The organism is Thalassospira profundimaris (assembly GCF_003326755.1).
GTDB classification, from domain to species: domain Bacteria; phylum Pseudomonadota; class Alphaproteobacteria; order Rhodospirillales; family Thalassospiraceae; genus Thalassospira; species Thalassospira profundimaris_B.
On sequence record NZ_JPWH01000022.1, the window covers coordinates 1 to 57,671 of the forward strand.

At 55.1% G+C, this 57,671-nt stretch carries 50 protein-coding genes and 1 riboswitch (1 of these 51 running past the window's edge); of the genes, 27 read left to right on the top strand and 23 right to left on the bottom strand.

Going from position 1 to position 57,671, the window contains the following annotated elements:
- The first annotated feature begins 581 nt into the window (after positions 1 to 581).
- From leuC to TH25_RS19440, 5 genes are all read left to right on the top strand, one after another.
- On the top strand, positions 582 to 1,994 hold the full coding sequence (gene leuC, locus TH25_RS19420) for a 3-isopropylmalate dehydratase large subunit (RefSeq protein WP_114089956.1): 1,413 nt from the start codon (positions 582 to 584) through the stop codon (positions 1,992 to 1,994).
- A 9-nt stretch (positions 1,995 to 2,003) separates the two neighbouring features.
- Positions 2,004 to 2,192: a hypothetical protein gene (locus tag TH25_RS19425; RefSeq protein ID WP_114089957.1), complete on the top strand. Its 189-nt coding sequence runs from the start codon at positions 2,004 to 2,006 to the stop codon at positions 2,190 to 2,192.
- 4 nt (positions 2,193 to 2,196) lie between these two features.
- Positions 2,197 to 2,808 carry a 3-isopropylmalate dehydratase small subunit gene (gene leuD, locus TH25_RS19430; protein WP_114089958.1) on the top strand — a complete coding sequence of 204 codons (612 nt, stop codon included), beginning with the start codon at positions 2,197 to 2,199 and terminating at the stop codon, positions 2,806 to 2,808.
- 93 nt (positions 2,809 to 2,901) lie between these two features.
- Positions 2,902 to 4,005 (top strand): 3-isopropylmalate dehydrogenase, encoded by a 1,104-nt coding sequence (gene leuB / locus TH25_RS19435; protein WP_114089959.1) that lies wholly within the window; start codon positions 2,902 to 2,904, stop codon positions 4,003 to 4,005.
- Between the two features lie 182 nt (positions 4,006 to 4,187).
- Positions 4,188 to 6,257 carry a hypothetical protein gene (locus TH25_RS19440; protein ID WP_114089960.1) on the top strand — a complete coding sequence of 690 codons (2,070 nt, stop codon included), beginning with the start codon at positions 4,188 to 4,190 and terminating at the stop codon, positions 6,255 to 6,257.
- Positions 6,258 to 6,384: 127 nt separating this feature from the next.
- Here the strand turns inward: TH25_RS19440 and TH25_RS19445 are convergent, their stop codons facing one another.
- Positions 6,385 to 7,323 (bottom strand): sigma-70 family RNA polymerase sigma factor, encoded by a 939-nt coding sequence (locus tag TH25_RS19445; protein WP_114089961.1) that lies wholly within the window; start codon positions 7,321 to 7,323, stop codon positions 6,385 to 6,387.
- 92 nt (positions 7,324 to 7,415) lie between these two features.
- Complete coding sequence (locus TH25_RS19450; RefSeq protein ID WP_114089962.1) at positions 7,416 to 7,850, bottom strand: carboxymuconolactone decarboxylase family protein; 435 nt, start codon at positions 7,848 to 7,850, stop codon at positions 7,416 to 7,418.
- A gap of 201 nt (positions 7,851 to 8,051) precedes the next feature.
- Here TH25_RS19450 and TH25_RS19455 point away from each other — a divergent pair, with 201 nt between their 5' ends.
- Both TH25_RS19455 and TH25_RS19460 read left to right on the top strand, forming a co-directional pair.
- Positions 8,052 to 8,516, top strand: coding sequence for a helix-turn-helix domain-containing protein (locus TH25_RS19455; protein WP_114089963.1), 465 nt, complete (start codon positions 8,052 to 8,054; stop codon positions 8,514 to 8,516).
- Entirely contained in the window at positions 8,513 to 9,082 is a 570-nt protein-coding gene (locus TH25_RS19460) for a PIN domain-containing protein (RefSeq protein ID WP_114089964.1), read from the top strand. Before TH25_RS19455 ends, TH25_RS19460 begins: the two co-directional genes overlap by 4 nt.
- A 21-nt stretch (positions 9,083 to 9,103) precedes the next feature.
- On the opposite strand, the gene TH25_RS19465 is transcribed toward TH25_RS19460, so the two are convergent.
- Both TH25_RS19465 and TH25_RS19470 read right to left on the bottom strand, forming a co-directional pair.
- A complete protein-coding gene (locus TH25_RS19465; protein ID WP_258549231.1) occupies positions 9,104 to 9,541 on the bottom strand; it encodes a hypothetical protein in 438 nt (145 codons plus the stop codon).
- A 175-nt stretch (positions 9,542 to 9,716) separates the two neighbouring features.
- Positions 9,717 to 10,940: a class I SAM-dependent methyltransferase gene (locus tag TH25_RS19470; protein WP_114089965.1), complete on the bottom strand. Its 1,224-nt coding sequence runs from the start codon at positions 10,938 to 10,940 to the stop codon at positions 9,717 to 9,719.
- 269 nt (positions 10,941 to 11,209) lie between these two features.
- Between TH25_RS19470 and TH25_RS19475 the strand changes: the two genes are divergently transcribed.
- From TH25_RS19475 to TH25_RS19505, 7 genes are all read left to right on the top strand, one after another.
- A complete protein-coding gene (locus tag TH25_RS19475) occupies positions 11,210 to 12,229 on the top strand; it encodes an aspartate-semialdehyde dehydrogenase (protein ID WP_114089966.1) in 1,020 nt (339 codons plus the stop codon).
- Between the two features lie 184 nt (positions 12,230 to 12,413).
- Positions 12,414 to 13,364: a sugar-binding transcriptional regulator gene (locus TH25_RS19480; RefSeq protein WP_114089967.1), complete on the top strand. Its 951-nt coding sequence runs from the start codon at positions 12,414 to 12,416 to the stop codon at positions 13,362 to 13,364.
- A 198-nt stretch (positions 13,365 to 13,562) separates the two neighbouring features.
- Complete coding sequence (locus TH25_RS19485; protein WP_114089968.1) at positions 13,563 to 14,876, top strand: ABC transporter substrate-binding protein; 1,314 nt, start codon at positions 13,563 to 13,565, stop codon at positions 14,874 to 14,876.
- 110 nt (positions 14,877 to 14,986) lie between these two features.
- Positions 14,987 to 15,859: a carbohydrate ABC transporter permease gene (locus tag TH25_RS19490; RefSeq protein WP_114089969.1), complete on the top strand. Its 873-nt coding sequence runs from the start codon at positions 14,987 to 14,989 to the stop codon at positions 15,857 to 15,859.
- Positions 15,860 to 15,868: 9 nt separating this feature from the next.
- Positions 15,869 to 16,702, top strand: coding sequence for a carbohydrate ABC transporter permease (locus tag TH25_RS19495; RefSeq protein WP_114089970.1), 834 nt, complete (start codon positions 15,869 to 15,871; stop codon positions 16,700 to 16,702).
- Between the two features lie 40 nt (positions 16,703 to 16,742).
- Positions 16,743 to 17,747: an ABC transporter ATP-binding protein gene (locus TH25_RS19500; RefSeq protein ID WP_114089971.1), complete on the top strand. Its 1,005-nt coding sequence runs from the start codon at positions 16,743 to 16,745 to the stop codon at positions 17,745 to 17,747.
- A gap of 96 nt (positions 17,748 to 17,843) precedes the next feature.
- Entirely contained in the window at positions 17,844 to 18,614 is a 771-nt protein-coding gene (locus TH25_RS19505) for an SDR family NAD(P)-dependent oxidoreductase (RefSeq protein ID WP_114089972.1), read from the top strand.
- Between the two features lie 117 nt (positions 18,615 to 18,731).
- On the opposite strand, the gene TH25_RS19510 is transcribed toward TH25_RS19505, so the two are convergent.
- The 7 genes from TH25_RS19510 to TH25_RS19540 all read right to left on the bottom strand — a co-directional run bounded on the left by TH25_RS19510 (position 18,732) and on the right by TH25_RS19540 (position 25,670).
- Positions 18,732 to 19,967: a winged helix-turn-helix domain-containing protein gene (locus tag TH25_RS19510; RefSeq protein ID WP_114090015.1), complete on the bottom strand. Its 1,236-nt coding sequence runs from the start codon at positions 19,965 to 19,967 to the stop codon at positions 18,732 to 18,734.
- 195 nt (positions 19,968 to 20,162) lie between these two features.
- Complete coding sequence (gene folD, locus TH25_RS19515) at positions 20,163 to 21,062, bottom strand: bifunctional methylenetetrahydrofolate dehydrogenase/methenyltetrahydrofolate cyclohydrolase FolD (RefSeq protein ID WP_114089973.1); 900 nt, start codon at positions 21,060 to 21,062, stop codon at positions 20,163 to 20,165.
- Between the two features lies 1 nt (position 21,063).
- Positions 21,064 to 21,393 (bottom strand): DUF167 domain-containing protein, encoded by a 330-nt coding sequence (locus TH25_RS19520; RefSeq protein WP_114089974.1) that lies wholly within the window; start codon positions 21,391 to 21,393, stop codon positions 21,064 to 21,066.
- 33 nt (positions 21,394 to 21,426) lie between these two features.
- Entirely contained in the window at positions 21,427 to 21,717 is a 291-nt protein-coding gene (locus tag TH25_RS19525; RefSeq protein ID WP_114089975.1) for a YggT family protein, read from the bottom strand.
- A gap of 144 nt (positions 21,718 to 21,861) precedes the next feature.
- Positions 21,862 to 23,508: an ABC transporter permease gene (locus TH25_RS19530; RefSeq protein ID WP_114090016.1), complete on the bottom strand. Its 1,647-nt coding sequence runs from the start codon at positions 23,506 to 23,508 to the stop codon at positions 21,862 to 21,864.
- A 55-nt stretch (positions 23,509 to 23,563) separates the two neighbouring features.
- Positions 23,564 to 24,520 carry an ABC transporter substrate-binding protein gene (locus TH25_RS19535; RefSeq protein WP_114090017.1) on the bottom strand — a complete coding sequence of 319 codons (957 nt, stop codon included), beginning with the start codon at positions 24,518 to 24,520 and terminating at the stop codon, positions 23,564 to 23,566.
- A gap of 22 nt (positions 24,521 to 24,542) precedes the next feature.
- Positions 24,543 to 25,670 carry an ABC transporter ATP-binding protein gene (locus TH25_RS19540; RefSeq protein WP_114089976.1) on the bottom strand — a complete coding sequence of 376 codons (1,128 nt, stop codon included), beginning with the start codon at positions 25,668 to 25,670 and terminating at the stop codon, positions 24,543 to 24,545.
- Between the two features lie 240 nt (positions 25,671 to 25,910).
- Here TH25_RS19540 and TH25_RS19545 point away from each other — a divergent pair, with 240 nt between their 5' ends.
- Complete coding sequence (locus tag TH25_RS19545; protein ID WP_114089977.1) at positions 25,911 to 26,552, top strand: DNA-3-methyladenine glycosylase I; 642 nt, start codon at positions 25,911 to 25,913, stop codon at positions 26,550 to 26,552.
- Here the strand turns inward: TH25_RS19545 and TH25_RS19550 are convergent.
- Both TH25_RS19550 and TH25_RS19555 read right to left on the bottom strand, forming a co-directional pair.
- On the bottom strand, positions 26,549 to 27,607 hold the full coding sequence (locus TH25_RS19550; protein WP_114089978.1) for a LacI family DNA-binding transcriptional regulator: 1,059 nt from the start codon (positions 27,605 to 27,607) through the stop codon (positions 26,549 to 26,551). The two genes, TH25_RS19545 and TH25_RS19550, sit on opposite strands and share 4 nt — an antisense overlap.
- Before the next feature lie 283 nt (positions 27,608 to 27,890).
- Positions 27,891 to 28,502, bottom strand: a complete 612-nt coding sequence (locus TH25_RS19555) for an alpha-ketoglutarate-dependent dioxygenase AlkB family protein (RefSeq protein WP_114089979.1) — start codon at positions 28,500 to 28,502, stop codon at positions 27,891 to 27,893.
- Positions 28,503 to 29,022: 520 nt separating this feature from the next.
- On the opposite strand from TH25_RS19555, the gene TH25_RS25650 reads away from it, so the two are divergent.
- The 5 genes from TH25_RS25650 to TH25_RS19580 all read left to right on the top strand — a co-directional run bounded on the left by TH25_RS25650 (position 29,023) and on the right by TH25_RS19580 (position 33,236).
- Positions 29,023 to 30,255, top strand: a complete 1,233-nt coding sequence (locus TH25_RS25650; RefSeq protein ID WP_114089980.1) for a methyl-accepting chemotaxis protein — start codon at positions 29,023 to 29,025, stop codon at positions 30,253 to 30,255.
- A 149-nt stretch (positions 30,256 to 30,404) separates the two neighbouring features.
- On the top strand, positions 30,405 to 30,761 hold the full coding sequence (locus tag TH25_RS19565) for an ArsR/SmtB family transcription factor (protein WP_114090018.1): 357 nt from the start codon (positions 30,405 to 30,407) through the stop codon (positions 30,759 to 30,761).
- Positions 30,758 to 31,168, top strand: a complete 411-nt coding sequence (gene arsC / locus TH25_RS19570) for an arsenate reductase (glutaredoxin) (protein WP_114089981.1) — start codon at positions 30,758 to 30,760, stop codon at positions 31,166 to 31,168. The genes TH25_RS19565 and arsC overlap by 4 nt, the downstream gene beginning before the upstream one ends.
- Positions 31,169 to 31,170: 2 nt before the next feature.
- Positions 31,171 to 31,896, top strand: a complete 726-nt coding sequence (gene arsH / locus TH25_RS19575; protein WP_114089982.1) for an arsenical resistance protein ArsH — start codon at positions 31,171 to 31,173, stop codon at positions 31,894 to 31,896.
- Positions 31,897 to 31,910: 14 nt separating this feature from the next.
- A complete protein-coding gene (locus TH25_RS19580; protein WP_114089983.1) occupies positions 31,911 to 33,236 on the top strand; it encodes an arsenic transporter in 1,326 nt (441 codons plus the stop codon).
- A gap of 56 nt (positions 33,237 to 33,292) precedes the next feature.
- On the opposite strand, the gene TH25_RS19585 is transcribed toward TH25_RS19580, so the two are convergent.
- The 4 genes from TH25_RS19585 to TH25_RS19600 all read right to left on the bottom strand — a co-directional run bounded on the left by TH25_RS19585 (position 33,293) and on the right by TH25_RS19600 (position 41,826).
- Positions 33,293 to 34,789 (bottom strand): efflux transporter outer membrane subunit, encoded by a 1,497-nt coding sequence (locus TH25_RS19585; RefSeq protein WP_114089984.1) that lies wholly within the window; start codon positions 34,787 to 34,789, stop codon positions 33,293 to 33,295.
- Positions 34,789 to 37,929: an efflux RND transporter permease subunit gene (locus TH25_RS19590; protein WP_114089985.1), complete on the bottom strand. Its 3,141-nt coding sequence runs from the start codon at positions 37,927 to 37,929 to the stop codon at positions 34,789 to 34,791. The genes TH25_RS19585 and TH25_RS19590 overlap by 1 nt, the downstream gene beginning before the upstream one ends.
- A gap of 1 nt (position 37,930) precedes the next feature.
- Positions 37,931 to 39,100 carry an efflux RND transporter periplasmic adaptor subunit gene (locus TH25_RS19595; RefSeq protein ID WP_258549232.1) on the bottom strand — a complete coding sequence of 390 codons (1,170 nt, stop codon included), beginning with the start codon at positions 39,098 to 39,100 and terminating at the stop codon, positions 37,931 to 37,933.
- 305 nt (positions 39,101 to 39,405) lie between these two features.
- A complete protein-coding gene (locus TH25_RS19600; RefSeq protein ID WP_114090019.1) occupies positions 39,406 to 41,826 on the bottom strand; it encodes a methyl-accepting chemotaxis protein in 2,421 nt (806 codons plus the stop codon).
- Positions 41,827 to 42,162: 336 nt separating this feature from the next.
- Here TH25_RS19600 and TH25_RS19605 point away from each other — a divergent pair, with 336 nt between their 5' ends.
- The 3 genes from TH25_RS19605 to TH25_RS19615 all read left to right on the top strand — a co-directional run bounded on the left by TH25_RS19605 (position 42,163) and on the right by TH25_RS19615 (position 44,239).
- Positions 42,163 to 43,026 carry an AraC family transcriptional regulator gene (locus tag TH25_RS19605; RefSeq protein ID WP_114090020.1) on the top strand — a complete coding sequence of 288 codons (864 nt, stop codon included), beginning with the start codon at positions 42,163 to 42,165 and terminating at the stop codon, positions 43,024 to 43,026.
- A gap of 88 nt (positions 43,027 to 43,114) precedes the next feature.
- On the top strand, positions 43,115 to 43,915 hold the full coding sequence (locus TH25_RS19610) for an AzlC family ABC transporter permease (protein ID WP_114089987.1): 801 nt from the start codon (positions 43,115 to 43,117) through the stop codon (positions 43,913 to 43,915).
- A gap of 3 nt (positions 43,916 to 43,918) precedes the next feature.
- Positions 43,919 to 44,239, top strand: coding sequence for an AzlD family protein (locus tag TH25_RS19615; RefSeq protein WP_114089988.1), 321 nt, complete (start codon positions 43,919 to 43,921; stop codon positions 44,237 to 44,239).
- 164 nt (positions 44,240 to 44,403) lie between these two features.
- Here the strand turns inward: TH25_RS19615 and TH25_RS19620 are convergent, their stop codons facing one another.
- Entirely contained in the window at positions 44,404 to 45,999 is a 1,596-nt protein-coding gene (locus TH25_RS19620) for a peptide chain release factor 3 (protein WP_114089989.1), read from the bottom strand.
- Positions 46,000 to 46,594: 595 nt separating this feature from the next.
- On the opposite strand from TH25_RS19620, the gene TH25_RS19625 reads away from it, so the two are divergent.
- Positions 46,595 to 47,359: a PhoH family protein gene (locus tag TH25_RS19625; protein WP_114090021.1), complete on the top strand. Its 765-nt coding sequence runs from the start codon at positions 46,595 to 46,597 to the stop codon at positions 47,357 to 47,359.
- A 92-nt stretch (positions 47,360 to 47,451) separates the two neighbouring features.
- On the opposite strand, the gene thiC is transcribed toward TH25_RS19625, so the two are convergent.
- Together thiC and TH25_RS19635 are read right to left on the bottom strand one after the other, a co-directional pair.
- The gene (thiC, locus tag TH25_RS19630; RefSeq protein WP_114089990.1) at positions 47,452 to 49,269 is read right to left on the bottom strand and encodes a phosphomethylpyrimidine synthase ThiC; all 1,818 of its coding nucleotides are present in this window, start codon (positions 49,267 to 49,269) and stop codon (positions 47,452 to 47,454) included.
- A 141-nt stretch (positions 49,270 to 49,410) separates the two neighbouring features.
- Positions 49,411 to 49,538, bottom strand: a riboswitch (TPP riboswitch).
- A 129-nt stretch (positions 49,539 to 49,667) separates the two neighbouring features.
- Positions 49,668 to 50,678 carry a cation diffusion facilitator family transporter gene (locus TH25_RS19635; protein WP_114089991.1) on the bottom strand — a complete coding sequence of 337 codons (1,011 nt, stop codon included), beginning with the start codon at positions 50,676 to 50,678 and terminating at the stop codon, positions 49,668 to 49,670.
- A 169-nt stretch (positions 50,679 to 50,847) separates the two neighbouring features.
- On the opposite strand from TH25_RS19635, the gene TH25_RS19640 reads away from it, so the two are divergent.
- The 3 genes from TH25_RS19640 to TH25_RS19650 all read left to right on the top strand — a co-directional run bounded on the left by TH25_RS19640 (position 50,848) and on the right by TH25_RS19650 (position 55,220).
- Positions 50,848 to 52,842, top strand: a complete 1,995-nt coding sequence (locus tag TH25_RS19640; RefSeq protein WP_114089992.1) for a heme lyase CcmF/NrfE family subunit — start codon at positions 50,848 to 50,850, stop codon at positions 52,840 to 52,842.
- 33 nt (positions 52,843 to 52,875) lie between these two features.
- The gene (ccmI, locus tag TH25_RS19645) at positions 52,876 to 54,168 is read left to right on the top strand and encodes a c-type cytochrome biogenesis protein CcmI (protein ID WP_114089993.1); all 1,293 of its coding nucleotides are present in this window, start codon (positions 52,876 to 52,878) and stop codon (positions 54,166 to 54,168) included.
- Between the two features lie 605 nt (positions 54,169 to 54,773).
- Positions 54,774 to 55,220: a response regulator gene (locus TH25_RS19650; RefSeq protein ID WP_258549233.1), complete on the top strand. Its 447-nt coding sequence runs from the start codon at positions 54,774 to 54,776 to the stop codon at positions 55,218 to 55,220.
- A 140-nt stretch (positions 55,221 to 55,360) separates the two neighbouring features.
- On the opposite strand, the gene atpC is transcribed toward TH25_RS19650, so the two are convergent.
- The 3 genes in view from atpC to TH25_RS19665 are tightly spaced (at most 51 nt apart) and all read right to left on the bottom strand, a layout consistent with a single transcriptional unit that may run on beyond the window.
- Positions 55,361 to 55,765, bottom strand: a complete 405-nt coding sequence (gene atpC / locus TH25_RS19655; protein ID WP_114089994.1) for an ATP synthase F1 subunit epsilon — start codon at positions 55,763 to 55,765, stop codon at positions 55,361 to 55,363.
- Between the two features lie 41 nt (positions 55,766 to 55,806).
- Positions 55,807 to 57,225, bottom strand: coding sequence for a F0F1 ATP synthase subunit beta (gene atpD, locus TH25_RS19660; RefSeq protein ID WP_114089995.1), 1,419 nt, complete (start codon positions 57,223 to 57,225; stop codon positions 55,807 to 55,809).
- A 51-nt stretch (positions 57,226 to 57,276) separates the two neighbouring features.
- On the bottom strand, positions 57,277 to 57,671 hold the 3' end of the coding sequence (locus tag TH25_RS19665) for a F0F1 ATP synthase subunit gamma (protein ID WP_114089996.1). Its footprint extends 502 nt past the window's final position; 395 of the gene's 897 nt are visible here — the last part of the coding sequence; the start codon falls outside the window, past its right edge; its stop codon occupies positions 57,277 to 57,279.

Consider the following 57,671-nt stretch of genomic DNA (forward strand, 5'->3'; position numbering starts at 1 on the left):
AAACGGGCTCGTCTTCGGATGGGCCCGTTTTGTTTTTTCACGACCTTTTAATCATCCGGCTTGCCATCCGTTCACGCCCGATCCTTCATCGCCGTCATTTGTCGCGATTCATGCGCAGCAAATACATCTTAAAATTGCATTATAGCGAATCGCTGTTTTAAGAAGTATTTCTACGTAATGGCGGATTTGTTGGGTCTTGATCATCATTTTTTTCTATATCAGATATTCCTGATGGAATTTGAAAGACCGGAAAAAGTGTGCGTTTAGCATCTTATAGGTGCCAATTTTGCCGCGTATCCATTTAAAGATGTGGTCAGGTAAAAAAACACCCGCCGCGACGCTTGCGCTTTAAAAAGTGCGGTGTATAAAAACAGTCCCGCGGCAAAAACAGCCCCGGGCACGCGTTTCTGAATAATAAAATTTCGCAGCGCCAAGCTGCGCCGGAGGAAGCGGCGGCCAACGCCAAATCTGCCCCGCCATCATTCAAAAATGATTGGCGATCCCCGGTATCATTCACATCGCCTGTCCGTGCGTCACGTTTTGCATCACCGCATACAGGTTCGATAAGAGAGGAGGTCGAAATGGGAAACCCGAAAACCCTTTTTGACAAAATTTGGGCAAGCCATGTGATTAACACGCAGGAAGATGGTACCTGCCTTATTTACATCGACCGCCATCTCGTTCACGAGGTTACAAGTCCGCAGGCTTTTGAAGGCCTGCGCAATGCCGGTCGCAAGGTGCGTCACCCGGAACTGACACTGGCCGTTCCCGACCATAACGTGCCGACCACCGACCGGTCGGAAGGGATCAAGGAAGAAGACAGCCGCATCCAGGTTGAAACCCTTGACCAGAACGCCCGCGATACCGGCATTCATTATTTCCCGATGAATGACCTGCGCCAGGGCATTGTTCACATTGTTGGCCCGGAAGAAGGCTTTACCCTGCCTGGTGTGACAATGGTTTGCGGTGATTCGCACACATCGACCCACGGTGCCTTTGGCGCACTGGCATTTGGTATTGGCACATCCGAAGTTGAACATGTGCTGGCAACCCAGACCCTGGTTCAGAAACCGGCCAAAAACATGCTGGTCAAGGTTGAAGGCGACCTGCATCCGGGTGTGACCGCCAAGGACATCACCCTTGCCATTATTGGTCGCATCGGCACCGCGGGCGGCACCGGCTATGTGATCGAATATGCCGGTTCGGCCATTCGGTCGCTGTCGATGGAAGGTCGTATGACCGTCTGTAACATGTCGATCGAAGGCGGTGCGCGCGCCGGCCTGATCGCGCCGGACGAAAAAACCTTTGAATATATCAAGGGCCGCCCAATGGCACCCAAGGGTGCAGCCTTTGAACAGGCAGTCGAATACTGGAAAACCCTGCCGTCGGATGAAGGCGCACATTACGACAAGGTTATCGAACTCGATGCCAGCGACATCATTCCGCAAGTCACCTGGGGCACCAGCCCGGAAGACGTGGCACCAATCAATGCCGTTGTCCCCGGCCCCGATGATGTCACCGATCCTGGCAAGAAAAAAGCCATTGCCCGGTCGCTTGAATATATGGGCCTGGTTGCCGGTACGCCGCTTGAGGAAGTCAAAGTTGACCGCGTCTTTATCGGTTCGTGCACCAATGGCCGGATCGAAGATTTGCGCGCTGCTGCCGTGATTGCCAAGGGGCGCAAGGTTGCCGACCATGTTAATGCAATGGTGGTTCCGGGCTCGGGCCTGGTCAAGGAACAGGCCGAAGCCGAAGGCCTGGACCAGATCTTTATCGATGCCGGTTTTGAATGGCGCGAACCGGGCTGCTCGATGTGCCTGGCAATGAACCCGGACCGTCTTGCCCCGGGCGAGCGTTGTGCATCAACCTCGAACCGGAACTTTGAAGGGCGTCAGGGCCGGGGTGGCAGAACACACCTGATGAGCCCGGCAATGGCTGTTGCTGCCGCTGTCACCGGCCATCTGGCCGATGTTCGCAAACTTGAAATCGTGTAAGGCCCCATAATGTCTGCACAAGGCTTTATCATTCGGGACGAAGGCATCTCGCGTTTCGGGCGGGCAGTGGTTCTTGAAACCCTGCTCCCCCAGCTCACCGGGATCAACCTGCCCGATTTCGTTGCCAATGACATCGACGCCACCGAAGACCTGATCGAAGCCCTCGGTCTGGTGTGGGATGCCGAAAACAAGGGATAAGACAATGGAAAAGTTCAACACTTTAACCGGTGTGGCCGCACCGTTGCCGATGCTTAATGTCGATACCGACATGATCATCCCCAAGCAGTTCCTCAAGACCATCAAGCGGTCGGGTCTGGGTAAAAACCTGTTTGATGAAATGCGTTACGACGACAATGGAAATGAAATTCCCGATTTCGTTTTAAACCAGCCCGCCTATCGCAATGCCAAAATCCTTGTAACCGGAGCCAATTTTGGCTGTGGTTCCTCGCGCGAGCATGCGCCCTGGTCACTGCTGGATTTTGGCATTCGCTGCATCATCGCGCCGAGCTTTGCCGACATTTTCTATAATAACTGCTTTAAGAACGGCATTTTGCCGATCAAATTGCCGCAGGAAGATGTGGACAAACTGATGGCGGATGCCGAACGCGGGGCCAATGCCACCGTCACGGTTGACCTGGAAAAACAGGAAATCAGTGGCCCGGATGGCGGTTGCATCAAGTTTGATGTTGAACCGTTCCGCAAGCATTGCCTGCTTAACGGCCTTGATGACATCGGCCTGACCCTTCAGAAGGCCGACGACATTGCCAGTTTTGAAGCGCAGCGCGCGGCGTCCCAGCCCTGGCTGTCGCTGTAAAAATCAGGGCGGCGTTCATATACGCCGCCCTCTTTTAGTTTCCCGCATATCTGGCGCGTCTGCGCGCCGCACCATCTTTGCGAAGGTTAGAAAATGACGATTACCAAAAAAGTCCTGATGTTGCCGGGCGACGGCATTGGCCCGGAAGTCATGCGCCAGGTCCAGCGCGTCATGGACTGGATGGCAAAAAAGCGTGACATCAATTTTGACGTTACCGAAGGTCTTATTGGTGGCGCCTCGATCGATGCCCACAACAACCCGCTGACCGACGAAACCCTGGCTGATGCCATGGCAGCCGATGCGGTTCTGCTGGGTGCTGTTGGGGGACCGAAATGGGATAACCTTCCGTTTGATATCAAACCGGAACGCGGCCTGCTTAAAATCCGCAAGGAAATGGGCCTGTTTGCCAATCTGCGCCCCGCCCTGGTCTTTGACGCCCTTGTTGGCGCATCGACCCTGAAGGAAGATGTGGTCAAGGGGCTGGACATCATGATCCTGCGTGAATTGACCGGCGGCATCTATTTCGGTCAGCCGCGCGGTATTGAAGAGCGCGACGGGGTCCGTTTTGGCTTCAACACTCTGGTTTATTCCGAACCCGAAATCGAACGCATCGCCCGCGTCGCCTTTGACATGGCGATGAAGCGCAACAAGCGTCTGTGCTCGGTCGACAAGGCCAACGTTCTGGAATCCACTGTTCTGTGGCGCGAAGTTGTTGAACGCGTTGCCAAGGACTTCCCGGAAGTCGACGTCAGCCATATGTATGTCGATAACGCCTCCATGCAGCTGGTGCGGAACCCGAAACAGTTTGACGTGATGGTCACGACCAACATGTTTGGCGACATTCTGTCGGATTGTGCTGCCATGCTGACCGGGTCACTGGGCATGTTGCCGTCTGCATCGCTGGGGGCTGCCGATGAAACCGGTGCGCGCAAGGCCTTGTACGAACCGGTACACGGTTCCGCCCCGGATATTGCCGGTCAGGACCTGGCAAACCCGCTGGCAACCCTGCTATCCTTTGCCATGATGCTGCGTTATTCCTTCGACTTGGGCGACGATGCCACCCTGATCGAAACCGCCGTTCAGAACGTTCTGAAAGGTGGTCTGCGCACGGCAGACATCATGCAGCCGGGCATGGCAAAGGTTTCAACCACCGTTATGGGTGAGTCCGTTATCAACGAACTCAACAAGCTCGTCTGATCGTCTTCCGATCCTTCAGATGCCAAGGCCGGGATTTGGTGCAAATCCCGGCCTTTTTATTTGATTTCAAGGACCTGTCGCGAAAAAGACACATTCAAAACCGCAATCGGCCCATGCAATACGCGCGTGACGTGATATAGTGGCAAAAAATATATTCAAAAAAGCAAGGACCGCGTAAACTGATGGCGAAAACCACAAAATTCATTCTTGGCAGTGTCGTAATCGTCGCTGCCATTGGTGTCGGACTGCATTATATGGCACCCGTTTACACCGAAAAGAACCTGCGCAGTGCCCTGACCGATCCGCAATCCCAAATTCGCGGTGAATTTTCCAATTTCCATATGTCGCTGTTCAAAGGCACCATGTCGGCAGATGACGTAAAAATCATCAGTATGGATGGCACTGTTTACCAGGCTGGCCGCGTTGATATTTCCGGCATTGACTGGCTGGCCGTGTATGGCTTTAACCCGCTTGGCGACGCGCTGGCGGCGAAAATGCAGCTTGCAAATGCCCGTATCGACAGTAACGGTCGCATTATCAGCTTTGACACGGCGGATCTTGCCGATGTGTCGGCCGATACATCAACCTGGCTTCCCGAAACATTTGCCGCCGGTGACATCAAAAGCCCCGGCCTGAAACACACCTTCCTGGGGCAAAGCAGCAATATCGCCGATATTCATATCGAGGATATTGCCTTTGACCATATTGGCGGTGTCACCACCGGTGCCTGGAACTATGACGCCGGATCGGAATTTGGCAATGCCAGCGTTGCGCAAAGTATTTTTGCCAACTGTGCCGGTCCCATGAAGCTGCTTCAGCAGACTGATACGGCGGATTTTAACTGGAATTCGGCTGAATCGTGCGAGCATATGGCACTGGCTGACCTTGCCATGTCCCTGCCAGACAAGTCAAAACTCACCGCAGCCGGTATCCTGATTGACGGCCTGGACAATGAATCCTTTAAAAAAGCCAGCGTAACCGGCCTCAAGATCGTTGCTCCCCAAAATCGCGGAAAATTTGAAATTGGCCGCCTGGAAATCAGTGATTTTGATCAGGCCATTGACCCCGACCAAATCCCCATGCCCGGCGAAAAGTTTGATTTCAACCGCTGGCTCAAGGCATTTGAAACCGTCAAAATCGGAAAACTGGAACTGTCAGACCAGTTTTTTTCCACCCCGGATGCCGAAATTCGCTGGGATCACTTTTCCATTCATAATCTTGGCGATCAGATGGTCGGGGAAATTTCCTCGCGCGGCCTGTCCCTGCATGGCAGTGATACCAACATTACCGCCAAATTCGGCCTTGATACGCTGACATTGCGCGACGTTAACCTCAAAAGCATCGCATCGACCCTGGAATATATTTCGCCAACCGCAGACGAAGCCGAACAGCTTGCCCTGCTTTCAACCCGCACACTCGGTGAAATGGGCTTCCCCTTTAGTGTTCCCTATTTCTCGACCTATGAGTTTTCCGGTTTGGAAGTCGGTATTTCGGGCGTTCAGGACGTTCATCTGACCGTCGATGAATTTGGCGGTGCAATCGGCGATGTCGGCCCCATCGTCGACGGCGGCGCGGACGTTGCCCGCACCCAGACCGGTCATATTGCCGGTGTCAGTATCGACATGCCCGACGAAGTGGCAAACAATCCACGCGTACTCGATGCGCTGGGTGTTAAAAAGTTTTCCCAACTAACGCTGGATATGGATGCCCATCAACGATGGTCGGCAAAAACCGGTGATTTTCAATATGCCATTGATGAACTGACCGTGCGGGACTTTGGCACCGTAAAATTCTCGATGACCCTAAGCGGATTCAGCCCGGAAGTTGTTGATCAGTTACAATCCATTCCGGTGATGCGCGCCGACCGGCAACTGCCCGTCATACTGGGGCAAAACGGGGCCTTGAAGTCCGCCTCGCTTGAAATTTATGGCGACAATCTGGTTCCCACCGCTTTGCGGCTGATGGCGCTTAAAACAGGTGTTCCGTCCGATCAATTGCAGCTTACAGCGGGCATGAGCATCATGCAGGCCCAGCAACAATATGGCTCAACCGGACAACTGGGCACATCGCTGCAACAACTGGCAAACTGGATTGCCAAGCCGCAGCATCTGAAAATTACCCTCACACCGGAAAACCCGGTGCCTTTTGCCGATCTGATGAACAATCCTGTTCCGCCTACCCCCCCGGTTCTGGCAGAAACCTTTGGCCTGAAAATTCTTGCCAATGACGAAGTTGCCAATCCGGCAAATTAAAAAGGCCGGACCATCACCACATAAGGGCCGGGGTCATTCTCCCGGCCTTTTCGTTTATGCGCTCTGCCCGGCCAGTCACGGCGCTAACAGGCCACCTCAAAAGGGCAACAACATTGGCAAAATAACCTCAATCAAGTTCATTAACTGATATTGGATTAAAATGAGCAAGTTTGTCCGGATTGCGATGTAAAAAAACACGTTTTATTCCATCCGGAGCCAGCAAAACGGTCAGCGCCGTATCTACGGCATCATCAATTGAGAACAGAAGCCAGCTTTCTGCCCCCGTTTCAACAACCGTAAGCCCGGCATTGACAAGGTTCTTGCGCCAAATTCCGGCAAAGAAGCGCGCAATCCGGTCCGCTCCAAACAGGGTATTGATGTTGGTCTTGGCCTTGCCACCGCCATCCCCTTGCAATGTAATGTCCGGTGCCAGAAATGCGGCAATCCGATCTGCCTGGCCTGATTGCAGGGCCTCGACAAACCCGGCCAGGTCACTGGCCGTCAGCCGTTTCCCAGCTGTTACATCCTGTGATGCAATCCCCGGCTTTTTTGCCGTTTCCGCGCCTTCAATATCATCATCACCCGACGTCAATCTGTCCATTTTGCGGCGTGCGCGAAACAGAATTTGCCGCGCATTATTGGGCCTGTTTCCCAATGTTTCGGCAATGGCCGCGTGATCCCAGTCAAAAACATCGTGCAATACCAAGGCAATGCGTTCGTGCGGCGACAATTCGTCAAGCATCACCAAATAGGCCTGCGATAAACAGGCCTGATTAAGCAGCCTGTCCTCGCTTTCCCGGGCAAACGGATTGACCCAGGGTTCGGGCAACCATTGCCCGACGTAATTTTCCCGTCGTCGCCGTGCTGATTTCAGAACATCCAGGCACAAATTTGAACAGACCCGGATCAGCCAGCCGGTCGGATCTTTCAGGCTGGAAATATCGGTCTGGTGCCAGCGCAGCCAAACATCCTGAACCGCATCTTCGGCATCGGCATAGCTGCCCAAAAACCGAAAGGCCAATGCAAACAGGCGCGGGCGCTGCTGGTCAAAAATCGCCGTCGACATGACATTTATTCCCGCTGTCAAACACAAAATCCGGCGCGGGCCAAGGGACAAAAGCCCGGCCCGCACCGCATAGTTTCCATCAATAGCCGTTTTTAAGCAAAAGGATGCTGTGCAACCCCCAATCGGTTCCAGGCATTGATCAGGGCAATGGCCATTGTCAGTTCGGAAATTTCCTCGGGCGAAAAATCTGCCTCAAGGGCGGTGAAACTGGCATCAATTTCGGCTGTGTCCGCCCCCAGAGTCAGCTTTTCTGCCCAGTCAAGTGCGGCCCGTTCATCGGGTTCAAAATCGCGGGCATTGCGCCAACTCGCCAGCATGTCAATCTTGCCCTGTGCGCCGCCCTGTTTCAGATAATCCGCGCAGTGCATCCGCAGGCAAAATGAACACGCATTTAGCTGCGAAACCCGACATTTGACAATTTCAACCAGCGTCCCGCTCAGCCTGGTGTTTGTATTAAACAGCATTGAGGCATCATACAGCCCTTTAAAAAGCACCGGGCTGGTTTTGGCAAAGTCAAAACGGTTCATCTTCGTCCTCCATCTTGCATGTCGTGATTTTGAAATCACGCTCTGCAAACAGGACGAGACGGCACTACCATCTGTTACAGAAACTGCAATTTTTTGATGACATCCGAGATCATCTCGCAGTTTTTCATTAAATTCATTTGTTGCATTTAATTCATTTAATTATATATCCTACCTAAAACGGAGGAAAAGAAGGAGAGTCTCATGAACATGGTTGCACAACATCGCCAGCTTCCGCCAAGCGCACAGGATGCAGCCATTGCACGGGTTTCAGGACAGGCCTTGTCGCGCTATGCACAAACCAAAAGCCCGCTTAAACTGCGCATCACAGATGCAGAGCAAGCCGAACCTATCGAGCTTCCTGCTGGCGCGGTTGCACTTCTCATGGAAATTCTGGAAACGATGGCTGCGGGTCGCGGTGTTACCATCATCCCTGAAAACGCCGAACTTACGACAGTGCAGGCTGCCGATATCCTCAACGTCTCGCGCCCCTTTCTGATCAAGCTTTTGGAAGAGAACAAGATTCCCTTCCGGAAAGTTGGGAAACATCGTCGTATCCGTATGGAAGACGTGATGACCTATAAAACCCGGATCGACCAGGAGCGCGAGGCTGTCCTCGACCAGCTCGCCGCAGACGCACAAGAACAGGACATGGGCTACGGAGAATGAGTGGCTACACTGTCCTGCTGGATGCCAATGTCCTCTATCCCGCGCCAATGCGGGACGTCTTGATGCAGCTTGCCGTTGCTGACTTGTTCAAGGCGAAATGGACAGATGACATTCATCGGGAATGGATAAATGCGCTCTTGCGTAAAGAGCCTCATCGCGAGCTTAGTGCGCTTGAACGCACACGCGATCTGATGAATACGTCCGTCCGCGACTGTCTGGTAACAGGTTACGACAGCCTGATCCCATCGCTCACTCTGCCTGATCCTGATGACCGACATGTCCTGGCGGCGGCCATCGTTGGCCGCTGTGACGCCATCGTCACGCAGAACCTCAAGGATTTCCCGACAAATGCCCTCGAACCCTTTGGCATTGAAACACAACATCCCGACGCGTTTTTGAGCAATCAGCTTTCCCTGGCACCAGGCCTGGTTTGTTCTGCCTTGCGAAAAGTACGCGCACGCCTGAAAAACCCACCAAAGACCGCCAATGAATATCTGGCAATCCTGACACAACAGGGCCTCGTCGCAACAGTCGCCGAGCTTGAACAGTTCTCGGAACTGCTCTGAAAACCGGCTTATCCTATACCATTACACATATCCACACGCGCGTAACGCCTGGGCCACGGTTGGGTGCAAGGTCCAACACCAGTCTTCGCTTTCCATTTGGGTGCCATCCGCCAGCGTAAAAATGGCCGCAAGATAATCGCTGACATCGGACGGACAATGCGGCAGGCCCGCAGCAAGGGCGATTTTGCGGCCAACACGACCGTATTTTTTGTGTCCGATACGTGATCCAAAATGCCCGGCAGACGCAGCCAGTTCAGTGCCGGTTATTCGCTGTTCCGGCGCATAAAAATGGGCACGCAGCATATCGCGTTCGCAACTCGACAGATCAACAACTTTCAATGCCGCCACATATTGCTCTACTGACCCGACATAAGGTGGCCGGTGGTCGTTATCGCTCAATACAGGAATAAGAACGTCTTCAATCCGGGACGAAGAGGTATCAGGGTTTGAATGCAGCATGGGTTTCCTCCCGATCGGGAAACAACCGTTTAGTTTCGGGTTTCTCAGGGCCGGTTGTCACCCCAAATCCCATCAGCAGGCTCTTGCGGCCTGTCATAAACACATATCAAAGACTAAATTGACATATGGTGCTTGCGGCGGCTGATGCAAACCACTCTGCCGCCGCAAGATTGTTTTAATTGTGCCGAAAACCGGGTTTGGTGAACACAAACTGGCCCACCCGCATGCCGCCACCGCCTTGGCGGGCATCAAAGGCATTGATGCAGCCTGCCAGATAGAATTCCCACATCCGTTTGAACTCGGTATCGTATTTTTCCGGATCCAGCTCATGCTCGATTTTACGGAAATTCTCGCGCCAGGCCATCAGGGTGCGGGCATAGTTTTCGCCCGCATGAAAATGGCAGGCCTCCACATCCAGATCCGCCATTTCGGCCGCCTCGACAACTTCGTGAACCGCGGGAATATAACCGCCAGGGAAAATGTAACGATCAATCCACGGCGATGTGAAATCCGGGCGCGGTTTGATGATGGTATGAATCACCGCCCGCCCGCCGGCCTTAAGCAACCGGGCAACCTGTTCAAAATAGGTTTTGAATTGCGGCCGTCCGACATGTTCAAACATCCCCACCGAGACCACCCGGTCGTATCGGTCATGATTGGCCTGGGCAAAAACACGGTAATCCTGCAAATGATAATCCAGGCCTTCATGAAATTCGGCGGGCAATTCGGCCTTGCGTTCCTGCGCCCAGTTATATTGCTCGTTCGAGAGGGTAATGCCATGCACTTCCGCCCCGGTGGTGCGACGGATAAAACGGCTTAACCCGCCCCAGCCACAGCCAATATCCACAACCCGCGTATTCGGATCGGTAATTTTCAGACGATCCGTCGTCAGTTGCATTTTATGCTGCTGGGCTTCTGCAAGATCACGCGCTCCGTCATCCCAAAACGCGCAGGAATATTGCATATCGGCATCCAGAAACCGGGTATAGAGGTCATTGCCAATGTCATAATGGTGGCGCACCCGGCGCGATGCCGCCTCGACCGAGGTAAATTGCGCAATACGGAACTTGAAGGCCTGAAGTTTTTCAATCAGCAGACCAAAACTGCTGCTGGAATGGCCGCCATCAAAATTGAGGCGCAACACCCGAATCAGATCTTCAAGCTCTCCAGACGTGACATCAATGCCACCCTGCATATAGACTTCGCCAAAGCCCGGGTCCGGGCTCAGGGCCATTTTTACGGCATCGGTCCAGTTTGGCAGCGTCATGGTCGCACGCGGTTCAGCGCCATCACCCAGCGCTACCTCGTGACGGTCATTGACGCGCACAAGAAGCGTGCCGCGCGTAACATGTTCGCGAAAGAAATCGAGGACTTTTCTGTCAGTCCAGTTCAAAGTCATTGGGTACGTCATAGCCGTCCTTCTCAAGCCGGAAATGCGACAACCCCCAAAATTGCAAATATCAGACGATAATTTGCAATCCCCACGCATTATAGTGACATATTTCACTATAATCTCAACCCGTAAAAACCCAAACCATCCTTGCGCGACACCGCAGAAAGCCTTACATCTCGCCCAGCTTACCGGTCGGCCATGCAATATCTGGCAAATTGTCAATCAAAATGACCAGGGCGTATCGCGGGCCGAACCAAAACAGAAAGAGGCACTTGATGGGTTATAAAATCGCCGTTGTTGGCGCCACGGGTAATGTCGGGCGCGAAATGCTCAACACGCTGGCAGAACGCAATTTTCCCGCCGAAGAGGTCTTTGCGCTGGCATCATCACGCTCGATTGGTCGTACCGTTTCCTATGGCGATGATGACCTGACCGTACAGGATGCCGCACGCTTTGATTTTTCAAAGGCGGATATTGCCCTGTTCTCGGCAGGTGGAGATACGGCAAAGGCCCTGGCACCGAAGGCGGCCGAGGCCGGCTGTGTGGTGATCGACAATTCAAGCTACTGGCGCATGGAACCCGGTGTTCCGTTGATCGTGCCCGAAGTCAATGGCGACGCCCTGGCGGGATATGCCAAGAAAAACATCATCGCCAATCCAAACTGTTCGACCATCCAGATGGTCATGGCCTTAAAACCGTTACATGATTTGCAACCGGTCAAACGCGTGGTTGTCTCGACCTATCAGTCGGTCTCGGGGGCCGGACGGGCGGCAATGGATGAATTGTTTAACCAGACACGCGGCATTTACGTCAATGATCCGCCCGTCAAGGAACAGTTTACCAAACAGATCGCCTTTAACGTCATCCCGCATATTGATGAATTCATGGATGATGGCGCGACCCGTGAAGAATGGAAAATGACCGCCGAAACCCGCAAAATCCTGGACCCGGATGTTGCGGTTCATGCCACCTGTGTCCGGGTGCCGGTATTTGTCGGTCATGGCGAAGCCGTCAATATCGAATTTGAAATGCCCGTCACCGTCGAGGAAGCCCGCAAGGCGCTCAAGGCATTCCCGGGTGTGTCGGTGATCGATTATCGCCAGGATGAAGGTTATGTCACCCCGCAGGAAGTAGCCGGGGAAGACAGTGTATTCATCTCGCGCATTCGCAAGGATCCAAGCATTCCCAATGCGCTGTCCCTATGGTGTGTCAGCGATAATCTGCGCAAAGGGGCTGCCCTGAATGCGGTTCAGATCGCCGAATTGCTGGTTTCGGATTATCTGCCAAAGAAATAAAACCGACTTGGCTAAACATCCCTCATACAGGGCCGCCCACCTGGGCGGCCCTGTTGTTTTATGATCTTCCATATAAGCAGGATTAATCCTACCATTCAAAAGCTGCGAAATTGATGAAACCTGATCCTTCAGGTATCAGGAACATACCTGCAGCCGAACACCCGATAAAAAACGGAAGACTGGGATGGTAAAACGGACCCGCAAAGAAGCCGCAAGACTGGATGAAGCCGCCCGGGCCGGATGGCTGTATTATTGCGCAGGAAATACCCAGGACGAAATTGCCACCAAGCTGGGCGTTTCGCGCCCGACGGCACAACGCCTGGTATCGGCTGCCATTAGCGAGGGGCTGGTCAAGGTGCGACTGGATCATCCGATTGCCCAGTGCATGGAACTGGCCGCCCGTATTTGCGCGGAATTTGAACTTGAGAATTGCGAGGTCGTGCCGACAGACCCCGCCGCACCCGACGCCATGTTTGGCATCGCCCAGGCGGCGGCCAACCTGCTGGAGCGGGTTTTACAATGTCCTGATCCCAAAATTATCGCCCTGGGCACCGGGCGTGCCATGCGCGGCATGGTCAATGAAGTCCAGCGTATCGAAGCGCGCCACCATAAAATCGTTTCCCTTGTCGGCACCATTGCCACCGACGGCGCGGCAAGTTTTTATGATGCCGTCACCGAACTGGCCGATTTAACCCGCGCCCCGCATTATCCCTTATCCATCCCGGTGATTGTCCCAAAGGCCGAACAGCGTAAACCGATGCAGCAACAGGCCCCGATGGACAATATCCTGCATCTTGCCGCCCAGGCCGATGTGCGATTTGTCGGTATTGGACAAATGGGTGCGGACGCCCCGCTTCTCGTGGATGGTTTCATTACCCCGGCCGAGCTTAAAAGCCTGCAAGATCATGGGGGTATTGGCGAGCTGATCAGTTGGACCTTTGATAAGAACGGTCAAATTCTGGATCATGATGTCAATAACCGCGTGACCAGTGCGCCGCTGCAATATCCGGCACAAAATACCATCGCCGTCGCCAAAGGCGCTAAAAAAGTTGCCGCGATTCGCGGTGCAATGGCAGGAAAACTGATTACATCTCTGGTTACGGATGAAGCCACGGCGAAGGCTTTACTCCCTTAAAACATCACTAATTATCTTTAAAAATCAAATAATTGACCGAAACCCGCGACGTAAAATCGCGGGTTTTTCTGTTGCGTCGCACAATCGAATTCGGTTGACAAGGCGGGTGATAATTGAGTGAATGTTCACGTAATGAGCAAATGATCAAAACAAACAGCACAGTTTGTTTAACGGGAAAAAGTCCTTTTGGGAGGAATTATGAAACACATTATGGGAGCAGCGTTTTGTGCGCTGTTGGCCAGCGGCGTCGCGTTTGGGGCCAATGCAGAAACCAAGCTGACCATCGCCACGGTGAATAACGGGGACATGATCCGGATGCAGAAGCTGACGGATGATTTCACCAGCAAAAATCCCGACATCTCGCTGGAATGGGTAACACTGGAAGAAAACACCCTGCGCCAGCGTGTCACCACCGACATTGCCACCGATGGCGGCCAATATGACATTATGACGATTGGTACCTATGAAGCGCCGATCTGGGCGAAAAAGGGCTGGCTGGCCCCCCTTGAAAACCTGGGCGCGGATTATGACGTGGACGACATCATGCCCGCGATCCGCTCGGCACTGAGCAACGATGGCAAGCTGTATGCAGCCCCGTTCTATGCCGAAAGCTCGATGATGATGTATCGCAAGGATCTGTTCGAGAAAGCAGGCATTGAAATCAACGGTCGTCTGACCTGGGACCAGACCCTTGATATTGCCAAAAAGCTGCATGATCCGGCCAATGGCGTTTATGGCATCTGCCTGCGCGGCAAAGCGGGCTGGGGCGAAAACATGGCGCTGATCACGACGATGGGCAATGCCTATGGCGCGCGCCTGTTTAACGAGGAATGGAAACCGGAATTCGATGGGCAGGAATGGAAAGACGCCCTGTCGATGTATGTTGATATTCTCGGCAATTATGGTCCTCCCGGTGCAACCTCGAACGGCTTTAACGAAAACCTGTCGCTGTTTAACGCTGGCAAATGCGCCATGTGGATTGATGCCACAGTTGCCGCATCCTTTGTCACCAACCCCAAAGAATCCAAAGTGGCCGACAAGGTTGGCTTCACCGAAGCCCCCTGCGCTGTGACCTGCACCGGTGCCAACTGGTTGTGGGCCTGGAACCTGGCGATCCCGGCTTCGTCGAAAAAAACCCAGGCCGCCGAGAAGTTCATTTCCTGGGCAACCTCGAAATCCTATATCGAACTGGTCGCAAGCAAAGACGGCTGGGCAAATGTCCCACCGGGAACCCGCATGTCATTGTATCAGAACCAGAAATATCTTGATGCCGCACCGTTTGCCATCAAGACCCTGGCCGCCATCGACAGTGCGGATCCGATCAACTCAACCCTGAAACCGAAACCCTATGTCGGGGTTCAGTTTGCCGCCATCCCGGAATTCCAGGGTATCGGCACCGTTGTCGGTCAGCAGTTCTCGGCCGCCCTTGCCGGTCAAATCAGTGTCGATCAGGCCCTGCAAAATGCGCAGCAATCCACCGATCGGACCATGCAAAAAGCCGGATATTACTGATTTCCGCTTTCTGACCAGACCTCCTTGACCTGGTAGACTTGGGTGGCGGCACTTTCGCCACCCCTTTTCTTCCCGGGTCTGTCAAAGACACTGCAAACGGGGAGCGCATCATGTCGACACGGGCCTCGACCCTGGCCGGGCACGTTATGTCCGCGCCGTCGATCATCGCCTTGTTTTTGTGGATGATCGTGCCTTTGGGCATGACAATTTACTTCTCATTCCTTCGCTATAACCTGCTGTCACCAGGCATGGAGGAATGGATCGGCTTTGTGAATTACAAATTCTTCCTGACCGATCACGCCTTTTTTGCCTCCCTTGCCAATACCCTGATCCTGGTTGGCTCTGTCCTTGTCATTACCGTGATTGGCGGCATTCTGATCGGCCTTATGCTCGATCAGGCGATTTTCGGCCGGGGCATTTTGCGCATTCTGGTGATTTCGCCGTTTTTCATTATGCCGACGGTGAATGCGCTGGTCTGGAAAAACCTGTTGATGAACCCGGTCTCCGGCTTTTTCGCCTGGATATCGATGTCGCTTGGCTTTCAGCCGATCGACTGGTTCACCCAGGCCCCGCTAACCGCCATCATCATCATGGTTGCCTGGCAATGGCTTCCGTTTGCAACGCTGATTTTGCTCACCGCCCTGCAATCGCTGGACCGCGACCAAAAAGAGGCCGCCCAGATGGACGGGGCCGGACCCATTGCGATTTTCTTTTATATCACCCTGCCGCATCTCAGCCGGGCTATTACGGTTGTCATTCTGATCGAAACGATCTTTCTACTCACCGTGTTTGCCGAAATCTTTGTCACCACCGGCGGCGGCCCCGGCCTTGCAACCACCAATATCGCCTTTCTCGTCTATACCCAGGCCCTTTTGCAATACGACGTCGGGGGTGCCTCGGCGGGCGGTATCGTTGCGGTCATTTTGGCCAATATTGTCGCGATCTTTCTGGTTCGCCTCATTGGCAAAAACCTGGACGCGTAGGGGGCAAAAATGGAAACCAATTTCAAATCACCCACCGGGAAAATTGCCTATTCGGTCTTTGCCTGGATCGTCGGCCTGGCCATTTTCTTCCCCATCCTGTGGATGGCGCTAACCAGTTTCAAATCCGAAATTGATGCGGTCAATATGCCGCCCCTGTTTTTCGATTTTAACTGGACGCTGGAAAACTATACCGGGATCCTCGAACAGTCGAACTACTTCAAGTTCGCCATGAACTCGATCATTCTGTCCTTTGGCTCCACCATTATCGGTCTGGTTTTCGCTGTCACCTGCGCCTGGGCAATGGCCTTTAACCCGACCAAACGCACCAAGGACACCCTGCTTTGGATGCTATCGACCAAAATGATGCCGCCGGTCGGCGTGCTGGTGCCGATTTATTTGATGTTTCGCGACTGGGGGCTGTTGGACAGCCGGTTTGGTCTGATCATGGTTCTGTTTTTGATGAACCTGCCGATCATGGTTTGGATGCTTTACACCTATTTCAAGGAAATCCCCAAAGACATCCTTGAAGCCGCCCGGATGGACGGGGCAACCCTGCCCAAGGAAATTTTCTTTGTGCTGTTGCCCATGGCGGTGCCCGGTATCGCATCGACCATGCTGCTCAACATCATTCTCGCCTGGAACGAAGCCTTCTGGACCCTGAACCTGACAACATCGGATGCCGCGCCGCTGACCGCCTTCATCGCCTCGTACTCCAGCCCCGAAGGGCTGTTCTGGGCGAAATTGTCGGCAGCATCAACCCTGGCGGTTGCGCCCATCCTGGTCGTTGGCTGGTTCTCGCAAAAACAGCTTGTTCGCGGTTTGACCTTTGGCGCGGTGAAATAAACCGCAGCATTCTCAAGTTATGTAAGGAAGGAACACCACAATGGGTGCAATCCGACTGGAAAATGTCCGAAAGACATTCGGGAATATCGATGTCATTCCCGGTGTTGATCTTGAAATCAATGACGGCGAATTTGTCGTGTTTGTTGGCCCGTCGGGCTGTGGCAAATCCACCCTGCTGCGTCTGATTGCCGGTCTGGAAGATGTCACCAGCGGCAAGATCATGATCAATGACGTGGACATGGCCGATGCCTCCCCGGCAAAACGCGGCCTTTCGATGGTGTTTCAGTCCTATGCGCTTTATCCGCATATGACGGTTTATAACAACATCGCCTTTGGCCTGAAAATGGCCGGAGAATCCAAGGCCGTGATCGAGGAAAAAGTCCGCAACGCTGCCAAAATCCTCAACCTGACCGACTATCTGGATCGCCGCCCCGGCGCACTTTCCGGTGGGCAGCGCCAGCGTGTCGCCATTGGCCGTGCCATTGTGCGCAACCCGGCGGCTTTCCTGTTTGACGAACCGCTATCCAACCTGGATGCGGCCTTGCGCGTCAATATGCGCCTGGAAATTACCGGCCTGCATCAGGAACTGAAAACCACCATGATTTACGTCACCCACGACCAGGTGGAAGCCATGACCATGGCTGACAAGATCGTGGTGTTACAGGCTGGCCGGGTGGAACAGGTTGGCAAACCGATGGAGCTTTATACCAACCCGGCCAATAAATTTGTCGCAGGTTTTATCGGTTCGCCGAAAATGAACTTCATCGAAGGCGACTATGCCAAGGCACGGGATTGCCATTGTGTTGGCATTCGGCCGGAGCATTTTGCCATCAGTCAGGAATCTGGCGACATTCCGGCAACCGTTAAAATTGCCGAGCATCTGGGGGCCGAAACCTATTTGCATGTCAATGCCGACAATATTGGCCCAATGACGATCCGTGCAACTGGCGAAGTGCCGCTTGGCGAACATGACCGCATCTGGCTGACACCGGATGCCGAGCGCATTCATCGCTTTGATGCCAATGACAAAGCCCTTTCCCGCTGAGGAAACCGTCAAATTTCCGGAATACGGGCGCAATTGCCAGCAAAAAACCGGCAGCCCTGTTTCCCTGTTCACCACCGACCAAACTGCGAGATCAAAATGTATTTAAAAATGTTCGATCTGACCGGACGCCGCGCCTATGTCACCGGGGGCGGTCGCGCCATTGGCCTTTCCTGTTGCGAGGCCCTTGCCGAAGCGGGCGCCCATGTGGTGATCGGCGATATCAGCGCCGAAGTCGCCGAAGAAGGCCGCGATTACCTGAAATCAAAGGGCTATGACGCCAGCATCGATTTGATGGATGTTACCAACCCGGACCAGGTCCGTGCCAGTGCTGCAAAGCAGGCCGAACAGGGCGGTATCGACATTCTGGTTAACAATGCCGGGATCGCGCGTTCCGAAACACCGGCCGAAACCGTGGCGGACGAACACTGGCGCAATGTGATCGACGTCAACCTGAATGGCACCTTCTGGTGCTGCCGTGAATTCGGCAAGCAGATGCTTGAGAAAAAACGCGGTGCGATCGTCAATATCGGTTCCATGTCCGGCTTTATCGTCAACAAGCCGCAGGAACAGGCCTATTACAACGCCTCAAAGGCGGGCGTTCATCACCTGACCAAGTCGCTTGCGGCCGAATGGGGCGCACGCGGGGTACGCGTGAATGCGGTTGCGCCAACCTATATCGCAACGCCGCTCAACGAATTTGTCAAATCCAAGCCGGAAATGTACGACGCCTGGATCAACGGCACCCCGATGGCGCGCCTGGGTGAAACCCATGAAATCGGTTCTGTCGTGCTGTTCCTGGCATCCGATGCGGCAAGCCTGATGACCGGTTCCATTGTTTTGGCCGATGGGGGCTATACCTGCTGGTAAGGCGGCAGGAAAGCCCGCGATCACATTGTCCTGAAAAACTTCTGTGATCGGGCCAAAACAGGGAAAGAACGGGGCGTGGTTGTGGGACCTGCGCCCCGTTCGCTTTTCATCACACCATTAAACCGGCCCTTGCGCCGCAAGCCGTTTGGAAAACGGGTTCATTTCCGTCACCACCACATCTTCCAGATCCAGAAAAACGGCAAGCTGGCACAGGTGGTGATGCAATGCGGCTGCGACCATGTCATTGTCGTGCCCCTCTTCGGCATGGGCGGAAAAGACCCGCAAAACCTTTCCCTGCCGGTCCGCCTTCAAATCCACCCGGGCGACAAAATCGCCATTCAGCATGAAGGGCAAAACGTAATAGCCATATTGGCGTTTATGGGCCGGGGTATAAATTTCGATACGGTAATTAAAGCCAAAAATCCGTTCCACCCGGTCGCGTTCCCACATCACCGGGTCAAACGGCACCATCAGGGCCGTGGGCGATGATCGTCGTCTAATTTTGGCATCGGGTGCAATAAAAGCTGGCTGCGTCCAGCCTTCGACACTGGCAGGCAGTAAATCCCCGTTTTCGACCATTTCGGCAACACGGGCCTTGGCGTCCTCGTTGGGCAGACGGAAATATTTGCGAAGATCGGCCAGGGTGGCAACCCCCATTGCGACAATGCCCTTGGCGATCAATGCCCGCTGCGCCACATCGCGGGGCAGGGCCGGTTCGTGGGCAACATCACCAATAATACGATGCGGCAGGTCATATTCCCGTTCAAAGGATCCGCGCCGCTTGCGCGCCATAACCTGACCACTCCAAAACAGATATTCCATCGCCGTTTTGGTTTTGGTCCAGCCCCACCATTGGCTGCCGCCTTCGCGGGGTTCGTCATTCAAATCACTGGCCGCTGTCGTGCCTTCCCGTTCAAGGTGTTTTAAAAGGCCGCCGACAAATTCGGGATGTTCGCGCGCGGTGCGGGCAATACCGCCCCACATGCCCTGCCCGTTCAGCGCATCCTCCATCCGCCAGCGATAAAGCGGGTAATCCTCCACCGGGATCAACGATGCTTCGTGCCCCCAATATTCAAACAGCTTGCGCTGCTTTGCCGTGCCCCAACTTAACTGATCCAGCAAATCACGGTCATAAATACCAAGGCGCGAAAAAACCGGCATGTAATGGGCGCGGCTTAACACATTGACACTGTCAATTTGCAGCATATTGGTTTTGCGGATCATCTTCATAATCCGGCGGCGATCAACCGTTTTACCTATATCTGGCGTTTCAAATCCCTGCCCGGCCAGGGCAAGGTGGCGCGCCTGCCGGGCAGAGATTGCAACAGGTTTGGGCGTACTGAGGTCAGACATGACATCCCCGAAAGAAATTTGCTGATCTTTCAAATTGTTGGGGCGATCCTACCACATCTTACTGACAATTTTGGCAGTTGGTTTTCTCTTTTTGTTCCCATTATCGACAACAGTAAAACGCACTATAGCAGGCAATAAAAAACGGAGCCCGCTTTCACCGGCTCCGCCTTATCATCATTTTACTGCGATAACAGCTTAGCGATCAAAACCCAGATTGGGGGCTTCAAGGCCATTGGCGCGGCAGGCGGCAATCAGGGTGTTATTCAGCAGGCAGGCAATTGTCATCGGACCGACACCACCAGGAACCGGGGTAATGGCACCGGCAACGTCAACGGCACTGGCAAAGTCAACATCGCCAACCAGTTTCATTTTGCCGTTTTCGCCTTCGATGCGGTTAATGCCCACATCAATCACCGTGGCCCCCTTGCCGATCCAGTCGCCCTTGATCATGTTGGGGCGGCCAACAGCGGCAATGACAATATCGGCGCGGCGGACTTCTTCCTCAAGGTCGCGGGTGCGCGAATGCGCGATGGTAACGGTGCAGTTTTCCTTCAGCAGCAACTGCGCCATCGGTTTGCCAACGATGTTGGACCGACCGACAACCACGGCGCGCTTGCCCGACAAATCACCCAGCGTATCCTTAAGCAACATCAGGCAGCCATAAGGGGTGCAAGGTGCAATACCGTCGCCGCCGGTTGCCAGCGCACCGGCATTGATGATGTGAAACCCATCCACATCCTTGGCCGGGTCAATCGCGGCCAAAACGGCATTTTCATCAATATGCTTGGGCACGGGCAACTGGCAGAGAATGCCATGCACCTTCGGATCATTGTTAAGCTGCGTAATCAGCGCAATCAGATCTTCCTGTTTGGTGGCGGCGGGCAATTTATGCTCATAGGAATTCATGCCGCATTCGATGGTCTGTTTGCCCTTGTTGCGCACATAAACCTGGCTTGCCGGGTCTTCGCCCACCAGCACCACGGCAAGACCAGGCACAATGCCGTGTTCGGCCTTCAGTTTTGCCACTTCGCCGGTAATATCTTCACGCAATTTGGCGGCAAAGGCCTTGCCATCAATGATTTTCGCATTGCTCATATCAATTCTCGCCCGTCCATATATTGATTTGCGCCATGATCTGCGTTGCATCGCCAGCAATGGTCAAGACCTTGTTGCGGTCAGTCTGACCACTCACAATTTCAATCGCCGATTTGGGCCATTTGGCCGTTTTTGCCAGCAATTTAACCAGCGCCTCGTTTGCCTTGCCGTTTTCCGGCACCGTCGTGACGGTTGCCTTCAAGCGGCACTGTCCGTCTGCATCCTGATGCACGCCTCCCACATTATTGCGAGACGCCTTGGGGGTCAGCCGAAGATAAAGCCGGATTCCCCTGCCATCAGGCGTCATTTCGCATGCGGGTTTTGCTATCATCAATCCACGGACATCAACAGAACAAAGGCGGCATTAATACATCATCTTTGCGAAGATTTCAGTAAGCAGGTTCTGCGCAAAACTCAGCAGCAAAATCAGCACAACCGGCGACAGGTCGATACCGCCAAGATTGGGCAATATCGCCCTGATCGGGCGCAAGGCCGGTTCGGTAATGCGATAGAGAAAATCACCGACCATATAAACGAAACGGTTACTGGTATTGATCACGTTAAACGCGACCAGCCAGCTCAGGATCGCCTGAAGAATCAGACACCAGATATAAAGGTGGATTACTGTTTGTATCAGCCACAGGACAGACTGCATTACCGCTCCTTCTTGTTGTCAGGCCCGTGCCGGTGACGGAAACCGATTTCACCGCGAAGGTAATGACAAGGACAGAAAGGCGCAAGCGCGAAGCCACCCAAACACCGGGTTTGGGTCCATTTTTCCGCTATTTCCAATCAAAAATCAGAACAACCGGCCCTGTTTTCGCGCCCAGATCGCAACGGCAACCGGAATGGTCATGGTAATGGCAATCGCCATCACGCTCATCGCCATGCCCATACCGACCGATCCCTGTTCAAACTGCCGCCATATAAACAGCGCCACCGTCTTGGTGCCAATCGGGGCCAACAAAATGGTCGCCACCAGTTCACGGGCTGCCACGGCAAAAACCAGCAACATGGCGGCCAGAATACTGGGGAAAATCAATGGCATCAGAATGCGAAAAAACACCTTTATCCCGCCCGCCCCGGCGACACGGGCCGCATCCTCCAGGCTGACACTGACCTGACGCAGGGCTGCATTGGCATAACGCACGGGATAAGGCAGCAACAAACAGCAATAAGCCAGCACCAGAACCCCGATGGTATTATAGGGGGTTACCGGCAGCCACGGCTGGTTCCACGCGAGAATAAGCCCGACCGCCACCACAACACCGGGGATGGTATTGGGCATCAGGGTCAGGAAATCGAGGATGCGTGACGAAACCGTGCGCTGACGCACAACCACATAGGCCGTCATGGTGCCCAAAATGCCGGTGATAACAGCAGCCCCCAGCCCCAGCGACAGGCTGGTGCCCAAAGCCTCCATCGCGCCACCGGAATTGGCGAAAATTTCGGCAAAATTCTCGGTCGAAAAATTATCCGCCGTCAGCCCACCCGATATGGTGCGCGTCGAGGCCGTAAGAACCACCGATAAAATCGGCATTACCGCGCCCAAAAAGCCAATAATGGCAAAAAACATCACCACCGGAATGCGCCATACGCCCAGTTCGGCGGCGCGGTTGGCCCCGGGCTTGCCCGATACGGTTTGAAAATCGCGGCGCGAGACAATGCGATGCTGCAACACAAAGGCCGCCATCGCAATCAACACCAGAATAACCGACAGCAGCGATGCGCCGGGCAAATCAATCGGATAATCCGACAGGCGCTGTTCAATGCCCGTGACCAGCACCAAAAAGCCGCTACGTGCCGCCAGAGCCGCCGGGGTGCCAAATTCCTCGATCGACATGGCAAAAACCAGAAGCAAACTGGCCGCAATGGCCGGTGTTGTCAAAGGCAGGGTAATGCGCCAAAAGGACCGCATTGGCGGGCAGCCCGCCACACGCGCGGCCTCAAGGTACCGCCCGCCAATCGAGGAAACCATGCGCGAAACGGCAAAATAAACAACCGGAAAAACATTAAGCGTCATGACAAACACAACGCCCCAAAATGAAAAAAGAAACCCGCCAAAATTAAGCCCGGTGATCTGTTCCAGATAACCGCGCGGCTGCAGGGCCATGATCCACCCAAGAGCGGCGATATAAGGCGGAATGGTGAAGGGAACCAGAAACACCACATCCCACAGCCCGGCAAACGGCACCCGAAAAAGCCCGCGCAAAATGCCCAGCGGCACCGCCACCAGGGACGAAACCAGCACCACACTGCCGCCGAGCATCAGGGTATTTAACGTCCAGGCGATCAGGTGTTTGTCAAACAGGGTTTCAACAAAACGGGAAAACGGATTGGCAAAAATGCCCCGTGCAATATCGGGAAAAATCGCCTGCAACACCACAAACAGCAGCGGAAACGCCACCAGAATGGTCAAAACAGGGGCCACGGCGGCAAAAATCATGCCGCCGCTGCCAAATACCCGTGATTTTAAATGAGTCAGGCGCACGTTGGGCCTATTATTCCATGCCAAAGGTCTTGGCGAAGCGATCAAGCACCGCCTTGCGGTCGGTTTTCGGGTCCACTTCCAGGATTTTCAGATCCGCGATCAGCGGGCGATCAGCCTTGACGTCGGAACGGGCGGGCATCAACTGGGTTTTTGCCACCATCGCCTGACCGGCATCGGACAGAACGTAATCGATGAATTTTTTGGCTTCATCCTGATGCGACGAAGTTTTCAAAATCATCATCGGGCGCGGGGCAATCACGGTGCCGCTTTTCGGGAAAATCACCTCGATTGATTCCCCTTTGGCCGCCTGTGACAGGCCAATATAATCCACCGCACCAAATACAACGGCCTTTGCCCCCTGCAACACCGGGTTCAGGGCCTGGGCATTGGCACCCGGCACAATCATTTTATTGGCTGCCAAACCTTCAAACAGTTTCCAGCCCAAATCCGGCTGGGCGGTCAGCGCCGCGACCAGTTCATAGGCCGAACCGGACTGTGCCGGGTCGGGCATCGTGATCAGGTCTTTATATTCCGCCTTGGTCAAATCGGACCAATCGGCCGGTTTTGGCGTACCGCTTTTGGGATTCCAGGCAATGGCAAGGGCGGAAATACCCTGGGCGACATAACCCGGGCCTTTCAGGAAATCGGGCACGGTTTTGGCATTCGCACTGGTGTAATCCAGCAGCATGTCCTTTTTGGCAAAGCTGGTGGCGGTTTTCCAGGATGCCGAAATCACCACATCGGCAACCGGGTTGGCGGATTCCGCTTCAAGGCGGGCCATGACCTTGCCGGTGGTTGCCTGAAACACATTCACATCAATGCCGGTTTCATCCTTGAAACCTGCGGCCAGCTTTTCAATCAATCCCCCCGGACCGGCGGTGTAAACCGTCACACTTTGCGCCATTGCATTTCCCGACAGCGCAAGGCAGGCAAACCCTGCCAGCAGAACCGTTTTCAGGCTTTTCATCGTTTTCATCCCCTATTGAACGTTATGTATGAGACAGTGCCGGTGCCGCATCATGCGGATACCAAAAGGCCCGATCCCACGAGATATCAAGGTCATGTATCGTGCCGTCCCCAAGACGCGTGGCACTGAACATTTCAATCGCAATATTCTGGTCAAAGCGCATTTGCACGGCATAGCCATCGCCACGAAACATGCTGTGAACAACGGTACCGCTAATGGCATTGCCCTTTTGCGCCCCGCCATCGGCCGATGCCGCCCGCAAGGCCGAACGCGGCAAAAACAAATCACCAGAGCGACTGCCATTGATCAGCCCGGCTGGCGGCGACAGGCGATGTTTCCCACCCCGAATGATCAAATCGCCATTTTGCACCTCGGCAGGCAACACCAGCCCCAGCTTGAGGAAATCGACCACCTGTGGTGAAACAGGTTTGCCTACAAGCTGTTCGGGCGCATCAATTTGCAAAATATGACCGCTGTGAAGAATGGCGACACGATCGGCAATGGCAAAGGCCTCGCCATGATCGTGGGTGACGTAAACCGCCGTCATGCCCAGTTTGCGCAACAGGGCGGCAATATCCACCACCAGGCTTTCGCGCAATTCGCGGTCCAGGTTTGATAAGGGTTCGTCAAACAACACCAGGCGCGGGCGCGACACAATGGCGCGCGCCAGGGCAACGCGCTGCTGCTGCCCGCCCGAAAGTGTGCCAGGCTGGCGGTCTGCCACATGGCCCAGACCAACCATGCCAAGGGCTTCGGCAATGCGGGCATCGCGTTCGGCACGGCCAATATTTTGCATTTCCAGGGGAAAACCCACATTCTGTGCCACCGTCATATGCGGCCACAGGGCATAATCCTGAAACACCATGCCAATGGAGCGCCGTTCCGGTGGCACAAATGCCCCGGATGACGCATCGGCCACCAATTGATCGCCAATATGAATGCTGCCCGTTGTCGGCCGCGACAGACCGGCCAGTAACCGCAATAATGTGGTTTTGCCGCAGCCCGACGGACCCAGTAGCGCCACCACCTCGCCCGGTGCAACGGCAAGGTCAATCGCTTCTAGCACGGTATTGCGGCCAAAACGCTGTGACGTACCCGTCACAACAACCGGCGAACCGGTTTGCCCGGCAGAATTTTCAGCGGAAATCATCGAATGAACGGTCTGATGTTGGAAATGAACCGTTCAAGCATTTATCATGCGAAAATTGTTTGAATTTTTAATCTTCAATTGCATTTTGATTACCGTTTTATGGCATCGCCTGCAAAACCGGCACACCAGCGGTGTCACGCGTCACAATTCCCCTCCGACGCGCAATACAGGCCCTTCCCCGCCTGCCAACACATGCTAAGGTGGCACAGCATTCCGTGTTTTATGATAGGCAATTGCCCCATGACCGACCTTAAACGCGCCACCACATCGACCCCCGTATCCACAGCACCGGAAACAAATACCCAGCCAACACGCTGCAAATGGGCGAACACCCATATCGACAAGCCGTTTTATGTTGATTATCATGACAGGGAATGGGGTGTTCCGGTACATGATGACCGGCATTTTTTTGAAATGCTGATCCTGGAAGGCGCACAGGCCGGGTTAAGCTGGCTGACGGTTTTATCCCGGCGGGACCAATACCGTGCGGCTTATGACAATTTCGACGTGGAAAAAGTCGCTTCCTACGACGATGCCAAACAGGCCGCCCTTTTGGCCGATAGCGGCATTATTCGCAATCGCCTGAAAGTCGTCAGCAGTGTGCGCAACGCCCAGATTTTCCTCGATATCGCCGAAGAATTTGGCAGTTTTGATGCCTATATCTGGCGATTTGTCGATGGCAAGCCCGTCATCAATCACTGGAACGCGATAGGGGATGTGCCGGTAACAACAAAGGTGAGCGATGCCCTGTCAAAAGACCTGCATAAACGCGGCATGCGCTTTGTCGGATCAACGATCATTTATTCCTATTTGCAGGCAACCGGCCTGGTGATGGATCACACCACCGACTGTTTCCGCTATCGCGAGCTTGCTGGCAACTAAGATATATCGGGAAGCCTGCTGCTGGCCCGCACCAGCAGGCGGGTTTTAAGTAATACCGGTTCGCTTACATTATCCCCCGCAAGGGCCAGTTCGGCCGCGATACGGCCCTTTTCAACCGAATTTTGCGCAACCGTGCTTAGCGGCGGTGTTGTGCGTGCCCCGCGCGCCACACCATCAATGCCCATCACGCGCACCTGGCCGGGCACATCATGGCCGGTTTTTGCCAGGGCTTCCAACGCGCCAATCGCAATCACGTCAGACATGGCGAGAATACCGTCTATATCAGGGAACTGCGCCATCAGGTCCGTTACCTGGCCGCGGACATGTTCCGACAGGTTTTCGCATTCAACATGCACAATATCGGCAACATCAATACCGGCGTCTTTTAACACGGCATGGTAACCCGCCAGCCTTTCACGCACGACACGGTGGCTCACCGCCCCGCGCCTGCGTGCATCCATCAGGCCAAATTGCCCGTCTTCATCGGCCTGAAGCGATAAAATGGCAAATTTGCGTGCCCCGCATTCCAGCAGGTGACGCGCCGCACTGGCCGCCCCTTCAAAATCATCAAGCACCACCGTGGCCGTTGCCCCGGCAATATCGGTATCAATCCCCACCATCGGCAGGTTACGGCGGCGAATGGCAGCAATGACATCATTATTATCGGAATAGCAATGCACCAGAAACGCATCAACTGCGGCATTGTTGACCGCTGCCACCGCCTGTTCATGATTTTCGGCTGAAATGATCATCATATTCACCGACTGGCGCGCGCATTCACGACCAACGCCGCGCAACAATTCAATCGCCACCGGGTCGCTAAAGGCATATTCAAGATTATCGGGAAACACCACGCCCAGTGCGCCAGCCTTGCCCGTGCGCAACATGCGCGCCATCACATGGGGCCCGCGATAGCCCATTTCGGCGGCGACGGCCAAAATTTTCTCGCGCAATTCATCGCGCACCAGATGCGGCTTGCCAAACGCATTTGATGCCGTCCCCTGGGAAACCCCTGCGGCTCTGGCGACATCCACCAGACGAACCCGATTGCCCATATGCCAAAATTCTCCCGTTTTCTGCCCGTGTACGCTGGCACGATAATACAAGCGATAACATTTTTTTGAGCAGGGTCACGATATTATTGACAGATGCCCCCTGCAACCACCACTATAGCATCATTGAATCGATTCATTTCGATTCCGGGTGACAGATCCTCCCTTCACAATCTGTCACTGCCGCGTCCGTCTGTGTTCGCGGTTTTCCCGGCAATTTCGTATTGCACTTCGATTTCCTGCCGCCCCGATAATTCAGGGGCGGTTTTTTTATCCGGTTTTGGGCTCAGACGGGCCTTTCGGCCACAGTTTTACGAAAAGTCAGGTTAATGCGCGGTTCAACCGGCCTTGCGGTTTTGGGAATTTGATGTTGCCAGTGATGCTGCATGGTCCCACCCATAACCAGCAGGGAGTTGTGGGGCAAATCAATACTGACCCGTTCACCACTTTGGGTATGACGCATATGAAACCGTCTTTCCCCGCCAAAGGACAAACTGGCAATCACCGGGTTTTGCCCCAGAACCTCCTCGTCATCGGCATGCCAGGAAACACTGTCGCGGCCATCGCGGTACAAATTCAGCAACACGGTGTTAAAGCCCTGCCCGGCATGTTCTTCGGCCAGCTTGCGTAAAGGCATCAATATTTTAGGAAAGGGGGCCGCCGGGTGATAAACCCCGCTATAGCGATAGGCCACCTCGCCATACCAGGATGTCAGGCGGGGTACGGCGATATCGCGTCCCATAATATGGGCCGTTTCCTGCTGCCAGTTCAGCGCCATGTGCAACCGCTCAAAAATACGGTCGGCCTCTTCCGCAGGCAGAACATCCCGGTACAGCCGGGTATCACCATCACGGGGCAGCATATTTTGCGGGGGCTGGTCGGCAAACAGGTCGCGCATGGGTCCGTTCTTTCCTCAATGGAATGGATGAATTCCATATCAATGGTTTAGGTGGTTTTGCGACAAATTTGAAGTACCGTACTTGCACAGCCCCCTTAACAGGTGATGCGGGTCATAGGGCACCAGACAAACAAAACTCGGTTACGCATAGACAGGACGAACACTTAACCCCACACGAAAATCGCCCTGCGACTCGTTATATTGCACCGCAATAATCAATCCCTGTTTTATGAACAAATTCGGATCATTTTGTCCATAAATTCAAAATTTATTTTATACAAAAGGACAGATCAACCTAGCCACCACCCCACGTCTTCCCAGCCCATTTGGCAGGTGCTGCAACGGCATTTGTCTTTTCCCGTTGATATCGCCTTAAAAATCCCGCGACATAATTGTGCGAGGACGAAAATTTCCACTTGTAATGCCCTGCAGGCTGGCACGATTCAGAAATATCGCCCCCGCAGGATACCGCATCGCTCATGACTGAACGCTGGCAAAACAACGCCAAGGGGGAATAAGAATGTTTCTGTCGAAACGAAATCAGATTGCCGAAAACCAGGCCGCCCTGTCCCGGGCACAGGCCGAACAGCAGGAAGAAGCCCTGCTTTACAAACATATATTAAACGCCATTCCCAGCCGTTTACTGGCCTGCGACCTTGAGGGCAATGTGCGTTATATGTCGTATGGTTTTGGCGAACTGATCTATTCGGGGCGGGGGGAAAAGGCAGCATCGGCCAAAGGCAAAAACATCAATGACCTGCACCGCGTGCTGGGTCAGGACAAATTCCGCAATCTGGGGCGGTCCCTGAACCGTCTGCCGCTGGAATATCGCATTCGCATTGATGATGACACCATTCTGGTCGCCATTACCGTCATGAAAAATGACGACGGCACCCCCAACGGCTTTGCCCTGTCTGCCGATATTATCACCGACGAAGTTTCCCTTGGCAAAAGCTGCGTTGAATTATCTGGCGAGGTCAGCAATTCTGCCGTTGCCCTCAAAAAGCTCTCTGGCGAATTGACCCAGTCCTCGACCACCGGTGCGGAACTGGCCGGGAATGTGCGTTCGGCGTCCGACACCACCGCCGTCACCGCCCAGCGCGTTGCCTCCGCCTCCGAGGAAATGACACAATCGATCAATGAAATTTCCAGCCAAATTGGCCGGCTGACCGAAATTGCCAATCGTGCGGTCAAGGAAATGGACCACACCGGTTCGGTGATGAACCAACTTAGTGAAGCAGTGGATGAAATTGGCTCGGTGGTGAAAATCATTCAGGATATCGCCAGCCAGACCAACCTTCTTGCGCTAAATGCCACCATCGAGGCGGCCCGTGCGGGGGATGCGGGCAAAGGTTTTGCCGTGGTTGCCAACGAGGTTAAAACCCTGGCAACCCAAACCGCCCGCTCCACCCAGGAAATTACCGATCGCATCAGCGCCATTCGTGACAATACCAGCCGTGTTGTCAACGAACTGGGCGATACCCGCACCGTGATTGAGGAAAACGAGGAAATCGCAGGCAATCTGGGCACTGTTGTCGAACAGCAGCGCGCGGCCTCGCAGGAGATCACCATCAATATTCAACAAGTTGCCAATGGGGTAAAAACCATCTCCAGCGATCTTGGCAAGCTTGATGAACTTGCCGATCAAACATCCGACCAGGCCAGCCGCCTGACCCGTTTTTCAAGCGATCTTTCAGGCCATTCCGAAACACTTTATAACCAGGTTAAGAATTTGCTAAAGAACGCCGACTAAGCTGGTCTCGTCAAACTCGCCCCAAAATGAACCCCGGCCTCATACAGAAGGTCGGGGTTTGTTGTTTTGGCTTGGAAAGCCCGTCGCGCACCTTATTGTCATGCAAATGTCTGTTGCATTTCAACATTTGTGTCCATATTCTTGGACATATGGACACAAATGAAATCATAGATACCTTTACCGCCCTATCGCAGATCACCCGGCTGAAAGCCTTCCGCCTGCTGGTTCGCCATGAACCAGACGGTTTGCCTGCCGGTGAGCTGGCGCGCCTGCTTGACGTCCCCCACAACACGATGTCGGCCCATTTGGGGGTGTTATCGCGCTCAGGGCTGATCACCTCCAAACGGCAAGGGCGCTCCATCATCTATCGCGCCAGTCTGGCACGGATGAATGATGTGGTGGCTTTCATGGTCAATGACTGCTGTGCCGGTCATCCCGAACTGTGCCAGCCCCTGCAACAACCCAGTGCGGCAAAGGCATCATGCAACGTGGAAATTGAAAAATGATCTCAGTGATTTATCACAACCCGGATTGCGGCACGTCGCGCAATACGCTGGAAATCATGCGGCAATCTGGCGAGGAACCGCACATTATTGAATATCTGAAAACGCCGCCAACCCGCGCCAAGCTGTGCGAGCTAATTAAGGCGATGGGAATTGCCCCGCGCGACCTTCTGCGACGCAAAGGCACCCCCTATGACGACCTGGGGCTGGGGGATGAAACCCTGGATGACGATGCCCTGATCGATGCCATGATCGCCCACCCTATCCTGATCAACCGGCCAATTGTTGTCACCGAACGGGGAACAAGGCTCTGTCGCCCGTCCGAACAGGTGCTGGCCCTGCTGCCCCATCCGGTCACGTCTTTTACCAAGGAAGACGGCCAAGTTGTTAATCTTGATCCGGCAGGGTGATCATGACCGCAAAAGATTTTTCCGACCTGCCCAATATTGATGGCGACAGCCTCCAGCCGATTGATTTTACCACACTGGCCGGGCCCGATGCCCCCAAACACGCCCCGCGTATTCTGGTTCTTTATGGGTCGGTACGGGAACGATCCTATTCGCGCCTGTTATCGGAGGAAGCATCCCGCCTGCTGGAATGGTATGGCTGCGAGGTGAGAACCTTTAATCCCTCCGGCCTGCCTTTGCCCGACGATGCCGACGCCGAACATTCCAAGGTCCATGAATTGCGCGGCCTTGCCGAATGGGCCGAAGGCATGGTGTGGGTTACACCCGAACGCCACGGCGCAGTAACGGCGGTGATGAAAGCCCAAATTGACTGGATCCCGCTGTCCTTGGGCGGGGTACGCCCCACCCAGGGCAAAACCCTTGCCATCATGCAGGTTTGTGGCGGCAGCCAGAGTTTCAATGCGGTCAACCAGCTTCGTATTTTGGGCCGCTGGATGCGAATGCTGACCATCCCCAATCAGTCTTCGGTGGCAAAGGCCTTTAACGAATTTGACGAGGCCGGGCGCATGAAACCTTCGCCCTATTACAACCGCGTTGTCGATGTCTGCGAGGAACTGGTGAAATTCACGCTCCTTACCCGCCATCATTCCGCCTATTTGACATCGCGTTATTCCGAACGTGTTGAAACCGCCGAGGAGCTTTCCCGACGGGTCAATCAACCCTCCCTCTAGTCAGGACCTGGCAGATGCTTGCATTGCTGATTTTTGTGGTCACGCTTGTTTTCGTGATCTGGCAACCCCGTGGCCTGGGCATTGGCTGGAGCGCCCTCGCAGGGGCTTGCGTGGCCCTGATGGCCGGTGTGGTAGGCTGGGGCGATGTTGCCATTGTCTGGGACATTGTCTGGGATGCGACCTTTACCTTTGTCGCGCTGATCATTATCTCGCTGGTGCTCGATGATGCCGGTTTCTTTGCGTGGGCCGCCCTGCATATCGCCCGCTGGGGCAAGGGCAGCGGGCGGCGGTTATTTCCGCTGATCATTATTTTGGGCGCCATCATTTCCGCCTTTTTTGCCAATGATGGCGCGGCCCTGCTATTAACGCCCATCATGCTGGCGATTTTACTGCGCCTGAAATTCAGCGAAAAATCCGCCCTGGCCTTTATCATCGCCACCGGCTTTGTTGCCGATTCCACCAGCCTGCCGCTGGTGATTTCCAATCTGGTCAATATCGTCAGCGCCAATTATTTCGGCGTCAGCTTTTCGCGTTATGCCCTGGTGATGGGACCGGTCAATATCGTGTCGCTGCTGGCAACGCTGCTGGTGCTGTGGCTGTATTTCCGCCGCGACATTCCGCGCAACTACCCGCTGGAACGCCTGGAAGAACCCGCCCACGCCATTCGCGACCGGCAGGTTTTTTATGCCGCCTTTCCCATCATTGTGGTGCTGCTGATTGCCCTGTTTGTCACCGCGCATCTGGGCATTCCCATTTGCCTGTTTATGGGGGCCGCTGCCCTGGCGCTGATGGCGATTGCCGGGCGCTGGTTTGGCGGGCGGAAAAACCGGGTCATTTCGCTATCCCACGTTCTTAAAAACGCGCCCTGGCAAATCGTACTGTTTTCCATTGGCATGTATCTGGTGGTCTATGGGTTGGGTCAGGCGTGGCTGACCGCCGATGCGGCCGATTTTCTGGCCATTATCGGCCATCAGGGCATTTATGTTGCCACCATCGGATCCGGCTTTGCCGCCGCCATTCTGGCATCGGTGATGAACAACCTGCCAGCCACGCTTATTGGTGCCCTTGCGGTTGACCATGTCGGCGGTCATGTCTCGCCGGTCATTCAGCAACTGATGATTTATGCCAATGTCATCGGCAATGATCTTGGCCCCAAATTCACCCCGATTGGCAGCCTTGCCACCCTGTTGTGGCTGCATGTGCTGGCGGGCAAAGGCCATAAAATCACCTGGGGGCAATATATGAAGGTCGGCGTCATCATCACCACACCGGTGCTGTTTTTAACCCTGTTGGCCCTTGCGCTTTGGTATCCGCTCCTGCCACCCGCAATCGTGCCGTAAAATAACCGGGCGATGCCATCACAAACGGCATCGCCCGCTTTTTCCAAATGCCGACCTTATCCGGCGGGCTGAATATAAAACGGGTCAAACTCACCCTTTTCCGGCCCGCTATCCCGGTTCATGTTCTCCGCCAGCCGGTCCACTTCCTCCGCATCCAGCCCGACGGCGGAATACAAATTGATGGTTTCCAGCTCCAGGCTGGTTTGCGCATCGGCCAGGTCCTGTTCGGATCGTGTCAAAGTGCGTTGTGCATCCAGCACATCCAAAAAGTTCGACAGGCCCTGGGTATAACGAACGCGCGATTGCTCGAATGCCTGGCGATGATGTGATACCGCCAAAACCAGGCTGTCACGCTGCGACACCGCACCGACATAGCCAAATATCGCCGATTCCACATCGCTGATCGCGGCCAAAAGCGTTTTACGATAGGTATAAAAGGCCTGCCGGGCGCGTTCTTCGGCCACGGTGATATTGGCCTTGCGCACCCCGCCATCATAAATGGTGGCATCAATCACCGCGCTGATCGCGGCAAGGGCGGTACGCACAATTGGCCCGCTACCATAGCCCGTTGCGGCAAGCGACAGGCTGCCATCCAGTTTCAGTTCGGGATAAAGCTCTGCCGTGCGCACGCCAATTTCGGCTGTGGCGGAAATCAGGCCCAGTTCGGCCGCCCGCACATCGGGGCGACGGCGCAGCAAATCGGCGGGCACACCAATGGGCGGGGCACTGTTAAATTCCGGCAGGGGGGCAGACTTGCTTAACAGCTCGCGGTAAGTGCCCGGCTGCGCCCCGGTCAAAATGGCAATGGCATTAATGGACCGGTCAATGCTGGTTTGCAGAACGGGCAAGGTCGCCTCGATATCGGCGACTTCGGCCTGGGCGCGGGAAAAATCCAGGTCCGATGCCAAGCCGGACTGGGCGCGCAAATCCACGATGTCACGGGTCTGGCGTTGCAAATCCAGCGAATTGCGCAGCAAAATCTGGCGTTGCTGGGTGCCGCGCAGGGTAATGTAATTACGGATAATATCGGCAATCACCACGCGATAGACATCCTCGCGCAGATAAACCTGCTGCAACACATCGGCCTCGGCCACCTGGCCCTCGCGGGCCTGCCCGCCCCAGATATCCGGCGTCCATGAAAGGTCAATCCCGGCATTCCCGCCCAGATCATCCTGATAATTGCCATCTTCGCGGGTGGACCATTGCCGCTCCTGCCGCCCGCCCGCCGTTGCGCCAATTTGCGGGCCATTATTGCCAGCAACACCCCTTGCAACGGCCCGCGCCTCGGCAATGCGGCTGGCGGCGATTTTAAGGTCGATATTGCTTTTGAGGCCATCGGCCACAAGCCGGGATAAAACCGGGTCAGTCGTGCTTTCCCACCAGCGCGCCTGATCGGGTTTATGATCGGCAATTTGCGGGATTTGCGGGCTATAAGTTGCCTTCAGATCAAATTTCGGGGCCTGATAATCCGGCCCGGCGGTGACACAGCCTGCCAATACCAGCATCGAAAAGCCCAAAACCGGGCCATGTTTTAACAGGGCATAAAACCGCATCACCCGGCACTCCCTTCAAATTCGTCAGTATCGGGAATGTTTTCAGCCAGGCGTAATTCGTCTTCCAGTTTCTGGCTGCCATCGGCGCGGGCTGACACCAGCGGTGCCAGCAGCAAATATAAAACCGGTGTTAAAAACAGCGTAAAAACCGTGGCAAAGCCCAAGCCGCCAAAAATGACCCAGCCAATGGCCGCCCGGGCCTCGGCCCCGGCACCGGTGCCCAGCACCAGTGGCAACCCGCCCAGCACGGTTGAAATCATCGTCATCATGATCGGGCGTAAACGGATCATCGCCGCATCATGAATGGCATCGCGGACCGATTTGCCCCGGTCACGCAACTGGTCGGCAAATTCCACGACCAAAATCCCGTTTTTCGCCATCAGCCCCACCAGCATGACAAGGCCGATCTGGCTGTAAATATTGATCGAGGTATGGCTGATCACCAGGGCAAAAATCGCCGCCGCCAGGCCAAACGGCACCGTTAAAACCACGACGGACGCCGACATGAAGCTTTCAAACTGGGCGGCCAGCACCAGCAACACCACCAGCACTGCAATCAAAAACGTGATCATCACATCATGGGACGTTTCACCAAGGGCCGCCGCATCGCCCAAAAACAGCAGGCCGGTGCCGGTTGGCACCACCGTTTGTGCGGCCTTTTCAACATCGGACACCGCCTGTTGCAGGGTGTAACCCGGTGCCATATTGGCCGAAATCGTCACGGCACGCTGCTGGCCTTCACGGTCCAGTTCGGAAGCCACCGCCTCTTCATCAAGATGAATGATCGAAGATAGTGGCAAAATGCGCCCGTCCTTGCCCGGCACAAACAGGTTATCCAGGTCCGATGGATCGCGGATCGCCCCGGCGGTGCTGCGCAATTTGATCGGCACTGTCGTATCATCCACCGAAAGGTCGGTCACTTCGTAACCGTCAATCATGGCACGCAGGGTGGTATCAAGGCTGTCAATCGAAATACCCAGATCAAAGGCGCGCTGGCGGTCAATATTCACCAAAAGCTGCGGCTGGGTTGTCTGATAGCCCACACGAACACCGGTAATATTGGGATAATTTGTCTCCAGTTCCTTTTGCAGGGCCTGGGCATTGGCGGCAAGTTTGCGGTAATTGGTGCCGGTTAAGGCAAATTCCAGGCTTTCACCCGAACTGCTGCCGCGCAACCCCAGCGAATTGGGCTGATAGACAAAGGCCTGCACGCCAGGCAGGGCATTTAATTGACCGCGAATGGAGGCGGTGATTTCCTGCTGGCTGCGGCTGCGGTCTTCCCACGGGGCGAGGCTGGCAATCACCAGGGCCCGGTTTCTGTCGCGAAAACCAACAATGGTATAAATATTTTGTGCCTCGCCGCGATTAACGATGGGCCGCAAAATATTTTCCACCGCTTCTACCTGCCGGTCCATATAATCAATGCCAACACCATCCGGCCCGCGCAGCGATACCAGCAACCGGCCCCGGTCCTCGTCAGGCAGCAATTCCTGTTTCACCAGTTTGAATGCGCCTACCGCCAACACTGCCACCAACAGCGACGCCATCACCGTCATCACCGGAAAGCGCAATACAAGTTCCAGCACCGCCTTATAAAGACCGGCAAAAAATGTGCCGGTACGATCGAGAAGATGAAATTTTCCATCACCCTTTTTGGGGGCTTCGGGGTCGATATGTTTCAGGCGCGATGCCAAAAGCGGGCATAAGGTCAGGGCGACAAAGGACGAAATCGCCACCGAGACCGCCAATACAAAGCCAAATTCACGAAACAGCCTACCTGCCGTGCTGGGCAAAAAGGAAATCGGTACAAAAACCGACATCAGCGTTAAGGTGGTGGCAATCACGGCAAAAAACACCTGTCGTGTACCCAATACCGCCGCCGCCAGCGACTTTATCCCCTGATGGCGGCGGCGCTGGATATTTTCCAGCACCACAATCGCGTCATCCACAATCATCCCGGTTGAAAGTACCAACGCCAGCAGGGTCAGGATATTGATCGAAAATCCCAGCAACCAGATGGCCGCCACCGTACCAATCAGGGCAATGGGGATGGTCACGGTGGGAATAAGCGTCGCGCTAAGGGATCGTAAAAACAGATACAGCACGCCAACAACAATAATCACCGCCAGCACCAGGCTGCGCACAACCTCCCACAAGGCACCTTCAATAAACACGGCGTCGTCGGAATTGACCATCACCTGCACACCATCAAGCTGTTTATTCAGCTTTTCAGCGGTGGCATGAACCCCCTTGGAAATCGAGATCGTGTTGGACTGCGCCTGGCGGACAATGCCAAGGCCAATCACCGCACGGCCATTCAGGCGCACATAGGATGTGGCATCGTCCGGGCCATAATAAATATCGGCCAAATCGCCCAGCCGCACGCCATCGCGGACAAAAATCGCCTTCACATCGGCCGGTTTCCACACCGACGCATCGGCACGCACAAACAGGTTCTGGTCGCTGGAATCAAAGCTGCCTGCCGGAATGTCGAATTTCGCGGTTTTCAGGACATCGGCAATATCGTCAATCGACAGGCCATAGCTGGCAATGCGCAACGGGTCCACCCGCACATGCAGCACCTTTTCCCGGTCGCCATATTCATTGACCTCGGCCACACCGGGGACGGACAAAAAGGCGGGAATAATCTGATCTTCCACCACATTTGCCAGTTCGTCTTCGGTCAAACGGTTGCTGACCACGCCCAGCCGCAAAATCGGGCTGGCATCCGAATCCGCCTTGACCACGCGAATATTGTCTACCTCGTCGGGCAGGCTGCGCTGGGCACGGCTGACCGCTTCGCGAATATCATTGGCCGCATCGTTGATTTCCACATCGGGCGAAAATTCAATGCGAACCCGCGAACTCCCTTCTTCACTGCTGGAGCTGATGTCCTCCACCCCGCTCACGCGCGATGCCGCCCCTTCGATAACACTGGTAACTTCGGTATCCACCGTTTCGGGCGAGGCGCCGGTATAAGTCGCCGAAATGGTAACGACAGGCCGGTCCACATCGGGCAGTTCGCGAATTTCCACCCCCATCATCGCCGCCAGACCGGCCAGAATGATCAACAGGGAAATCACGACAATCAGAATCGGGCGGCGTACGCTTAATGACGCAATATCGTTATGTTGCGACATCTCACGAACCTCCGTCCGTCGATCCGCTGCGTTGCGCGATACCCTGGTCCTCGCTCCGGATGGTGGCGGCCACCTCGCGCCCCGGGCGCAGGCGCTGCACGCCTTCCACCACAATCAGGTCGTCCGCCTTGATCGGGCCATCGAGCAGGATGCGCCCCGTCGTGCGCTTCACAACACGCACGGGCACACGGCTGACCTTGTTATCCTCAATCCGCCAAACGTAGGTGCCCTTGTCACCCCACAGCACCGAAATTTCCGGTACCGCCGGGTAAGACTGCCCGGCAATATCGATATAAACCGCAAAGGACATGCCCGCACGCAAACGCCCATCGGGGTTGGGAATACGCGCACGCACGGCGAATGTGCGACTTTGCGGGTCTACCCGGCTGCCAATAACGTCGACAACACCTTCAAATTTCTCGCCCGGGAGGCTCCAGGTTGTCACCCGTACGGACTGCCCCGGTTTCACGTCACGAAACCGGGTTTCGGAAACCTCAAAATCCACCAGCACGCTGTCGATATTATCCAGCGTCGCAATAGCCGTGGTTTTTTCAATCCGGTCGCCCGGTTCAACGGCAGGAATACCCATCATGCCATCAAACGGAGCCAAAATGGTGCGGTCATCCAGGTCCACCGCCGCCTGATCCAGGCGAATGCGCGCTTCGGCCAGGGCAGTGCGGGCTTCGTCCACTTCGCTGTCCGATACCGCACCACGCGGGCGGGCCTTTTCATAACGGTCCAAAAGCTGTTTGGCATCGCGCACCTGCACGGCGGCCAGGTCGCGTGCCAGTTTTTCGCGCGCGGAATCCAAAATCAGCAAAACCTGCCCGGTTTTCACCTCGTCCCCGGCGTGAAAAAGCACATCCTTAACCTCGCCCGCCACCGGCGGAAAAAGCGTCACCCCAATGGCAGAGCGCCCTGTTCCGACAGCCTCAACCACGGTATCATTGGGGGTTAAAACGGCGCGTTCGGCAATCACCGGCAAGGGCGGGGCGGCAGGCACCGCCCCCTTGCCCCCATTTTTTGCCCCCGAAGCGGCACCATCATTTTGCACAATGATCGGCCCGTCAGCCGACAGGAACGGCAATTTCCCGGCACGATAGGCCAAAAGTCCGCCAATAAGGACAATCGCCACCACACAAATTACACCCAGCCTTACCATTCGTGACATTGACTGTCCCGTCCCCTGAAATCCACATGCGCCCATAGACAGACATTAAGTCACCCAAAGCCGTCATCCGGCTTTGAACCCACTTTGGCATCTACACTGCCACCAGCCCGTCATTTCTACGAGGGTAAAATTGTACGTCATTGTATCAAAACGTACGTACCATACTGAAAACCGGATTTATCCGCGAAAGAACCGCCATAACGGGCCTTGTTGTCGGCCCGGCACATCGCAAACTTTTTAATCCGTTACAAAAAACCGGGCAACGCAAAGCGTTACCCGGCACAATCTGACGACAGGTTAAAGACTTATCCGGCAATCTGTTGCGGTTCCGCCTGGTAGTCATTGGCGGCCTCGGCCCGCAGACGGTTTTCATCGCGCCCCTGGGCTATCTGGCTTTCGGTCAGATGTTTTTGCCACATACGGGCAACAAACATCACCAAATCGCCGCGCTGTTCCAGCGGATCGGTAAATTTCAGGCGCATTTTCGGGGCATCAAGGCCCCGGCGGCTCATGACCTCGACATTATATTTGCCGCGCAACCCGTCAATTTCCACCACCATCTTGCGACCGCGTTCCCATTTTTGCGACGGTGTAACCGAAAGCCCGCCAATCGACAGGTCAAACAGGCTGGTTTCAATACGCGATCCGTTGTCATCAAACACAACCCGGATCTCGCGGCCCGCCTTGATAATCGGGTCGTTGTTTTTGTCATTATCCTTTTCTGCCGCATCGCGCACCGCCCGATTAAGCGACAGGGTCAATTCACTGACATGTTCGGTCACGTCATCGGCATGGCCGGTTAAATCAAGGCTCAGGTTACGGGTATGGTCAATATCGCGCGAAACCTCCATAATCGCCTCGCCGACATTTTTGGCGGCATCGCTGGCGGCCTGAATCGCAAGCGTAATTTCCTCGGTTTCCCGGCGTTGCTGAATAACATCACCGGCAACCTCGTCGGAAATGGTCATCATATCGCGCACCGTCACCCCGACATTTTCCATCGCCGAAACACAACGGTCCGTTACGCTGCCCATCGCGCCCACATGGCTGGTGATCTGTTCGGTGGCTTCGGCGGTTTGTCCGGCCAGGTTTTTCACCTCGGCGGCAACCACGGCAAAGCCACGCCCGGCCTCACCGGCCCTTGCGGCCTCGATGGTGGCATTTAGCGCCAGCATGTTGGTTTGCGCGGCTATACCCCGAATAAGGTCCACCATCTGCTCAATCCCGCTGGCAACTTCGCGTAAATCATCCACCGCAGCGGCAGACTGACGGGTGCTGTCCACGGCGGATTGGGCAATGGTGCGCTGGCGTTCCACCCGCCCGGCAATGCTGCCAATCGCGCCGGAAAGGCGGCTGGCGGCATCGCTGATCGACTGGGCATGTTCGCGGCTTTGCTCGGCGGCACTGGTGGCGGCTTCGGTCTGGCCATTCACACGGTCGGCGGCGGCGGCAACTTCGCCCACCGCATCGCGCATCCGGTTCACCTGCCGCGAAACCGATTCCACCAGCCCCGACGTTTCGCCTTCAATCGTTTCGGCCATTCCGCCCAGCGATGCGCGGCGTTTTTCCTCTTCCTGGCGCTGAAGTTCGATGCGTTCCTCGGCCATTGTTTCAATTTTCAGGGCATTATCCCGGAAAATCGACACCGTACGCGCCATCGCGCCAAATTCGTCACGGCGGTTAATATCGGCAAGGTCAATATCGGTATCATTACTGGCAAGGCGGTTCATGTCGCCATTCACCCGACGCAGCGGGCGCAAAATGCTGGTTGCCGTACCGGCTGCCAGAATAATGGCAATCAGGGCCCCGACCACGGCAACAATCATGTTGGTGATGGCGGAACTTTCCGATTTGCCATGCACCACATCCACCAGCTCATTCTGTCCGGCAATGGCTTCGGTTCGGATTTGCCCGGTAATTTTCTGCACTTCACGTACAGCCGCCTTAAAATCATTCATCGACTGGCTAAAGCCGCTAAACGACCCTTCAAGCTGGTTTGCCCCCTGCTTGAGCAGGTCATTATCGCGCGTGGCATAGGAAAACAGCTTTTTATCCGCCCGCTTTAACTTCCCCATCGCTGATTTGATTTCTTCGTGCAAGTCGGTCAGGGCCGCCGTGGCATTCCGCGCGGTCTCCAGGGCTGCTGGCGTATGCACAATCGCATATTCAAGATTGGCAACAATGGCGTTCAAATTCGCTTTCGACAGTTTATCACCATATTTTTCGGCAATTTCCGGGTCACGTTTATTAATAAACGATACCAGTTCCGACGATGATCCGCCCATCTGATTGGCACCCAGCAAAATGGTATCGGCCGATGCCGTCATATTTTCGGCCCGCAGCACCAGGGGTTCCAGGGTGGCAATATATTTTTCTGCCAGAACCTTAAGCTCGTTTGCCTTGGCCTCGTCCCCAATGGCAATCAGGGCATCGGCCAGGGATTTGCGGCTGGCAATGGCATTGTCCTGAATGGTGGCAATTTCGCTGCGCACATCCGGGTCCACCGTTTGCGCATACAGCAACACCTGGTTTGACAGGCGTTCCAGCTTCAGCGCGTAATCATTGGCAAGACCGACCAGCTCGGTTCGTTTGGCAATGCGGTCCGCGTCACTGGCAAATCCCAGCAAATACCAGGATGAAAGCGCACTCAAGCCCAACAACATTGCCACAAGGATCAAAAACCCGGCGTAAATGCGATGGCCAATACGAATTCGGTCAAACAGCATGACGGCTCCGAAAGGTCGGTAAAAAAAGTTCATGCTGCTGCCTTAGCGCGAATTCATCTGTGCGGATGTAACAGTTCCATTAAGATGATGTTTCAGCCCGTTTTTCACCAAAACAATCAATATCAACGCATCAAATGAACATTTATTCTGACGTTCGGCGCAACAAATGAACCTACCCTTACGATCAGCAATCCCCGTTAGCCATGCACAACCACCCTGGGGAGAATATTTGAGTGCGATTCGCCATAAAAAACGCCCCTCTCTCGTCACACAGCCAAATTGTATGGCATCAATATTGTACAAGATGACATCCGTTTTCCGCGTTATAATGCCATCATGACCATTCTGACACACCCCTCCCGGGCGACCCAGCGCCCCCTTGAACGTGCCCGCCACTGGCGCGCGGCAGAGGGTATTGACCTGTTTGAAGCGGATTATAAACGCTTCACCTTTCCCAAACACAGCCACGACTATTACGCCTTTGGCACGGTGTTGAACGGGGCCGAGAAATTTACCACACGCGGCACCAGCCATATTGCCCGGCGCGGGCAGTTGATTGCCATGAATCCGATGCAGGTCCATGATGGCGGCCCGGGCTGCGATGACGGCTACCATTATCAGGTGCTGTTCATTAACCCGCAAATCTTTGCCGATCTTGTGGCGGAAATTTCACCCAAAAGCAAAGGCCTGCCCAGCTTTAACCAGCATGTCATCAACGATCCCGAGCTGCATTTGCTGTTGCAAAAACTCCATCGCATTTTTGCCCCCGAAGGCCGGCATTTAACCAGCGATCTTGAACGCAACACCCAGCTTTTTTACAGTGCCGCCCGTCTGGCGCTGCGCCATGCCGATACAGCACCTTATGATTTCAAACCCGGGGCCGAAGACCGGCGTGTCCGCCAGGTCATCGATTATATGCACAGCCATCAGGACGAAAACATATCCCTGGAAAAGCTGGCAGCCTTAACCGGGCTTAGCCGTTTTCATCTGCTCCGCGTTTTTCGCGACGCCACCGGCCTGCCGCCGCATACCTATCTGAACCATATGCGCCTGCGCCGGGCCAAACGGATGCTGTTTGACGGTTGCAGCATTGCCGATACGGCGGCTGCCACCGGCTTTGCCGATCAAAGCCATTTGAACCGGCATTTCAAGGCCATGTGGGGGGTCAGCCCCAGCGCCTTTATTCCCCAGCCCCGATAACAGCAATTTTGTCCAAGACCGGAACGTTTCAAAACTGGCATCAATGGATCAATCATAAATGCCATCAGGAAACAGTTCGGGAATTATCATGTCAAGCGGCCCCCATTTCTCCGCCGAGGCCATCCGGCGCGGCGCCATTGCCTGCCTGCCCCTGCTGCCCAGTACCTTTATTTTCGGCGCGGTTCTGGGCGTGCTTGCCACCCAGCGCGGGCTTGGCCTTGGCGAATTGCTGTTCATGAGCCTCACGGTCTTTGCCGGCTCCGCCCAGTTTGTCTCGGTTGATCTGTGGCGCGAAACCATTCCCGCCCTCACCATCATTGTTGCCACCCTGATCATCAATTTGCGCTATGTCCTGATCGGCGCATCATTGCGCCCGGTTTTTCGCGGGCGGCCCTTGTGGGTTAAAATCTGTGCCATGCACATGGTGGCCGATGAAAACTGGGCCATGACAATGGCGCAAAAGGAAACGCCCATACCGGGCTTTTTGCTGGGCGGCGGCATGTTCCTTGGCGTGGTCTGGGGCAGCGGCAACACCATTGGCTATCTGCTGGCAGGCGGCATACCCGACCCCAATGTCTATGCGCTTGATTTCGCCTTTACCGCCATTTTCGCCGCCCTGACCATTGGCATGTGGAAAGGCCGGGAAGACCTGCTGCCCTGGGTCGCGGCGGCCATCGGCGCCATCATCGGGCATTATCTATTGCCCGGCACCTGGTCGATCCTTATCGGGGCCGGGGCCGGTGTGGTGGTTTCCGCCCTGACCTGGAAGGGCGATAACGACACATCCGCCCAGCCTGAAATCGTCACATCATCGGCAACAGGCGTATCAGGCGATGATTATGTGCCAAACCCCGACGATCCCCGCTTTTCATCGCGCGCCGGAGAATAAACCATGCCCGATTTCACCAGTTTCACCCCCGAAGCCGTGCTGACCATTCTTGGCATGGCCGTTGTGACCTATGGCATGCGGCTGGGTGGGCTTTTAATGGCAGACCGCCTGCCCCAAACCGGCCGCTGGGCCCATGTGCTGGAACGTCTACCCGGTGCTGTTTTAATTTCCGTCTGGGTGCCCAGCGCGCTTTCCGCCGGGCTGATCGGCATTGTCGGTGCGACAGCCACCCTGCTTGCCATGATCATGACCCGCAACCTCTTTGCCGCCATGATCGCCGGTATGGGGCTGGTTGCGGCAGGACGTTATTTTTTCGGAGCCTGATGCTCAACCCGTCAGTCTCCCCGTGTCACGCTTCCCCCGTGACACGAAGCCGCCAGTTCTGCGATCTGGCGGCTTTTTTTTGCAATAATCACATAACAAAAAACCGCCCGACATGAACCGGGCGGTTTTTTTTCAAACTATCATAACAGGCTTAATCGCGTGTTTTACGCCGCAACCATATTCTGCTCGCGGGTGGCTTCAAATTTGCATTTCGGCCAGTCGCGTTCGGTGGTTTCAAGGTGCCAGGCGTTACGCGCGATGAAAACCAGCGTATCGTCATGGTCCTCGAACAGGGCCGACTGGTTGGCATCGCGGAACTTTTTCATTTCCACCGGGTCATCACACATTACCCAGCGCGCGGCATAGGCCGGGGTCGGTTCAAAATGCACCTTGATGCCATATTCGGCCGCGATGCGTTCTTTCAACACCTCGAACTGAAGCTGCCCGACCACACCGACGATCCAGTCCGCCCCCATCATCGGCTTGAACACCTGTGATGCGCCTTCTTCGGCCAATTGTTCCAACGCACGCTGAAGATGTTTGCCCTTTAACGGGTCATCAAGGCGCACCTTTTGCAGCAATTCAGGCGCAAAGGCCGGAACACCACGGAAGCGCAAATCTTCGCCTTCGGTCAGGGTATCGCCAATCCGCAACGTGCCGTGGTTGGGAATGCCAATAATATCGCCCGGCCAGGCTTCTTCGGCAATGTCGCGTTCATTGGCAAAAAACAGCATCGGATTATGCACCGCCATCTGTTTGCCCGCCCGCACATGCTTAAGCTTCATACCGCGTTTGAAATGGCCCGAACACAGGCGGATAAAGGCAATACGGTCCCGGTGGTTGGGGTCAATATTGGCCTGTACCTTGAACACAAACCCCGCCACCTTGGGTTCGACGGCTTCCACCATGCGGGTTGCCGCTTCCTGCGGGCGCGGGGGCGGTGCGATATCGCCAAGTCCGCGCAACAGTTCGCGCACGCCAAAATTATTGACCGCCGATCCAAAGAAAACCGGCGTCAGATGCCCCTCGCGATAGCTTTGCAAATCAAAAGGCGGGCAGATTTCGCGCACCATTTCGATTTCTTCGCGCAGCTTTTCCAGAAGATAATCCGGGATCAGTTCATCCAGCTTCGGATCATCCAGCCCCTTGATCGGAATGGCATCCTTGACGACATTACCGCCTTTTTCCATGAACAGAAGCTGGTCATTGACCAGATCATAACAGCCATGAAAATCCCGGCCCGAGCCAATCGGCCAGGTTACTGGCGATACATCAAGCGCCAAATCCTGTTCGATCTGGTCAATCAGTTCAAACGAATCACGGGCTTCGCGGTCAAGTTTATTGACAAAGGTGGTGATCGGCACATCACGCAGACGGCAAACTTCAAACAGCTTGCGTGTCTGGGACTCAATACCTTTCGCACCGTCAATCACCATCACCGCGCTGTCCACTGCGGTCAGCACGCGATAGGTATCTTCGGAAAAGTCTTCGTGGCCCGGCGTATCAAGCAGGTTGAAGATGTTCTTTTCAAACTCGAAGGTCATCACGGCCGAGGACACGGAAATACCGCGATCCTGTTCGATCTTCATAAAGTCCGAACGTGCACCGCGCTGTTCCTTTTTCGCCTTCACCGCACCGGCCATCTGAATGGCACCCCCGAACAGCAACAGCTTTTCGGTCAGTGTCGTTTTACCCGCATCCGGGTGGGCAATGATGGCAAAGGTCCGGCGGCGCGAAACCTGTTGGTCGATCGACGACATGGTAGTTCCAATTATCCTGACACATTCAATTGCGGCGCACTGTAGCGATTTTTGGCCGCGTTACCACAATGAAATCATCATATCGGACATGAAGCACGCTGTTAGGCGCCAAAAACGATACCGACACGATGCAACCCCGGAGCAAATCGGGCAAAAAATTCGATCTTTTCCCTATCCGTTTGCACGATCATGCCGCAGTGAAGCAATTTTTGCCTTCGCAACTGCAAGATAAACATTTGAAATCAGTGATTTTCCAGATTCATTCAAATTTAACAATGCAAAAAAGGATGACAAGCCCCGTAAAGCGGGCGTAGGATTCTTGTGTCCGGTCATGAGCCGGGCTTAACAGGGGACAAACGAGTGCCGCAAATCAGCGTCTCACATCGTATCTTTTCTCCCCCCGGATCGCGGATACAGCCAGTATCGGGATCCGGCCAGTTGCCTAGACCGTCCTCTTACTTTTTGCACGATGAAGATAGTTCGCGCGCCTTTCCTGCACTGGAATGGCGCGTTTTACTTTTTGCACAACGTAAACCGTCAAACCGAAATGGGGACTTTTCCGGTTTTGGCAGTTTCAAATCGCGAGGTGATCATCATGGGTAAGCGCGCAGCACGCCGTCGGAGCCGTCCGCAACAGGCAGACAGCAACATCCACGAACTGTTCGATGGTGACAAATCCGGCTGGGACCCCCTGGCAGAGCAGGGCCAGAATGTTCCACCATCACAACGCGATCAAAGTTTCCGCCACCATATCCGGCCAAAAAGCGAAAACCAGGCTGCCCTGATGGAGGCGATTGACAATTTCAACCTGGTCCTGGCCCTGGGCCCGGCAGGCACGGGCAAAACCTATATCGCGGTTGCCAAGGCGGTCGAGGCGCTTGATGCCGGGGACATTGCCCGCATTGTTCTGGCCCGCCCGGCTGTTGAAGCGGGCGAAAATATCGGCTTTCTGCCCGGCGATGTAGAGGCCAAAATGGCCCCCTATCTACGCCCGCTTTATGATGCGTTGAATGACCGGCTGGGGGCCAAACGCCTGCGCACCTATCTGTCAGACGGCACCATTGAAATTGCACCAATTGGCTATATGCGCGGCCGCACGCTGAACAATGCCTTTGTCGTGATTGACGAGGCACAAAACTGCACCTACGGGCAGCTTAAAATGCTGGTCACGCGCCTGGGCTGGAATTCCACCATGATCCTGACCGGCGACCCCGACCAGACCGACCTTCTGCCCGAACTTTCCGGCCTCTCGGAAATGTCGGACAGATTGCAACATGTCGAGGATATTGCCTGCGTGCAGCTCCGCGACAAGGATATTGTCCGCCACCCGCTGGTCGCCAGCATGCTGACCGTGCTTTAGGTTTTCAGGCCGTCGCACGACAGAAACAATCACTAACAGCGCGGCCCGGTCATCCGGGCCGCCCTTTTTCTTTTATGTGCCGTTATGGCTGATCACGGCAGATCCGCCGTTTCCTTTGCCATGTAAAGGTCGCCGCCATCGCGGTATTTCTCCGCCATCGCTGCCATGCCCTCTTTTTGCGCATCGGCACGGATGTCATGGGATATCCGCATGGAACAAAATTTCGGCCCGCACATGGAACAGAAATGCGCCACCTTATGGGCTTCCTTGGGCAGGGTCTGATCATGAAAAGACCGGGCCGTTTCCGGGTCCAGCGCCAGATTGAACTGGTCTTCCCAGCGAAATTCAAACCGGGCACGCGACAGGGCATCATCGCGAATGCGCGCTGCCGGGTGGCCCTTGGCAAGGTCGGCGGCATGGGCAGCAATTTTATAGGTGATCACCCCGGTTTTCACATCATCGCGGTCCGGCAGCCCCAGATGCTCCTTTGGTGTGACGTAACACAGCATCGCCGTGCCAAACCAGCCAATCATCGCCGCCCCGATGCCCGATGTAATATGGTCATATCCTGGTGCAATATCGGTGGTTAGCGGGCCCAGCGTATAAAACGGTGCTTCACCACATACTTCCAGTTGCTTGTCCATATTGTGTTTGATCTTGTGCATCGGCACATGGCCCGGCCCCTCGATCATGACCTGGCAATCGTGATCCCAGGCGATGCGGGTCAGTTCGCCCAGAGTTTCCAGTTCGGCAAACTGGGCGGCATCGTTGGCATCGGCGATGGAGCCGGGGCGCAAACCATCGCCTAATGAGAAGGTCACATCATAGGCCCGGCAGATTTCGCAAATTTCGGCAAACCGCTCATACAAAAAACTTTCACGATGATGATGCAGGCACCATTTCGCCATGATCGACCCGCCGCGCGAGACAATGCCCGTTACCCTTTCCACCGTTAGCGGAATATGATGCAGGCGCAGCCCGGCATGAATGGTAAAGTAATCCACGCCCTGTTCGGCCTGCTCGATCAATGTGTCGCGAAACACCTCCCAGCTCAGATCTTCAGCAATGCCGCCAACCTTTTCCAGCGCCTGATAAAGCGGCACCGTCCCGATCGGCACTGGCGAATTGCGGATAATCCATTCGCGAATATTGTGGATATTGCGCCCCGTTGACAGATCCATCACGGTATCGGCCCCCCATCGCGTGGCCCATACCATTTTTTCGACCTCTTCCTCCATCGAGGATGTCACCGCCGAATTACCGATATTGGCATTGATCTTGACCAGAAAATTCCGGCCGATAATCATCGGTTCCGCCTCGGGATGGTTGATATTGGCGGGGATCACGGCGCGGCCACGGGCAATTTCATCACGGACAAATTCGGGCGTGACAAAATCGGGCACGGCAGCGCCAAAATTTTCGCCATCCTGCACCTGCCCGGCATTGGCGCGCATCCGACCCAGATTTTCGCGAATGGCGACAAATTCCATTTCCGGGGTAATGATGCCGGCCCGCGCACAGGCAAGCTGGGTCATGGTGCCGTTACGGGCGGCGCGCATGGGCCGGTGGCTTACGGGAAAAGGCTCAACCGCGTGGCGGGTGCCCTCGGCGCCACCATTATCAACGGCTTGCACGCTGCGCCCGTCGTAACGTTCAAAATCGTCACCATTTTTGATCCAGCCATGACGCAGGCGCGCAAGACCCTTGCGAATATCTATTTCCACATTCGGGTCAGTATAGGGGCCCGATGCGTCATATACGCGCACCGGGGGTTCGCCCGCCGTGGGATGCAGCGAAATTTCACGCATGGGCACCCGCAATTGCGGGTGCAACACACCGGAAAGATGAATTTTCTGCGATGCCGGCAGGGCACCACAGGTAATTTTAACGTCAGGATTAAAGGCAGGCATCAAAGGCTCCTTTGCGTTTGCAATGGAGACCCAGTTCCGCGTCAGGTTTCAGATGAAATTATTCCCCGCTAACGATCCAAAATCGCCATTTCCCGCAAAAGCGCGGTATATGTGCCCGTCAAACCGTTACCAGCGCCCCTGTTTGGGGCATCTGCACCATCCCTACGCCAGTACGAACTGGATCAGGTTCAAAGGGTCACTACGCGTAAAGCCAAAAACTTTACCCAGCAGAATCTCAGCCCCTTGCCAGGGCCCCCCAGGTGATCGGGAATGAGGATTGCAATTTAAAGAAGAACTGTCAATCGCCCGCATGAAGGCGGCATGACGGAAACATCACTGGCCCCGATATCGGCGCCAGACAACAGACGATAATATGCACCGGGAAAAAGACGCTGCGTTTAGCGCCCGGTTGCCAGTTCGCTATTGGAAACGGGAATGTCATCCATGCCCACCTTGCGCGCCCGCGCGGCATGCCAGAATTCCGGGTCCTCGGTATAGCCGTTGAATTCATCCAGATGGATGTCTTCTGGCGGTTCGGGATGGATGGTAATATCCAGGTCGGGATATTCACCCCGAATGCTGTCCATCACCTGATGGCAAATGGTATGCGCCTCGCGCATCAGCATACCGCCATCCATGATCAGTTCGATCTCGGCAAAGCGATGCACGCCCGATGACCGGGTGCGCAGGCGATGAATACCAATCACAGATTTGTGTTTCATGGTCAGTTCAATAATGCGCTGACTGTCGGATTCGGGCAGCTCCTTGTCCATCAGCACTGATACGGCCTCGCGGCCCACCTTGCCTGCCGAATAAAGCAGAAACAGCGCCACAATGCCGCCAATCACCGGGTCGGCCCACAAAAAGCCCGATCCCACCATCAACAGGGCCACAATCACGGCCGCGTTCGCCAGAATATCCGAACTGTAATGCAGCGAATCGGCCTCGACCGCCATTGAACCGGACATCCGCATCGCCTTGCGTTGCAGCAAAACCAGGCCAATCGTCATCACCAGCGACGCCACCATAATATAGATGGCTTCATTCGCCAGGCGCATCGGTTGCGGGTCCATCAGGCGCGAGGACGCCTCGGCCAGCACCAGCACCGCCGCGCCCAGCATGAACGCGGACTGAAACAGCCCGGCCAGCGGTTCCGCCTTGCCATGCCCAAAACGGTGGTCATGGTCCGCCGGGCGCCAGGCACTGCGCACCGCCATGAAGTTGATCACGGACGTCCCGATATCCAGCATGCTATCAATCATCGAGGAAAGCAGACTGACCGAATCGGTCATGAACCAGCCAATCGCCTTGATAACGATCAGGGTCGCAGCGATGATAATGGAGGCCGTGGTTGCCCGACGCGCCCACATTTCCCGCTGTGCAATGTCGATAACGGGACATTGGTTCATTGTACGACCCTTCGGTGTGGCTGATTTGGCACTCAAACTGGGTGTATATAATAATTCTATTTAATGTGCCCGTGCAAATAGCGCAAATTTGATATTCCGCAAGGTTTCCAAACTTTGCATCACACATTATACCGGCTCGAACCTGAATATAAAGGACGCGCACGCCCCCATGATCGTTGAACTCGGACACTATGCCCTCGTACTGGCGCTGGCGATGGCCTTTGCACAGTCTACCGTGCCCTTTCTGGCCGCCGCCCGCAATGATGCCGCGCTGCTGCGCGTGGCCCCGCGGACCGCGATCGCCAGCTTTGTTCTGATCGCTTTTGCCTTTGGCGCGCTGACATATGCCTATGTCACGTCCGATTTTTCGGTTCTTAATGTGGTGGAAAACAGCCATACCGCCAAACCGCTCATTTATAAAATCACCGGGGTCTGGGCCAATCACGAAGGCTCGATGCTGCTATGGGTCATGATCCTGGCTTTGTTTGGTGCGGCGGTCTCGGCCTTTGGTCGCAATTTGCCACCCAGCCTGCTGGCACGTGTGGTTGGCGTTATGGGGTTGATCGCGGTTGGATTTTTGCTGTTCATCCTGCTCACCTCCAACCCTTTTGAACGCATTGCCAATCCGCCGTTGAACGGCCAGGGGATGAACCCGCTTTTGCAGGACCCGGGCATCGCCATTCATCCGCCGTTCCTGTATCTGGGCTATGTCGGTTTTTCCGTTGCCTTTGCCTTTGCCGTTGCCGCCCTGATCGAAGGGCGGGTTGACCCGGCCTGGGCACGCTGGGTCCGGCCCTGGACACTGGCAGCCTGGGTTTTTCTGACTGCGGGCATCGGCCTTGGCTCCTGGTGGTCCTATTACGAACTGGGCTGGGGCGGCTGGTGGTTCTGGGACCCGGTGGAAAACGCATCCTTCATGCCGTGGCTGGCGGGAACAGCACTTTTGCATTCGGCCATTGTGGTTGAAAAACGCGATGCGCTTAAAAGCTGGACCATCTTTCTTGCCATTATTGCCTTTTCCTTCTCGCTGCTCGGCACCTTTCTGGTGCGTTCGGGCGCGCTGACCTCGGTTCATGCCTTCGCGACCGACCCGAAACGCGGCATCTTCATTTTGGCCCTGCTGGCCCTGTCGGTTGGTGGGTCCTTTGCGCTTTATGCCTGGCGTGCGCCCACCCTTAAGGGCGGCGGGCTGTTTCAGCCGATCTCGCGCGAAGGGGCACTGGTCTTTAACAATGTGCTGCTTTCCATTGCCGCAGCAATGGTGTTTTTGGGCACGCTTTATCCGCTGTTTCTGGAAACCCTGACCGGCGAAAAAATCTCGGTCGGTGCGCCCTTTTTTGATTCCACCTTCGTGCCGATCATGACGCCGCTGATCATTGCGATGGCCATTGGTCCCTTCCTGCCTTGGAAACGGGCCGATTTGTTTGTCGCCATTGGTAAACTGAAACTGGCCATCGCCATTGTCGTGGTGACAGTTCTGGTAACGTACTGGCTATCGGGTGGTCCGGCCTTTGCCCTGTTTGGCATGGGGCTGGCAGTGTGGCTGTTTGTCGGCTCGCTTCTGGAATGGGCCGGACGGATCAAACTGTTTCGCGAACCATTGGGTAACAGTTTTCGTCGCATGCGCAATCTGCCGCGTTCCGCACATGGCATGATGCTGGCCCATGCCGGGGTCGCCATCGTTATTGCCGGAATCACCGGCTCCCAGGCCTGGACAACCGAAAGCGTGCAGGCAATGGCGGTTGGCGACAGTGTCAAGGTTGGCAGCTACACCTTTACGCTCGATGACATCAAGGAAGTTCAGGGACCAAACTATATGGCGCGTCAGGCCCATATCACGGTCCAGCATCCGGGCGACAAAACCACCATTCTTGCCCCTGAAAAACGCATCTATACCGTTGAAGGCCAACCAACGACGGAAGCCGCCATCAAATCGGGTTTCATCGGCGATGTTTATGCCGTGCTGGGCGACCCGGATGACAATGGCACTTGGGTCACGCGCTTTTACATCAAACCAATGATCCCCTGGATGTGGGTTGGTGGACTGATAATGGTGGCGGGTGGCCTGTTGTCGCTCTCGGACCGGCGCTATCGCGTGGGAGCGCCCAACCGGTCGCGCAAAAAAGCCGCCAAAACCGGCCCGACGGCCCAACCGGCCGAATAACCGGCAAAAACGAACACAGGATACCCTTTACCCATGACCGTCTGGATTGTTTTTGCCCTCGTTACCCTGGCTGTTGCAGGCTATGTGCTGTGGCCTGTTATGGCTGGAACCCGTCGTGGTTCGTCCGCCGCCGGGGATGAAACCGCTGATCAGAAAACCGTGCCATCCTCTACCCGGTCCGACCTGTCCGACCAGGATGAATTGCAACGGGACCTGAGCGTTTACCGCGACCAGCTTGCCGAAATTAACCGCGACATCGAACGCGGCGTGTTAAATGCCGAACAGGCCGATGCCGCCCGGATCGAGGTCCAGCGCCGGATTCTAGCCACCGACCAGCGCATTCAGGCGCGGGCAAAAAAACGCACCGGCAAAAAAACCGGTACCTTTGCCCGGCCGGTGGCCGTTGCCCTGATATTAATCAGCCTGATTGGCGGGCTGGGGCTTTATCTTGATCTGGGCCACCCAGCCCTGCCCGACCGCCCGATTGCCCAGCGTAGCGACGAAATCCTGGCAGCGCGAAATGCCCGGCTGCAAAATAACGAACGCGAACAGGCCCTGCGCAAGGCGGTTGCCGACCTGTCAAACAAGTTGATCCAAAATCCCGGCAATATTGAAAACTGGGAAATGCTGGGTAACAGCCTGATGGCGCTGAACCGCCCGCAGGAGGCCCAAACCGCCTTTCTGGAAGCCGTTAAACTCTCCAATCGTGACGGGGCCTATCTTGCCATGTATGCAGAGGCCATTATTCGTGCCAGCGACGGCCAGGTCACGGCAGCCGCCCGGGGCGCCCTGGAAGAAGCGGCAAAATCGGGCAATCATAACCCGCGTATCGCCTTTTACCTTGGCGTGGCCGACCTGCAACAGGGCCAGACCCAGGCCGCCCTGGAACGCTGGATTGCGCTGGCAAACAGCGCCCCGGCCGATGCCTCCTGGTTGCCATTGGTTGTTCGCCAGATCGAACAGACGGCAACCGCCAGCGGCATTGACATCTCTGGCCGGTTAAAACTGCCTTCTGTCACGACACCCCCGGCGATTGCCGGCAATGCCGGCCCCTCGCAGGAGGATATGAAGGCCGCCGCCGAGATGACACCCGAAGAACGCCGCAAAATGATTGAAGGCATGGTCGACCGGCTTGCATCAAAGCTTGCGGAAAACCCGCAAGACCCCGATGGATGGGCACGGCTGATGCGCGCCTATATGGTCATGGGCATGAAAGACAAGGCACAGGAAAGTTATCAACAGGCGCAAACTGCGCTTAAAGACAACAAACCGGCCCTGGCCCAGCTTGCCGCCCTGGCAGACCAGGTGGGACTGACCACCAATTAGGCAACATCGCCTTCATTGCTGCAAAACGATCCGGTTTCAGACACGCTTCCATCATATGGAATGACGCGTTTTGCCAAGTGTCTTTTTCTGTCCCGCCAGAAGAAGATCGTACAGCCGTACAGTGCCGGGATCAAAGAGTCTGAACGCTGTGGGGGCCAAAGATGCACCGGCCCAAAGGGTGGTGTTTGTCGTCGTTTCGGCTTCGTCTTCGTCCCCGGTTTGAACGGGGATCCTGCGGGTTATACCTTGTCAAACTGTACCCAACGCGCCCCAAACTGTATCAACCGAAAAGGGCTGGATCGACCAGGAGTTCCTGCAGTAGCTGTCGATACGACTCCTGCAAGGTACAAGCAAACCCTCCGTATAAGGGGACCTGTTTTAAAACGCCTCAGACATGCCGAATGAAAAAAAGCATCTTTCACCTGCACGTATTTCGTACTTTTATTTCATAAAAGCGAAAAAAAGTCGTCTTTTGGCACTTAGCGACTAAATTGAAAACGACAATCAAAAACGGTTACCCTATAAATATTCGGCGATGCTATAGTCTAGTTTAGGCTGATACTAGCTTTCCGGGGTACAGGGCTTGTTCGCAAGGATAATAAAACATGAGAAGCATGTCATCGGTAAAAACGGCAAGCGATTTATTGCTGATAGAAGATAATCCCGGTGATGCACGCCTTGTCGAGGAAGCCCTCAAGGAATTTTCCCGTCCGGTGAACCTGCATCACGTCAAGGATGGCATCACCGCGTTGCAATTTCTCCAGCAGGACGGACAATATCGCAATGCGCCACGACCAAAGCTTATCCTGCTGGATTTGAACATGCCGCGCAAGGATGGCCGCGAAATGCTGCGTGAAATCCGCAATGACCCGGCATCGTCCAGCATCCCCGTTATCGTACTCACTACATCGGCCGCCGAACGCGATGTCGATCTGTGCTATGCCGCCGGGGCCAATTGCTATTTGCGCAAACCGGTCGATGTCATTGAATTTATCGATCTGATGAAAATGATCGAAACCTTCTGGCTCGATACGGCACTTACGCCTTCATAATCACGAAATACCGCCAAAATAACAACAATCAATCGCGTGCAGGCGCTTCAAACGGCAAAAACACTTAACAAGTGCCCGGTTGTCACACAAAAAGGGCCGCCATCGTTTGATAGCGGCCCTTTTTAAAACAATGCAACCGATCAGTTCGTCAAGGCGGTGATCAGTGCAGCGGCAATTTCAACATCACGTTCGGCATTGGCCTTTTCGTGAGGCGTCTTTGCAGCCTCGAACGCTGCCTTTGCGGCTTCCAGACGGGTCTGTGCTTCATCTGCCTTGATGTCGGCAATTGAAACGGCTTCTTCCGCCAGGATGGTGCAACGCTCGGGGTTAACCTCGGCAACACCGCCAGCTACAAAAATGCGTTCCGAAACCTTGCCACCCATATAGATGTCAATGACGCCCGGACGAATGGTCGAGATCAGCGGTGCATGCTTGGGCAGTACACCAAAGTTCCCTTCCGTGCCCGGAACGACAACCATCTCGACCGGCTCGGATTTGAGCAGGGCAGACGGTGAAACAAGTTCCAGTACAGTCGTATCAGTCATGACAGTCCTCGCTCCTTACCCGGAGGGGGACCGAAGCTGCCTTAGGCAGCTTCGGCCATCTTTTTGGCTTTCTCGACGGCTTCTTCGATGGTGCCGACCATGTAAAATGCCTGTTCGGGCAGATGGTCATATTCACCAGCGCAAATGGCCTTGAATGCCTTGATGGTGTCTTCGAGCTGAACGAACACGCCCGGAGTACCGGTGAAGACTTCAGCAACATGGAACGGCTGCGAGAGGAAACGCTGGATCTTGCGGGCACGGGCCACGATCAGCTTGTCGTCTTCAGACAGTTCGTCCATGCCGAGAATGGCGATGATGTCCTGCAGGCTCTTGTAGGTCTGCAGCACGCGCTGAACTTCACGGGCGGTTTCATAGTGATCTTTACCGATCACACCCGGGTCAAGCGCACGCGAGGTGGAGTCAAGCGGGTCCACGGCCGGATAGATGCCGAGCTCGGCGATCTGACGGTTCAGCGTGGTGGTCGCATCCAGGTGGGCAAACGAGGTTGCCGGTGCCGGGTCGGTCAAGTCGTCAGCCGGGACGTAAATGGCCTGGACCGAGGTAATGGACCCTTTTTTGGTCGAGGTAATACGTTCCTGCAGCGCACCCATGTCGGTTGCGAGCGTCGGCTGATAACCCACTGCCGAAGGAATACGACCCAGAAGGGCGGACACTTCCGAACCAGCCTGGGTAAAGCGGAAAATGTTGTCCACGAAGAACAGAACGTCCTGGCCTTCTTCGTCACGGAAATATTCCGCGAGGGTCAGACCGGTCAGAGCAACACGTGCACGGGCTCCGGGGGGTTCGTTCATCTGGCCATAAACCAGTGCGGCCTTGGAGTCCCCTTCGAGGTTGATAACGCCCGATTCCATCATTTCATGATAGAGGTCGTTCCCTTCACGGGTACGTTCACCAACACCAGCGAAAACCGAATAACCACCGTGGCCTTTTGCCACGTTGTTGATCAGTTCCATGATGAGAACGGTTTTACCCACGCCAGCACCGCCAAACAGACCGATCTTGCCGCCCTTGGTGTACGGTGCGATCAGGTCGATGACCTTGATGCCGGTCACAAGGATTTCGGTGTCGGTGGACTGTTCGGTGAATTCAGGGGCTTCACGGTGAATCGGAGAGGTCTTTTTCGCATTGACCGGGCCACGTTCGTCAACCGGCTCGCCAATAACGTTCAGAATACGACCCAGGGTTTCCGGACCAACCGGAACCGAGATCGCATCGCCGGTATCAATGACTTCCTGACCACGCTGCAAGCCTTCGGTGGTGTCCATAGCAATGGTACGGACGGCACCTTCACCAAGATGCTGTGCAACTTCGAGAACCAGACGCTGACCGTTGTTGTCAACATGCAGCGCGTTCAGAATGGGCGGCAATTCGCCGTCGAATTTAACGTCGACGACGGCGCCCATCACCTGGGAAATTTTCCCCGCCTTCTTGTTCGCCATAGGTATTGTCTCCTGCTCGGACAAATCTATCCGTTAGTTCCTGCGACCCGCTTACAAAGCCTCGGCGCCGGAAATGATTTCAATCAGTTCGTTGGTGATCTGCGCCTGACGTGAGCGGTTATACTGGATGCTCAGTCGGTCGATCATATCGCCGGCATTGCGGGTTGCGTTATCCATTGCGGACATCCGCGCACCGTGTTCCGAAGCACTGCTTTCCAGCATGGCCCCGAAAATCTGGACGCCAACATTACGTGGCAGCAAGTCTGCCAGAATGGCTTCTTCCGACGGTTCATATTCATAAATCGCCGAAGCACCTTTTCCGTCAGCTTCCTGGTTGTCTTCCTGTGCCTCACCGGCAAAGGGAACCAGTTGCTGTTCTGTCACCACCTGCGAAATCGCCGACACGAATTTGTTGTAGAAAATCGTGCAAACGTCGAATTCGCCGT

What these genes read in the sequence shown, in the direction of transcription:
- TH25_RS19580 (WP_114089983.1), top strand. Translation starts at nt 31,911, where the DNA reads ATGCTTGCATTGCTGATTTTTGTGGTCACGCTTGTTTTCGTGATCTGG.
- TH25_RS19530 (WP_114090016.1), bottom strand. Translation starts at nt 23,508, where the DNA reads ATGATTTTTGCCGCCGTGGCCCCTGTTTTGACCATTCTGGTGGCGTTT.
- TH25_RS19565 (WP_114090018.1), top strand. Translation starts at nt 30,405, where the DNA reads ATGGACACAAATGAAATCATAGATACCTTTACCGCCCTATCGCAGATC.
- TH25_RS19520 (WP_114089974.1), bottom strand. Translation starts at nt 21,393, where the DNA reads ATGATAGCAAAACCCGCATGCGAAATGACGCCTGATGGCAGGGGAATC.
- TH25_RS19470 (WP_114089965.1), bottom strand. Translation starts at nt 10,940, where the DNA reads ATGACTTTGAACTGGACTGACAGAAAAGTCCTCGATTTCTTTCGCGAA.
- thiC (WP_114089990.1), bottom strand. Translation starts at nt 49,269, where the DNA reads ATGCCTGCCTTTAATCCTGACGTTAAAATTACCTGTGGTGCCCTGCCG.
- TH25_RS19620 (WP_114089989.1), bottom strand. Translation starts at nt 45,999, where the DNA reads ATGTCGTCGATCGACCAACAGGTTTCGCGCCGCCGGACCTTTGCCATC.
- TH25_RS19455 (WP_114089963.1), top strand. Translation starts at nt 8,052, where the DNA reads ATGAACATGGTTGCACAACATCGCCAGCTTCCGCCAAGCGCACAGGAT.
- TH25_RS25650 (WP_114089980.1), top strand. Translation starts at nt 29,023, where the DNA reads ATGTTTCTGTCGAAACGAAATCAGATTGCCGAAAACCAGGCCGCCCTG.
- TH25_RS19535 (WP_114090017.1), bottom strand. Translation starts at nt 24,520, where the DNA reads ATGAAAAGCCTGAAAACGGTTCTGCTGGCAGGGTTTGCCTGCCTTGCG.
- ccmI (WP_114089993.1), top strand. Translation starts at nt 52,876, where the DNA reads ATGACCGTCTGGATTGTTTTTGCCCTCGTTACCCTGGCTGTTGCAGGC.
- TH25_RS19495 (WP_114089970.1), top strand. Translation starts at nt 15,869, where the DNA reads ATGGAAACCAATTTCAAATCACCCACCGGGAAAATTGCCTATTCGGTC.
- TH25_RS19600 (WP_114090019.1), bottom strand. Translation starts at nt 41,826, where the DNA reads ATGCTGTTTGACCGAATTCGTATTGGCCATCGCATTTACGCCGGGTTT.
- TH25_RS19625 (WP_114090021.1), top strand. Translation starts at nt 46,595, where the DNA reads ATGGGTAAGCGCGCAGCACGCCGTCGGAGCCGTCCGCAACAGGCAGAC.
- TH25_RS19425 (WP_114089957.1), top strand. Translation starts at nt 2,004, where the DNA reads ATGTCTGCACAAGGCTTTATCATTCGGGACGAAGGCATCTCGCGTTTC.
- TH25_RS19440 (WP_114089960.1), top strand. Translation starts at nt 4,188, where the DNA reads ATGGCGAAAACCACAAAATTCATTCTTGGCAGTGTCGTAATCGTCGCT.
- TH25_RS19510 (WP_114090015.1), bottom strand. Translation starts at nt 19,967, where the DNA reads ATGTCTGACCTCAGTACGCCCAAACCTGTTGCAATCTCTGCCCGGCAG.
- leuC (WP_114089956.1), top strand. Translation starts at nt 582, where the DNA reads ATGGGAAACCCGAAAACCCTTTTTGACAAAATTTGGGCAAGCCATGTG.
- leuD (WP_114089958.1), top strand. Translation starts at nt 2,197, where the DNA reads ATGGAAAAGTTCAACACTTTAACCGGTGTGGCCGCACCGTTGCCGATG.
- TH25_RS19650 (WP_258549233.1), top strand. Translation starts at nt 54,774, where the DNA reads ATGAGAAGCATGTCATCGGTAAAAACGGCAAGCGATTTATTGCTGATA.
- TH25_RS19525 (WP_114089975.1), bottom strand. Translation starts at nt 21,717, where the DNA reads ATGCAGTCTGTCCTGTGGCTGATACAAACAGTAATCCACCTTTATATC.
- TH25_RS19480 (WP_114089967.1), top strand. Translation starts at nt 12,414, where the DNA reads ATGGTAAAACGGACCCGCAAAGAAGCCGCAAGACTGGATGAAGCCGCC.
- atpD (WP_114089995.1), bottom strand. Translation starts at nt 57,225, where the DNA reads ATGGCGAACAAGAAGGCGGGGAAAATTTCCCAGGTGATGGGCGCCGTC.
- arsH (WP_114089982.1), top strand. Translation starts at nt 31,171, where the DNA reads ATGACCGCAAAAGATTTTTCCGACCTGCCCAATATTGATGGCGACAGC.
- TH25_RS19500 (WP_114089971.1), top strand. Translation starts at nt 16,743, where the DNA reads ATGGGTGCAATCCGACTGGAAAATGTCCGAAAGACATTCGGGAATATC.
- TH25_RS19545 (WP_114089977.1), top strand. Translation starts at nt 25,911, where the DNA reads ATGACCGACCTTAAACGCGCCACCACATCGACCCCCGTATCCACAGCA.
- TH25_RS19590 (WP_114089985.1), bottom strand. Translation starts at nt 37,929, where the DNA reads ATGTCGCAACATAACGATATTGCGTCATTAAGCGTACGCCGCCCGATT.
- TH25_RS19555 (WP_114089979.1), bottom strand. Translation starts at nt 28,502, where the DNA reads ATGCGCGACCTGTTTGCCGACCAGCCCCCGCAAAATATGCTGCCCCGT.
- TH25_RS19550 (WP_114089978.1), bottom strand. Translation starts at nt 27,607, where the DNA reads ATGGGCAATCGGGTTCGTCTGGTGGATGTCGCCAGAGCCGCAGGGGTT.
- TH25_RS19465 (WP_258549231.1), bottom strand. Translation starts at nt 9,541, where the DNA reads ATGCTGCATTCAAACCCTGATACCTCTTCGTCCCGGATTGAAGACGTT.
- TH25_RS19605 (WP_114090020.1), top strand. Translation starts at nt 42,163, where the DNA reads ATGACCATTCTGACACACCCCTCCCGGGCGACCCAGCGCCCCCTTGAA.
- leuB (WP_114089959.1), top strand. Translation starts at nt 2,902, where the DNA reads ATGACGATTACCAAAAAAGTCCTGATGTTGCCGGGCGACGGCATTGGC.
- TH25_RS19505 (WP_114089972.1), top strand. Translation starts at nt 17,844, where the DNA reads ATGTATTTAAAAATGTTCGATCTGACCGGACGCCGCGCCTATGTCACC.
- TH25_RS19615 (WP_114089988.1), top strand. Translation starts at nt 43,919, where the DNA reads ATGCCCGATTTCACCAGTTTCACCCCCGAAGCCGTGCTGACCATTCTT.
- TH25_RS19460 (WP_114089964.1), top strand. Translation starts at nt 8,513, where the DNA reads ATGAGTGGCTACACTGTCCTGCTGGATGCCAATGTCCTCTATCCCGCG.
- TH25_RS19635 (WP_114089991.1), bottom strand. Translation starts at nt 50,678, where the DNA reads ATGAACCAATGTCCCGTTATCGACATTGCACAGCGGGAAATGTGGGCG.
- TH25_RS19585 (WP_114089984.1), bottom strand. Translation starts at nt 34,789, where the DNA reads ATGCGGTTTTATGCCCTGTTAAAACATGGCCCGGTTTTGGGCTTTTCG.
- arsC (WP_114089981.1), top strand. Translation starts at nt 30,758, where the DNA reads ATGATCTCAGTGATTTATCACAACCCGGATTGCGGCACGTCGCGCAAT.
- TH25_RS19475 (WP_114089966.1), top strand. Translation starts at nt 11,210, where the DNA reads ATGGGTTATAAAATCGCCGTTGTTGGCGCCACGGGTAATGTCGGGCGC.
- TH25_RS19490 (WP_114089969.1), top strand. Translation starts at nt 14,987, where the DNA reads ATGTCGACACGGGCCTCGACCCTGGCCGGGCACGTTATGTCCGCGCCG.
- folD (WP_114089973.1), bottom strand. Translation starts at nt 21,062, where the DNA reads ATGAGCAATGCGAAAATCATTGATGGCAAGGCCTTTGCCGCCAAATTG.
- TH25_RS19445 (WP_114089961.1), bottom strand. Translation starts at nt 7,323, where the DNA reads ATGTCGACGGCGATTTTTGACCAGCAGCGCCCGCGCCTGTTTGCATTG.
- TH25_RS19485 (WP_114089968.1), top strand. Translation starts at nt 13,563, where the DNA reads ATGAAACACATTATGGGAGCAGCGTTTTGTGCGCTGTTGGCCAGCGGC.
- TH25_RS19640 (WP_114089992.1), top strand. Translation starts at nt 50,848, where the DNA reads ATGATCGTTGAACTCGGACACTATGCCCTCGTACTGGCGCTGGCGATG.
- TH25_RS19595 (WP_258549232.1), bottom strand. Translation starts at nt 39,100, where the DNA reads ATGTCACGAATGGTAAGGCTGGGTGTAATTTGTGTGGTGGCGATTGTC.
- TH25_RS19450 (WP_114089962.1), bottom strand. Translation starts at nt 7,850, where the DNA reads ATGAACCGTTTTGACTTTGCCAAAACCAGCCCGGTGCTTTTTAAAGGG.
- TH25_RS19610 (WP_114089987.1), top strand. Translation starts at nt 43,115, where the DNA reads ATGTCAAGCGGCCCCCATTTCTCCGCCGAGGCCATCCGGCGCGGCGCC.
- atpC (WP_114089994.1), bottom strand. Translation starts at nt 55,765, where the DNA reads ATGACTGATACGACTGTACTGGAACTTGTTTCACCGTCTGCCCTGCTC.
- TH25_RS19540 (WP_114089976.1), bottom strand. Translation starts at nt 25,670, where the DNA reads ATGATTTCCGCTGAAAATTCTGCCGGGCAAACCGGTTCGCCGGTTGTT.